Below are 55,661 nucleotides of genomic sequence, written 5' to 3' on the forward strand. Positions count from 1 at the left end.
GGCAGGGCTTCGTCCAGCTGATGCAGCAGCTGCCGCAGGAGCGGCTGCAGATCGGCACCGGCGCCATCGCCATGATCGAGCGCGCGCTGGCCGAGACCATCGACTACGTCAAGGATCGCAAGGCCTTCGGCAAGGCGATCCTCGATTTCCAGAACACTCAGTTCAAGCTGGCCGAGCTCAAGACCGAGGCGACCATCGGGCGCGTCTTCTACAACGATTGCGTCGCGCGTCATATTTCCGGCGGGCTCGATCCGGTAACTGCGTCGATGGCCAAGTATTGGCTGTCGGACCTGCAGTGCAAGATCGTCGACGAATGCCTGCAATTGTTCGGCGGCTATGGCTACATGAATGAATACCCGATCGCCCGCATGTATCGCGATGCCCGCGTGCAGCGCATCTATGGCGGTACCAACGAGATCATGAAGTTGCTGATCGCGCGCTCGCTCTGAGCCGCCGGTCCGGAAACCAAGGAGCAGAAAAATGGCTGACGCTTTTGTCTATGACGCCGTGCGCACGCCGCGCGGCAAGGGCAAGAAGGATGGATCGCTGCATGAAGTGCCGGCGGTGCGCCTCGGCGCCAAGGTGCTGGAAGCGCTGCGTGACCGCAACGGGCTCGACACCGCACAGGTCGACGACATCATCTTCGGCTGCGTCGATCCTGTCGGCGAAGCGGGCTCGGTGATCCCGCGCTCGGCCGCCTTTGAAGCCGGCTACGACAACAAGGCGCCGGGCATGCAGATCTCGCGCTTCTGCGCGTCGGGTCTCGACGCCATCAATTTCGGCGCTGCCAAGATCGCCCAGGGCGCCGACGAGATCGTCATTGCCGGCGGCGTGGAATCGATGTCGCGCGTCGGCATGGGCATGTCGGGCGGTGCCTGGTTCATGGATCCCTCGGTTGGCATTCCGGCCTGGTTCATGCCGCAGGGCGTTTCCGCCGACCTGATCGCCACCAAGTACGGCTTTTCCCGCGACGACGTCGACGGCTACGCGGTCGAGAGCCAGAAGCGCGCCGCCAGGGCCTGGGAGAAGGGCTACTTCAAGAAGTCGGTGGTGCCGGTCAAGGACCAGAACGGCCTGACCATCCTCGACCATGACGAGCACATGCGCCCGACCACCGACATGCAGTCGCTGGGCCAGCTCAACCCGTCCTTCGTCATCCCCGGCGAGATGGGCGGCTTCGACGCGATTGCCGTCCAGCGCTATCCCGAGTTGGAAGAAATCAACCACGTCCACCATGCCGGCAACTCGTCCGGTATCGTCGACGGTGCCGCCGCCGTGCTGCTCGGCTCGAAGAAGGCCGGCAAGACGCTTGGTCTCAAGCCGCGCGCCCGCATCCGCGCCTTCTCCAACATCGGCTCCGAGCCGGCGATGATGCTGACCGGCCCGGTCGACGTCACCGAGAAGCTGCTGAAACGCGCCAAGATGAAGCTGTCGGACATCGACCTGTTCGAGCTGAACGAAGCCTTCGCCTCGGTCGTGCTGCGCTACATGCAGGCTTTCGAGATCCCGCACGACAGGATCAACGTCAACGGCGGCGCGATCGCCATGGGCCACCCGCTGGGCGCCACCGGTGCGATGATCTTCGGCACCGTGCTCGACGAGCTCGAGCGCCGCGATCTGAACACCGCTCTCGTGACGCTGTGCATCGGCGCCGGCATGGGCACCGCAACGATCATCGAACGCGTTTGATTTCGGCCGGAAGGAGACAGACATGACCTACACCAACTTCACGGTCGAAACCGATGCCGATGGCATTGCGCTCGTCACCTGGAACATGCCCGACCGCTCGATGAACGTCTTCACCGAGGAGGTGATGAACGAGCTCGACAAGATCATCGACCAAGTCGTTGCCGACGCCGGCATCAAGGGCGCCGTCATCACCTCCGGCAAGGAGACTTTCTCGGGCGGTGCCGACCTCACGATGCTGCAGAAAATGCTGAAGCTCTACGCCAAGGAAAAGGCCAAGGACCCGGAAAAGGCGGCGAAGCTTTTGTTCGACAATGCCGGCCGCATGGGCGCGTTGTGGCGCAAGCTCGAGATCTCTGGAAAACCGTGGGTTTCGGCGATCAACGGCACCTGCATGGGCGGCGCCTTCGAGCTGTCGCTGGCCTGCCACGGCCGTGTCGCGGCGGACTCCGACAAGGTCAAGATGGCCCTGCCGGAAGTGAAGGTCGGCATCTTCCCGGGCGCCGGCGGCACCCAGCGCGTGCCCAGGCTCGCTGATCCGCAGTCGGCCCTGCAGATGCTGACCTCGGGCCAGACGCTGTCGCCGCAGAAGGCGAAGGGCATGGGCCTGATCCACGAGATCGCCGAGCCGAAGAAGCTGATCGAGACCGCCAAGGCGATGATCAGGAACGGCCTGAAGCCGGTCCAGCCGTGGGACGAGAAGGGCTTCAAGTTGCCGGGCGGTCCCGTCTATTCGGCGGCGGGCGCCAACCTCTGGCCGCCGGCAATCGCCATCCTGCGCCGGGAGACCTATGGCAACTATCCGGCCGCGACCGCGATCCTGAAATGCGTCTATGAAGGCCTGCTGGTGCCGTTCGACACCGGCCTGCGCATCGAGCAGCGCTACTTCACCGAGATCATGCAGACCAAGGAAGCGGCGGCGATGATCCGCTCGCTGTTCGTGTCGCTGCAGGAGTTGAACAAGGGCGCCCGCCGCCCCGAGGGCATCGCCGACACCAAGTTCAAGAAGATCGGCATCATCGGTGCCGGCTTCATGGGCGCGGGCATCGCCTATGTCACGGCCAAGGCAGGTATCCCAGTGGTGCTTGTCGACCGCGACCAGGAGGCGGCCGACAAGGGCAAGGCGCATTCCGACAGCCTGATCTCCGACCAGGTCAAGAAGGGCCGCGCCAAGGCCGAGGATCGCGAGAAGCTTCTGTCGCTGATCACGCCTTCCGCAGACTATGCCGATCTCGCCGGCTGCGACCTCGTGGTCGAGGCGGTATTCGAGGATTCGGAAGTCAAGAAAGCCACGACCGAGAAGGCGGAAGCCGTGATCAAGTCGTCGGCGGTGTTTGCCTCCAACACCTCGACCATCCCGATCACCTCGCTGGCCAAGAACTCGGCCAGGCCGAAGAACTTCATTGGCATCCACTTCTTCTCGCCGGTCGACAAGATGATGCTGGTCGAGATCATCATGGGCAAGAAGACGGGCGACAAGGCGCTTGCGGTTGCGATGGATTTCGTCCGTGCCATCAAGAAGACGCCGATCGTCGTCAACGACACGCGCGGCTTCTACGTCAACCGCTGCGTGCTGCGCTACATGTCGGAAGCCTTCAAGATGCTGATCGAAGGCGTGCCGGCGGCGATGATCGAAAACGCCGCCAAGGCTGCCGGGATGCCGGTCGGCCCGCTGGCGCTGACCGACGAGACGGCGGTCGACCTCGCCCAGAAGATCATGAAGCAGACCATCAGGGACCTCGGCGAAAAAGCCGTTGATCCGCGCCAGATGGCGCTGATCAACACCATGGTCGATACCCATGGCCGCCTCGGCCGCAAGAACACCAAGGGCTTCTACGACTATCCGGCAAAGCCCGCCAAGAAGAAGCTGTGGCCCGGCCTCAAGGACCTCTATCCGCAGCTCGCCCCCGAGAAGGTTGACGTCGAGGAACTCAAGCTGCGCCTGCTTTCGGTCATCGCGCTCGAAGCAGCACGCGTGATGGAAGAAGGCATCGTCACCGACCCGCGCGAAGCGGATGTCGGCTCGATCCTCGCCTTCGGCTTCGCGCCCTACACGGGCGGTGCGCTGTCCTACATCGACGGCATCGGCGCCAAGAAGTTCGTCAAGATCGCCAAGGACCTGCAGAAGAAATACGGTGCCGAGTTCAAGGCCCCGAAACTTCTCATCGAGATGGCCGAGAAGGGCGAGAGCTTCTACCAGCGCTTCGATCCCTACGCCAAGGCCGAGGAAAAGAAGGCGGCCTGACGCAGCATGTACGTCTGGGCAAGACTGGCACGCATGGCCGCGACGGCATCCCGTCGCGGCCCTTACCGTTTTGGCGATGAGGGCCGGCTGTCGTTCCGCTGTCTGCCGACCGACATCGACTTCAACATGCATCTCAACAATGCGCGCTACATGATGCTGGCCGATGTCGGCCGCATCGACATCTTCATGCGCTCGGGCCTGATCGAGCTCGCCCGCAAGCGCGGCTGGGCGCCGATGCTCGGTGGGCTGCAGACGGTGTTCGTGCGCGAGATCAGGCTGTGGCGCAGCTTCGAGGTGGTGTCCTCGATCGAAACCTGGAGCGGTTCCGAAGTCATCGGCAAGCACCGCTTCGTGCTCGACAACGGCGAGACGGCGGCCCTTATCATGACTAGTGCCGGGGTCTATGACCGCGGCAATAGGCGCTTCGTGCAGATCGACGATCTTGTCGCCGAGCTGGGCTACGACGGAGCAGCGCCGCGCGACGTGAGCGAGGAAGAGCGGATATTCATCGCTTCGCACAAGGGGTTGAGGACGTTGGCGAAGTTCGAGCGCTGACGCCTGTTCTGATGGGCTGATCGTTGTCTGTTTGCCTGCTTTGCCGGTGGACAATTGCAACCGGCGTGGTTAAATGCCGAAAGGTATTTTTTCCTGTCTTGAGGGGGCGCCATGCTCTCGCACGAACGTGTCTGGGCCGCGATCGATGCTCTCGCCGAGCGTTATTCGCTTTCGGCGTCGGGCCTCGCCAAGAAGGCCGGGCTCGACTCGACCGCGTTCAACAAATCCAAGCGCCAGTCCGTCGACGGCAGGCCGCGCTGGCCCTCGACGGAGTCGCTCGCCAAGATCATCGACGCCACCAATTCCTCGCTCGAGGAGTTTTTGGGTTTCGTCGAGCCGGTGAAGGCTACCGGCAAGGCGAGGGGCCGCGAACAGGCGGCGGGCGTGCCGCTGCTCGGCTTCGCCCAGGCGGGCGCGGGCGGCTTCTTCGACGATGCCGGCTTTCCTGCCGGCCAGGGTTGGGAGTTGATCGAACTTCCTGCGCGCGCCACCGACAACTCCTACGCGCTCGAAGTGCAGGGCGACTCGATGCTGCCGCTCTACCGCAACGGCGACGTGCTGATCGTCGAGCCCGGTGCTGCCGTGCGCAAGGGCGACCGCGTCGTGGTCAAGACGATCTCGGGCGAAGTCATGGCCAAGGTGCTGGAGCGGCAGACGCAAGGCGTGATCGAACTGCTTTCGCTGAACCCCGAGCACCCCAACAGGCGTTTCCAGACGGCCGAGGTCGAGTGGGTGGCCCGCATCGTCTGGGCGAGCCAGTAGGGATCCATGCGCCCCGCAGCCATAGCCATCGCCGCCGCCGGTTTCGGCATCGCCACCTTGCTCGTCTCGCTGGGCGGGCAGAGGCTGGCCGCCATCGAGGCGCCGTCCGTCGACGTCATCGACGAGGCCGACATCCAGCAGGGACTTCCGTCTGAAGATGAAGGTGAGGCGCTTCCACCTGAAGACGGCAATACGGCTGCCGTTGCGCCGTCCGCGCCGCAGGCCGAGCCTGAAGCCCTCTCGCGCGCCGTGGCGCCAGATGAAATCGTGCCGCCAGCGCTTGAGCAGGGCGGGCTGGTGCGCGAGGCGCCGCGGGCGCCGTTGAGCGAATTGAGCCTGGCCCTGCCGCCGAAGCCGAAGATGCCCGACGACTGGGACGGCACGACATTGTTCCGGCCGGTCGCCTCTGCCGCCGGCCTGATCGAGGCCAAGGGTTTCAGCGTGGCGATATCGGGCGTGACGGCTGTCGAAACGAGCGAGAAATGTTCGTTCGAGGGCAAGGAGTGGAACTGCGGCGTGCGTGCCCGCACGGCGTTCCGCAGTTTCCTGCGCTCGCGTGCGGTGGTCTGCGATGTGCCGCCCGATGCCGAGCGCGGCGTGATCGTCGCCAGGTGCCGCGTCGGCAAGCAGGATGTCGGCGAATGGCTGGTGGCCAATGGCTGGGTCAGGGCGGACGCCAACGGCCCCTATGCCGAGGCCGGCGCCAAGGCCGAGGCGGAGAAGAAGGGCATTTTCGGGGCGGCACCCGAGCGCATCGAAATGACGCTGTCGCCGAGCGGAACCAGCCTGCCCGAGGTCGAGGCGCCGCCTGCGACGGAGCCGGATACCAATAGCTCGCCGCAATGAATAAGGCCGGCTGCGACAGCCGGCCTTATTTCGATCTTACGCTGCCAGCTTGCCTTCCAGCGCGCTGCGGATCAGCGCCCGGGTCTCGGCGATGCCGTAAAGCGCTGCGAAGGAGCCGAAGCGCGGGCCGCGCTCCTGGCCGATCAGAACCTGGTAGATCATCTGGAAGAAGGCGCCGGATACGCCGGGGCCGCCTTCCGGGCTCTGCTTGGTGTGGTCCTGGTAGCGCTCGATCTGGCGGGCGACATTGAGCGAGGCGTTCTGGATGGCTTCACCGTCGGCACCAGCCGGCAGCGCGCTGAGCGCCTTCTCCAGCGCTTCCAGTGCCGCACGTTCGACGTCGTCGGCCGCCCTGAAGGTCTTCGTCGGCTTCACGAAATCGTCGAAGTAACGGACGGCATAGCCGGTCAGCTTGTCGAGTTCCGGATGCGTCTCAGGCGTCACGCCGGGCGCATGGCGCGAGATGAAGCCCCACAACACGCCCTTGTCGTGCGCGTTGGAGGCGCTGACGAGGTTGAGCAGCATCGAGAACGGCACCGGCATGTCGACGACGGGCGGATTGCCCGAATGCATGTGCCAGACCGGATTGCCCAGGCGTTCCTTCCATGCCTGCCGGGGATAGGCGGAGAGGAAGCTGTAGTACTCGTCCACCGCCTTCGGGATGACGTCGAAATAGAGCTTCTTGGCCTGGCGCGGCCGCTGGTACATGTAGAGGCCGAGGCTTTCGGTCGGCGCGTAGGTCAGCCATTCGTCAATGGTCAGCCCGTTGCCCTTCGACTTGGAGATCTTCTGGCCGTTCTCGTCGAGGAACAGCTCGTAGACGAAATGCTCCGGCGCCCGCCCGCCGAGCAGGTTGCAGATGCGGTCGTAGATCACCGCATTGGTCTGGTGATCCTTGCCGAACATCTCGAAATCGACGTTGAGGGCTGCCCAGCGCATGCCGAAATCCGGCTTCCACTGCAGCTTGACCTTGCCGCCGGTGACCGACAGCGTGGTTTCGGTGCCTTCGTCGTCGAAGGTGATCGTGCCGGCCTTGGCGTCGACGTGCTTCATCGGCACGTAGAGCACGCGGCCGCTCTTGGGCGAAATCGGCAGGAACGGACTGTAGGTCGCCTGGCGCTCCTCGCCGAGCGTTGGCAGCATCACGGCCATGATCTGGTCGTAGCGCTCGGCGGCCCGCAGCAGCATCGCGTCGAACTTGCCTGCCCTGTAATACTCGGTCGCGCTGGCGAACTCGTAGTCGAAGCCGAAGGTGTCCAGGAAGCGGCGCAGCATCGCGTTGTTGTGATCGCCGAAGCTGGCATAGTCGCCGCCGAACGGGTTGGGCACGGCAGTCAGCGGCTTGTGCAGGTGCGGCTCGAGGAAGGCGCGGTCCGGCACGTTCTCCGGGATCTTGCGCATGCCGTCCATGTCGTCGGAGAAGCACAGGAGCCTGGTCTTGACCTTGTTTTCGGTCAGCACATGAAAGGCATGGCGTACCATCGTGGTGCGCGCTACCTCGCCGAACGTGCCGATATGCGGCAGGCCCGAAGGGCCGTAGCCGGTCTCGAACAGGACGGTCTCGGGAAGGCCGGTTTTCTTGTAGCGCTCGACGATTTTCTTGGCTTCCTCGAACGGCCAGGCTTTGCTTTCGGCAGCCGCCGCGAGGATTTCCGGGTTGAGATCTATTGAGTTTGATCTCGTCATGTCGAGAGCCCTTTTTATTTGGGCGGAAATTCCGCCGAAGACGGCCATGCTCTATGCGTGCATGCCGCGGGCGTCAACGATTCCGCCCATTTTTCGTTGCGGGAGGGCCGCGGCGTTCCTAAGTTCTGGTGGCATTCAACCCCGTTCTGGAGAATTTCATGCCCATGCCGACCGCCCACGAGGCGCTGATCTACCTGATGGTCGTCACCTCCGCATCGGACCGCGACATGACCGATGTCGAGCTGGCGCGGATCGGCGAGGTGGTCAGGACATGGCCGATCTTCCTGGATTTCGACGCCAAGCGCCTGATTGCGGTGGCGCAGGATTGCCAGATGATGCTGCATGCCGACAACGGCCTCGACGATATCCTCGACACTGCAAGGCGGGTGATCCCCGAACGGCTGCACGAGACCGCCTATGCGGCCGCCTTCGAGGTTGCCTCGGTCGATCTCGAGATGCGCATGGAGGAGGTGCGCGTGCTGCAGCTTTTGCGCAAGCACCTCAGCGTCGACGCCCTGACGCTTGCAGCGATCGAACGCGCCACCAAGGCGCGCCATCGCACGCTGACCTGACGGCGTCAGCTAAAAGAAGCTGACCGGGAAATACCTGAGATAGAGTTCGGCGAAGGTGCCCTTGGCCGAGATCTCGTGCAGCGCGTAGTCGAAGGCGGTCGCAAGGGCCGCGTTGTCCGGCTTGGCAGCGATCGCCAGGCCGGTGCCGAGATATTCCGGCGCCAGGTAAGGACCGCCGGCAAAGCGGCAGCAGCCGGCGGCATCCGTGCCGGCAAGCCAGAACGACAGGCGCATGCCGTCGCCAAAGACAGCATCCAGCTTGCCGTCCTTGAGGTCGGCATTGAGCCAATCCGGCTTGGTGTAGGTCACAACCTTCACACTGCCGAAATAGTCGCGGAGCACGCGCTCATGCGCCGAGCCGGCAAGCACGCCGACGCGCTTGCCCTGCAGCTTGTCGACCAGCGGCTCGCTGACGGCTTGCGCCTTGCGCATGATGAAGCGCGCCGGGAACTGGAGATAGGGCCGCGAGAAGGCGTATTTCTCCCGCGTCGCCGCGGTCGCCGGCACACCGGCGATGATGGCCTCGCCTTCGCCCGAATTCAGCGCGCCGTCGAGTTCGGCCCAGGGCAGGGCCTGGATCTGGCATTTCTCGGCAATGCCGAGTTCGGCGCAGACCGCGCGAGCGAGGTCGATATGGAACCCCGACAGCCTGCCGCTCTTGTCGATGAAATTGAAGGGCGGAAAATCGGTCGTGGTCAGGAAACGCAGCCGTGGCAGCGTCGACAGGTCGGGCTTCTGCAGGCGCTCCTTGCTGTCCCACAACACCGGCACTTGCGGTTCGGCTGCCTTGGCCGGGCCAAGCAATGCTGCGAGCGAAAACGCGAACGCAAGCAACTGCGGTGCGGGTTTCATGAGTGCGCTCCGGCCCTGGCTGACGCGTCGCTCCTGCAAGCGACGATGTGGTTCGACGTCTCTCACAGAGCGTTTCCGCATCCGGATGGATGCGCTGGACTCTGAATGGTTGGCAAGAGCTTTAGCGCGTGAAGGCGGCCAGGAAAAGCAATTGTGCAGCAGCGCAATCCGAAGCAGCTGAATTTCGCAAGAGATATATCATGATATATTGACCGAGGAGAGTCTCACCCGTTTGGAGCATAGCGTCCGGGGTGGCGATATGCATTATTGCCGCGGGGTTAGTTGCAGCACTGGGGATGTTGCAATGAGACTGGACCGGTCGCCGCGGGGGGGATGCACGCGAACGTGCAGGCTGCGTCAAGCAGTCGGTGCGGCATGGTTCGATGACTATCGAAGTATCCAAATTTGCGGCTCGCAGGCCGTGGGTGCGTGATGGTTGCGACGGACTCCAGTCACGCAGCCATCCGCCCCTCTTTTTCTGTCGGCTCTCCCGAACAGACTTTCCTTACAGAAGCCAACGACAACAGCCACGGTGTCTACGAACTTGCGCTGGCGAACTTGCCGGAGTTGCAGCCAGCACTTGATCGGCTCGGACTTCCGCTCGCAAAACGCCTCGCATTCGCTTCGCGCGCGGCCTTCCATGGCACGACCTTCCAGACGGAATTGCTGGCATCCGGCGAGGTCCCGGAGCAGGCCTTTTTTGCGGCGATGGCCGACGAGATCGGGATCCAATGCCTGACCTCGATCGATCCGCAACGGCTGCTGATGACCGACGAGGCCTGTTGGGCGCAATTCCACCGCACCGGCCGGGCAATATTTGCCAGACTGTGCGAGGCACCGGGACGCCACACGGGGATTGTTGCGCCGGACCAGGCGGGCTGGCGCCTGCTGAAGCAGCGCTGCCAAGCCAGCCCGGATCTCCGGATGCGCATCAAGGTGGCGGCACCATCGCTACTGCGGGAAGCCTTGCTGGAGCGCTCTCGCCCGATGCTGACGCGATTTGCGGTGGGCAATCTCCACGACAACAGGCCCGACTGTTCGGCACGCAACGTGTTCTGGCCGTGGCAGACCTACAGCCTCGGCATGCTGACGGTGTTGTTGCCTTTCGCCGTCGCCACCGTGCCGATGCTGGCACTTTTTGCCCTGCACCTGTTGCTGGTTTCCTTTTTCATCGCCTGCTCCGCATTGCGCGCCATCGCCGCGATCGCGCGTCCGCCCGTTGTGCAGATGCCGATCTCGCTGCCGCTTTCGCCCGACCTGCCGGTTTATTCGGTGCTGGTTGCACTCTACCGCGAGGCCGACGTGGTGCCCGACCTGCTCGTCGGGCTCGGCATGCTGCAGTGGCCGCGCAGCAAGATCGAGATCAAGCTGGTGTGCGAGGCGGACGATACCGAGACCATCGCGGCGATCAGGGCCCACTCTTTGCGCGCCTGCATCGAAGTCGTGCTGGTGCCGCCATCGCTGCCACGCACCAAGCCCAAGGCCCTGTCCTATGCCCTGCCGCTGGCGCGCGGTGAACTGGTCGTGCTCTACGACGCCGAAGACAGGCCTCACCCGATGCAGCTCGCCGAGGCCTGGCGGCGCTTCGAGGCATCCGGCCGCGAACTGGCGTGCCTGCAGGCGCCGCTCGAAATCGCAAACCGGCGTGCCGGCCTGATCGCCAACATGTTCGGTTTCGAATATGCGGCGCTGTTTCGCGGCCTTCTGCCCTGGCTCGCCCACAACCGGATCATGCTGCCGCTGGGCGGCACGTCGAACCACTTCCGTCGCGAAGTGCTCGACGAGGTCGGTGGCTGGGACCCCTACAACGTCACCGAGGACGCCGACCTTGCGCTGCGTCTGGCCCGCCATGGCTACCGCTGCGAGACGCTGTCCTGCGCGACCCGCGAGGATGGCCCCGAGGACCTTGTCGCGTGGCACAATCAGCGCGTCCGCTGGTTCAAGGGCTGGATACAGACCTGGCTGGTGCATATGCGCGAGCCAAGCGCCTTGGCCTCTGAACTGCCGCTCGTTTCTTTCGTCGTCACGCAGATCTTGTTTGCCGGCATGGTGCTGTCGTCGCTGCTGCATCTGGTGCTGATCGCGATGCTGCTGGGCCTGGCCGTACAGGTGCTGTTCGACGTGCCGATGAGCCTGTGGCAGTCCTATCTCGTCGCCTTCGACGTCATCAGCATCCTGCTCGGCTATGGCGCCTTCCTGTTCCTCGGCTGGCTGGTGCTCAAGCCCAGGGACCGGCGCGGCTTCTGGAAGCTGTGCCTGTTCACGCCGGTCTATTGGACGATGCTGTCATGGGCGGCATGGTGTGCGCTCTACGAGCTCTGGCGGCGTCCGCACCATTGGGCGAAGACGCCGCATCGCAAGGCTCGGGCGTTCTGAGCTTCAATCCTTCAGGAATTTCAGGCCCTCGGCGATGATCTTGCCGTCGGGCCGGCCGACCTCGTCGAGGTCGCGGCCGTCATAGGCCAGCGCACGCAGGATGTGGCGGATGACGGCGATCCGTCCGCGCCGCTTGTCATTGGCCTGCACGACAATCCATGGCGCGTGTTTGGTGTGGGTCTTGTCGACCATCAGTTCGATCGCCCTGGTGTAGTCGTCCCATTTGCTGATGCCGGCGATGTCCATCGGCGAGAACTTCCAGCCTTTCAGCGCACTGTGGCGCCTGTCGTGGAAGCGCTTGAGCTGCATCTCCTGGCTGATGTCGAGCCAGAACTTGAAGAAGTGGATGCCTTCGTTGACGATCATCTGTTCGAAATGGGGCGTCTCGTCGAGAAACTGCCGGTGCTGTTCGGGGGTGCAGAAACCCATCACCGGCTCGACGCCCGCCCGGTTGTACCAGGAGCGGTCGAAGGTGACGAATTCGCCGGCCGTCGGGAACTGTGCGACATAGCGCTGGAAGTACCATTGGCCGCGTTCGGTCTCGGTGGGCTTTGTCAGCGCGACGTTGCGCGCCGTGCGCGGGTTCATGTATTCGCGCACCGCAGAGATGGTGCCGCCCTTGCCGGCCGCGTCGCGCCCCTCGAACAACACCAGCACGCGCTTGCCGGTGGCCTGCAGCCAGGCCTGCAGCTTGACCAGTTCGACCTGCAAATGCTCGAGCGTCTGCTCGTATTCCTTTTGCGGCAGCTTGTCGTCGTAGGGGTAGTTCCCTGATTTAAGCGCCTTCTTGTCGATCCAGTCGGGAAGGTTGGGGTCGTTGATGTCGAAGGTGCGCTCGTCCTTGCCGATCTTGATCTCGACCGGGCCGGCTTTCGGTGCCGCATCCGCGGTCGGAGCCGCATGGCCGGCTTCGGCCTTCTTGCTTTCCTTGTCTTTTTTCATGGTCACGGCACCTTTCCAGCTTGGCAAGTCATGCTATTGGGTGGCTAGGAAGCGGTCCAGAGGCTTCTTGAGGGCGCGCGTCGCCGCGGAAAAGTTCGTATGGCTGAGACCAGCACCCAGACGAGGACAAGGCGCACGGCGAAGCTCACCGCCGGTCGGCTCTACCAGAACCGCTGGATGCTTGCCGCGGCGATCCTTGCCGTCCTTGCCGTCCGCCTTTTTGGGGGAGCCTCGGGTGGGTTCACTGCCGCAACTATCGTCGCGCTCGTGCTGGTCGCGCTCATAGCACCGCGCACCCCGGCTGCCCGTCGCATGGCTGAAGCGAGCGCCCGCGTCGAACGCTCGCCGCTCGACAGGCTGTCGGGCGAAAAACTCGCCGCGGCGGTCGCCGAGCCGCTGATCATCTTCGGCCGCGACGGCACCGTGGTCCACGCCAACGAGGCGGCTGAAACCGCCTTCGGCGCCATCAGGCCCCCACTGCCCGTGCTGCTGAAATTCCGCGCTCCCGAGATGCAGGCGCTGATCGAGGCGGTACTTGGCGGCGAGGGAACGGCGCAGACGGCCGACTATGTCGAGCGGGTGCCGTTCGAGCGCGTCTATCGCGTCACGGCTTCGGCGGTTGGCCGCGGTACCGGCCTTTTCGTGCTTGCCTTCAAGGATCAGAGCGAGGCGCGCCGGATCGACCGCATGCGCGCCGACTTCATCGCCAATGCCAGCCATGAACTGCGCACGCCGCTGGCCTCCATCGCCGGTTTCGTCGAGACGCTGCGCGGACCGGCCCGCAACGATCCCAACGCACGCGACCAGTTCCTGCAGATCATGCAGAACCAGACCGGGCGCATGGCGCGCCTGATCGACGATTTGCTTTCGCTGTCGCGGCTGGAAATGAAGCCCTATCTCAAGCCCGGTGTGCGCGTCGACCTGCGCCAGACAGTCGAGGCGGTCATCGACTCGCTTGCGCCCCTGGCAGCCGGGACCGGCGTGGTGATCGAACGCGATTTCGCCGAAGATATGCTCGAGGTTCACGGCGATCGCGACGAGCTGTTCCAGGTGTTCCAGAACCTTCTGGAAAATGCCTGCAAATATGGCCAGTCGGGTGGTCGTGTGGTGGTGTCGATGAAGCGGTTGGCGGAAGGAACGCAGCCGGAGATCGAGGTGACGGTTCGCGATTTCGGCCCCGGCATCCCCGACGAGCATATTCCGCGCGTGACCGAGCGCTTCTATCGGGTCGACGTCGAGACGAGCCGCGCCCACAAAGGCACGGGGCTGGGTCTCTCGATCGTCAAGCATATCCTGACCAGGCATGGCGCGCGCCTGTCGATCCGCTCGAAGCTGGGCGAGGGCTCGGCCTTCACCGTCCATTTCCCCGTCGCCTGACTGCGATCTGCCCGCTTCCTGCAGGCCCTGCGGCAACTCGCAAGTTGCGATCCTTGCCCATTTCTTTTTTCCGTCATGTCGTTAGCCTATGAGTGCGGATTCAGGATCACGATTCCGCGCACATTCCAGGAAGTTCGCCGATGCTTACGCAACACACTGTCCGGGCCTATGACGAAGAACTGCAATTTCTGGCGAGGAAAATTGCTGCAATGGGCGGGCAGGCCGAGCGCATGGTCGATCAGGCGATCAATGCGCTCGTCAATGCCGACCACACCCTGGCCCAGAAGGTCGTCCAGGACGATCTGCTGCTCGACGAGGCCGAGCGCGAGATCGACGACAAGGCGATCCTGGTCATCGCCCGGCGCCAGCCGATGGCGACCGACCTGCGCGAGATCATCGGCGCGATCCGCATCTCGGCCGATCTCGAACGCGTCGGCGACCTCGGCAAGAACATCGCCAAGCGTGTGGCAGCGGTGGCCGAGGGCCGGCAACCGAACAGCCTGTTCCGCGGCCTGGAGGCGCTGGCCGAACTGGCGCTGACCCAGCTCAAGGACGTGCTCGACGTCTACGCGTCGCGCTCGGTCGAGCGCATTGGCATTGTGCGCGACCGCGACGAACAGATCGACGCCATGTACACCTCGCTGTTCCGCGAGCTTCTGACCTACATGATGGAAGATCCGCGCAACATCACGCCCTGCACGCACCTTCTGTTCGTGGCCAAGAACATCGAGCGCATCGGCGATCATGCCACCAACATCGCCGAGACGATCTACTACATCGTCACCGGCGACCAGATGCCGCCGGAACGGCCCAAGGAAGACAGGAGCCACGGCGTGACGCTCACCGACGATGGCAAGTCCGGCTGAGGCAGGCCCTTCTTCCCGGCGTGCGGAAGGTCTAGACTAGGAACGTGATCAGGCGGCCTCGCAGGGGTGCAGCATGACCGAATTTGCCAGGAAGTTCGACAAGAGCGCTGAACTGGAGGACGGGGTTGTCGCCTCCAGCGTCTATCTTGGCGGGCGCCGCATTGCCGACATCGCCATCGAGGAAGCCGGCGACTGGGCAGCAAGGGAAGGGCACGTCGTCTGGATCGGCCTGCTTGAGCCCAGCCGAGAGCTGCTGTTGCGGGTCCAGCAGCAGTTCCATCTCCACGACCTCGCGATCGAAGACGCCGAGCACCCGCACCAGCGGCCGAAGATCGAGCAGTATGGCGATGCGCTGTTCATCGTCGCGCGCACGGCACAGTTGGTCGAGGGGCGGGTGAATTTCGGCGAAACGCACATGTTTGTCGGCAAGGGCTACATCGTCAGCGTTCGCCACGGCGTCTCGACCTCATATGCCGCCGTGCGCCAGCACTGGGAGAGTTGCCCCAGTGCGCTCGCCAAGGGCGAGGACTTCATCCTCTATGCCATCCTCGACTTCATCGTCGACAACTACATGCCGGTGCTCGAGCAGATCGAGGAAGAGGTCGACCGCATCGAGGACGGCGTCTTGGCGCGGCCGATGACATCAAAGGACATCGAGCGGCTCTACATGCTGCGCCGCGACCTCTTGCGCCTGCGCAATGCCGCCGGGCCGCTGGTCGAGGTCTGCCGCAGGCTCACCAGCGCCGACCTGCCGCAGTTGCGCCCGGCCATGCATCCGCTGTTTCGGGACGTCACCGATCACATCCGCACCGTGCTGGAGAAGGTCGACAATTTGCGCGAGGTGCTGGCCTTCGCCTTCGAGGCGAGCCTTCTCGTCGGCCAGAGCCAGGAAACGGCGATTGCCAAGAAGCTCGCCTCCTGGGCGGCCATCCTCGCCGTTCCGACCGCTCTTGCCGGCATCTACGGCATGAACTTCGCCGACATGCCGGAGTTGCAGTTCAGTTACGGCTATCCCACCGTGCTTGTCGCCATCGCAACGATCTGCTCGGTGCTCTATTGGCGCTTCAAGAAGAACGGTTGGCTGTGAAAGAAGAGCGAATAGCGAATAGGGAGTAGCGAATAGAAAAAGGGCCTCGGGTCGCCTTGACGCCCCGAAGCCCTGAAACTTGTTCTATTCGCTATTCGCTATTCGCTATTCGCTCACCGCGACCGGCGGCGCTCGGAAGCCGGCTGGAAGGCGATCTTCGAGTGATAGCCGCAATAGGGGCCGCTCTCGCCGGCTTCGTTGCCGCAGAAGTTGAAGTCTTCGCTCAGCGGGTCGCCGTTCGGCCACTTGCAGGTACGCTCGTTGAGCTGCACCAGCTGGAGCCGGCGCGAAATCGGCACGACGACGTTTTCCACCGGGCGGAGATAATGGCGGGCAACCGGCTCGACGTCGAACTGCGCCTGCAGCGCGGTGGCGCCGATGCTGGCGGTGACCGTGCGTGTCACGGTTGCGGTGCGCTGCACCGTCTTGGTCGCGGTGGTCGCCGTGGTCGTCTTCTTCTGGCGCGCCGGGGCTGCCGTCGCGCGGCCGCGGCTCGACAGTTTCAGCCGGTGAACCTTGCCGATGACGGCATTGCGGCTGACGCCGCCCAATTGTGCCGCGATCTGGCTTGCGCTCAGACCTTCCGACCAAAGCTTTCTGAGAAGTTCGACCCGCTCGTCAGTCCAATTCATGAGACCGTGCTCCTGATTTAACGCGCAGAATCCGGAATCCTTTTCCGCCCCGGCAAGCCGGGTGGGCACCACATCTATTCGATGGATATGTCCGCCGCACGAAATCTAGTTATTTCTCAATTACAGTTATCGATGCGCTGACTCTGTGACAAGAGTCCCAGGGGTCTTCACGATTCGGTTTTTACGGTTTTCCCCAACTTGCCGAGTTCGACCTCGCTGCAGCGGCCGGGGAGAGATGGAACGCACGCGTCTATGCGACGTTTTCGTTGACTTTGTGGCCGAAAAACCTGATATAGCCCGCAGGGCCGCCGCTGAGGCGGCTTTTTGATTTTCCGGTTCCGGAGAGGCATATAATGAGCGGATCGGCGCTTTACGAGACGTTTGCTCGCGTACCCCTGGCTTTCGAGCGAGGCGAGGGTTCTTGGCTGATCACCGAGACCGGCGAGCGATATCTCGATTTCGCTGGTGGCATTGCTGTCAATTCGTTGGGCCACAGCCATCCGCATCTTGTTGCAGCGCTGACCGAGCAGGCCGCCAAGCTGTGGCACGTCTCCAACCTCTATCAGATCCCCGGCCAGAGCCGGCTGGGCGAGCGGCTGGCCGAAACTTCGTTTGCCGACCGTGTCTTCTTCACCAATTCGGGCGCGGAAGCGCTTGAGTGCGCGATCAAGACCGCGCGCCGCTACCAGTATGTGAACGGCCATCCCGAGCGTTTCCGCGTCATCACTTTCGAGGGCGCGTTCCACGGCCGCACGCTGGCAACCATCGCCGCTGGCGGACAGGCGAAGTATCTCGAAGGTTTCGGCCCGAAGGTCGAGGGTTTCGACCAGGTCGCCTTCGACGACATCGATGCCGCCGAAAAGCTGATCGGACCCGAGACGGCGGCGATCCTGCTTGAGCCGGTGCAGGGCGAGGGCGGTATCCGTCCGTTCCCCACGCAGTCGCTGAAGCGCCTGCGCCAGCTGTGCGACAAGCATGGCCTGCTGCTCATTTTTGATGAGGTCCAGTGCGGGGTTGGCCGAACGGGCAAGCTCTACGCCTATGAGTGGGCGGGTGTATCGCCGGACCTGATGGCGATTGCCAAGGGTATCGGCGGCGGCTTCCCGGTCGGTGCCTGCCTTGCCACCGAAGAGGCGGCAAAAGGCATGACGGCAGGCGTGCACGGCACCACCTTCGGTGGCAATCCGCTTGCCATGGCGGTCGGCAACGCCGTGCTTGACGTGCTTCTCGAAGAAGGCTTCCTCGAAGAGGTCAGCCGCAAGGCGTTGCTGATGAAGCAGGGTCTTGCTGCGGTCGCCGACGAGTTCCCCGATGTAATCTCGGAAATCCGCGGCACAGGGCTGATGCTTGGCGTCAAATGCACCATGCCCAATACCAAGGTGAACATGGCGCTGCGCGACCAGAAGCTGCTCGCAGTGCCGGCAGGCGAAAATGTGCTGCGTCTTCTGCCGCCGCTGACGACCACCGACGCAGAGATCCAAGAGGCGCTGGCGCGCATTCGCGCCGGAGCTGCCAGCCTCTCCAAGGCCGCCGCCAACGGCGGGTAAACCAAGGACGTTACATGACCAGCGGAATTCGTCATTTCACCGACCTCTCGGCACTTTCCGGGAGCGACCTTCGCGGGATTCTGGACGATGCGGCTGCGCGAAAGGCGCGGCTGAAAGCTGGCGAACGATCCAAGCCCCTCGAGGGCAAGGTGCTGGCGATGATCTTCGACAAGCCGTCGACGCGCACGCGCATCTCGTTCGACGTCGGCATGCGCCAGCTCGGCGGCGAGACCATCATGCTGACCGGCACCGAAATGCAGCTCGGCCGCTCGGAGTCGATCGCCGACACCGCCAAGGTGCTGTCGCGTTATGTTGACGCGATAATGATCCGCACGACGGCGCATGAGCGGCTGATCGAGCTGACCGAAAACGCCACCATCCCCGTCATCAACGGCCTGACCGACGACACCCATCCGTGTCAGCTGATGGCCGATATCCTGACCTTCGAGGAACATCGCGGCCCGGTGGGCGGCAAGACCTTTGCCTGGACCGGCGATGGCAACAACGTGCTGCATTCGCTGCTCGAGGCCTCGGCCCGCTTCAGCTTCAACGTCAATGTGGCGGTGCCGGAAGGCAGCGAGCCGGAGCAGAAGTACATCGACTGGGCCGACGCCAACGGCGGCAAGGTGACGCTGACGCGCTCAGCCGAGGACGCGGTTCGCGGCGTCGACGCCATTGTCACCGACTGTTGGGTTTCGATGGGGCAGGAGCACCGCGCGCGCGGCCACAATGTCTTCCTGCCGTACCAGGTCAATGCCGACCTGATGAAGCTCGCCAAGCCCGACGCATTGTTCATGCACTGCCTGCCCGCCCATCGCGGCGAGGAAGTGACCGACGAGGTGATCGACGGCCCGCATTCGGTGGTCTTCGACGAGGCGGAAAACCGGCTCCACGCCCAGAAGGCGGTGCTCGCCTGGTGCCTGGGCGCTTGAATGGCTGATCCCGCGACCCTATCTGGGGCGGGATCAATCTATTGTCATCAAAGCCATGTTCTGCGACCGTCGGAGGGCCGATTGGTCGCGGAATTGTTTATACGGGATGAGTTCCAGTGACTGAGACCGAACGCAAGCTCGGCGAATTCGGATTCGCCGGCGACGACCATGTTGTTCCATTCGCGGTGGAGCCGCTCGACGTGCGCGGCCGCACCGTGCAGCTTGGGCCGCTGCTCGACCAGATTCTCGAGCGGCACGACTATCCGGAGCCCGTGGCCCGGCTTCTTGCCGAGGCCTGCGTGGTGACCGTTCTGCTCGGTACCTCGCTGAAGTTCGAGGGCAAGTTCATCCTGCAGACCCGCACCGACGGGCCGGTGGACATGCTGGTTGCCGACTTCACCACGCCGCATTCTCTGCGCGCCTATGCCCGCTTCGACGCCGACCGCGTCGATGCGGCGATCGAGGCGGGCATGACCGCGCCCGAGGACCTGCTCGGCAGCGGCGTTCTGGCGCTGACCATCGACCAGGGCGAGCACACCCAGCGCTATCAGGGCATCGTCGAGCTCAACGGCATTACGCTCGAAGAGGCGGCCCGTGCCTATTTCCGCCAGTCGGAGCAGATCCCGACCGACGTGCGCCTGTCCGTGGCAAAGCTCGTCCTGCCCGCCGAGGGCGGCCCGCGCGAACATTGGCGCGCCGGCGGCCTTCTGGCCCAGTTCCTTCCGGATTCGCCGGAGCGCCGGCGCATCCAGGACATGCATGGCGGCGACGGTGACGAGCGCGACGTCAGCGTGCATCCCGACGACAATTCCTGGCAGGAATTGCTGGCGCTGGTTGCCACCATCGAGCCGACCGAACTGATCGACCCGACTGTCGGCACCGAAAGGCTGCTGTACCGGCTGTTTCACGAGCACGGCGCGCGCGTTTATGAAGGCGTGCGCGTTGTCGATGAATGCTCGTGCTCGAGCCAGAAGATCAAGGGCATCCTGCAAGGCTTCACGGCCGAGGAGATCAACGACAGCGTCGAGGACGGCGTCATCCGGGTGGCCTGTGAATTTTGCTCCAAGTCATACGAGTTCGACCCGGCCGAGTTCGCACCGGCCCAATAGCCGGTCAGTTCAGCCTGTGCCGGGCGTCGGGAAGGTCGAGCGAGAAGGCGGGGATGGCGATTTCGAACGTCTCGCCGGCTTCGTTGCGCATGGTGTAGCGCCCGACCATGATGCCCGATGGTGTCGAGAGCGGGCAGCCTGAAGCGTACTGGTAGCTGTCGCCGGGATTGAGTTCGGGCTGGTCGCCGACCACGCCCGGGCCCCTGACCTCCTCGACCTTGCCGCTGGCATCGGTGATATGCCAGTAGCGCGACAACAGCTGGACGAATTCGTCCGAATTGTTCTCGATCGTCACGCGATAACCCCAGACATACCGGTTCTCCGAGGGCTCGGACCGGTCCTCCAGGTAAAACGGCTCGACATCGACCGCGATGTTGCGGGTGACCGCGCGATACATATGCTGCGCTCCTTGGCCTGCACGACGACAGGGTCGGCCGCTTGGCGCGGCGGGTCAACTCTCGTTTGACGCATTCACGCTGATTGTGATGCGGGTGTGGCGGATTTCACCCTGCCGACGCCTCGCGGCATTAGCCGTGAAGTACGGACTGCGCCCCGCCTTGCGGAGCGCAGCACTCGTTCAGCGGGCTGCCTTCAGCGCATCGCCGATGTCGTTGAGCAGGTCGTCGGCGTCTTCGAGGCCGACCGACAGGCGCAGCGTGCCGTCGTCGATGCCGAGTTCGGCGCGCGCCTCGTCGGTCAGGTTCTTGTGCGTCGTCGTCGCCGGATGCGTGATCAGGCTCTTGGAGTCGCCGAGATTGTTCGAGATCAGGATGATGCGCAGCGCGTTTTCGAAGGCGAAGGCCGCCTTCTTGCCGCCCTTGACGTCGAAGCAGATCAGCGTCGAGCCGCCCTTCATCTGCCGCTTGATGATGTCGGCCTGCGGGTGGTCGGCACGGCCCGGATAGATCAGGCGCGACACTTCCGGCCGCTCTGCGAGGAAGTCGGCGATCTTGCCGGCGGTCTCGGTCTGCTGGCGCACGCGCAGCGGCAGCGTCTCAAGGCCCTTGAGCAGCGTCCAGGCATTGAACGGCGACAGGCTCGGCCCGGTGTGGCGGAAATAGTCGTGCAGATTCTCGTCGATCCACTTCTTGTCGGAGAGGATGACGCCGCCGAGGCAACGGCCCTGGCCGTCGATGTGCTTGGTCGCCGAATAGACGACGATGTGGGCGCCGAGCTCGAGCGGCTTCTGCTGCATCGGCGTGGCGAAGACATTGTCGACGACGACACGGGCGCCGATGGAATTGGCGAGTGCTGCGACCGCCTCGATGTCGATCACTTCGAGCGTCGGGTTGGTCGGGCTTTCCAGGAAGAACAGCTTGGTGTTGGGCTGGACGGCCTTTTCCCAGTTCTCGATCACGGTGCCGTCGACCAGCGTCGCCTCGATGCCATAGCGTGGTGCCAGGGTCTCGACGATCCAGCGGCACGAGCCGAACAGGGCGCGGGCGGCGACGATGTGGTCGCCGGCCTTCAGGCTGCACAGGATGGCGGCGGCGACAGCGGCCATGCCGGATGCCGTGGCGCGGGCGTCTTCCGCGCCTTCCAGCATGCACATGCGCTTTTCGAACATGTCGACGGTCGGGTTGGCATAGCGCGAATAGATGAAACCGGGGGTCTCGCCCTTGAAGCGTGCCTCGGCACTTTCGGCGCTGTCATAGACATAGCCCTGGGTGAGGTAGATCGCCTCGGAGGTTTCGCCGAATTCGGAGCGGAGCGTTCCGCCGTGAACTAGGGTGGTCTGCGGGTTCCAGTTGCGCTGCTTGTCGGAGGTCATGAGCCAAAATCCAGATACAAAAAAACCGGTCGCGAAAAGTCGCAAACCGGTCCAAACGCGGCCCTTTAGCGACTTGTTTAACGTGGCTGCAAGCCGACCGGCCAAATCACCACGGGATAAAGGTCCTTTAGACCCATGGCTGGCTTGCGTCAATCGCGGGGCCGACTAAACGTCTTGGGCCACGCATATGACCCTTGACGAGGTCCTGGGTCCAGCGATCCTCGGCTGTCCGTTCGGATCGGCGGCGCTGTAAAGGAGTGAGGCAAATGCGGCAGTCGGGCATTCTTCCGGATCAGGATATCGCGGCACTGTTTGCCTCGGGTGCGCTCAAGGCGCCGCCGCTCGATGCCGACCAGATCCAGCCGGCCAGCCTCGATCTGCGCCTCGGCGCCAAGGCTTTTCGCGTTCGCGCCAGCTTCCTGCCCGGTCCCAATTCGCTAGTCTCGGCCAAGCTCGACCGCCTCAAGCTGCATGAGATCGACCTGAGCGACGGTGCGGTGCTGGAGACCGGTTGCGTCTACATCGTGCCGCTGCTCGAAAGCCTGGCCCTGCCGGCCGAAATCTCGGCCTCGGCCAACCCCAAGAGCTCGACCGGCCGCCTCGACATCTTCACCCGCGTGATGACCGACCGTGGCCAGGAGTTCGACAAGATCCCCGCCGGCTATACCGGCCCGCTCTATATCGAAGTCAGCCCGCGCACCTTCCCGATCGTCGTGCGCAAGGGCTCGCGCCTGTCGCAGATCCGTTTCCGCAAGGGCAATGCCCTGCTGTCGGAGGCAGAACTGCACGCGCTGCATCTGTCCGACCGGCTTGTCGCCATGGATCCACCCAACATTTCGGGTGGCGGCATAGCACTTTCCATCGATCTCGCCGGCAAGCCGGGCAGCATCGTCGGCTATCGCGGCAAGCACCACACCGGCCTTGTCGACGTCGACAAGCGCGCCGCCCAGGACGTCGTCGATTTCTGGGAGCCGATCTACGATCACGGTGCCGGCGAACTGGTGCTCGACCCCGACGAGTTCTACATCCTGGTGTCGCGCGAGGCGGTGCATGTGCCGCCGCTCTATGCCGCCGAGATGACGCCCTTCGATCCGCTGGTCGGCGAATTCCGCGTCCACTATGCCGGCTTCTTCGATCCAGGCTTCGGCCACTCCAGTGCCGGCGGCACCGGCAGCCGCGCGGTGCTCGAAGTGCGCAGCCACGAAGTGCCCTTTATCCTGGAGCACGGCCAGGTCGTCGGCCGTCTGGTCTACGAGCACATGCTGTCGCGCCCCAAGGCGCTCTACGGCACCGATCTCGGCTCCAACTACCAGGCGCAGGGCCTGAAACTCTCCAAGCATTTCCGCATGGGTTGACCTTCGGTCACCGCAGCATAGCCTTTGGTTTGCTTGTCCATTTACGGCCGTTGTGCTTGGCTGGAGGCGGGACGCTCGGAAAGAGTGCCCGTCAAATGGAGAGGATCATGCAGATTACCCGGAAGTTCGCTTGCGCAGCCTCGCTCGCAGCGCTCTTGTTGACCCTTGGCGGAGCTTCGGCACAGGAGAAGCTCAAGATTGGTACCGAGGGCGCATATCCGCCCTTCAACACCGTGACCGCAGACGGCAAGCTGGCCGGCTTCGACGTCGACATCGCCAATGCGCTGTGCGCCCAGATGAAGGTCGAGTGCGAAATCGTCGCCCAGGATTGGGACGGCATCATCCCGGCGCTCCAGGGCCGCAAGTTCGACGCCATCGTCGCCTCGATGACGATCACCGACGAGCGCAAGCAGCAGGTCGATTTCACCAACAAGTACTACACCACGCCCCTGGCGCTGATTGCGCCGAAGGATTCCGCCCTGACCTCGGCGGAACCGGACGCACTGAAGGGCAAGACCGTCGGTGCGCAGGCTTCGACGACCCAGAGCATCTATGCCGAGGACCATTATGCCAAGGCAGGCGCCGAGGTGAAGCTTTATCCGACGCAGGACGAGGCCGTCGCCGACCTGACCAACGGCCGTCTCGACGCCGTCGTCGCCGACAAGTTCGTCCTGGTCGACTGGATCAAGACCACCGGACAGGACTGCTGCAAGATGATCGGCGATCTCGACGGCACCGACTCGTTGACCGGCATCGCCGTGCGCAAGGGCGACCCGTTGCGCGAGAAGCTGAACGCAGCCATCGACGCCATCGTCAAGGACGGTACCTACGCCAAGATCAACGCCAAATATTTCGATTTCGACATCTACGGCGCGCAGGACTAACGCCCTGAAATGCGAACAGGCCGGGCGTCGATCGGCCGCCCGGCCTGTTTCGTCTGAATTCCTGGAGCGGGTAGCGGGAATCGAACCCGCGCGTTCAGCTTGGGAAGCTGACAAGCTACCATTACATCATACCCGCGCGGGCACTTGGTTAGCATCGCAGATGCGGTTGGGCAATCGGGAAACGGAGCAGTGCGCAATGGGTGCAGCCGACCTTGATGTCCGCTCCGCAAACGCGATATTCCAGTGAGGCTAGAATCGCAGGAGACTGAGCTTGTCCGGATTGGCGCGTTTTCTCGGTGACACCCCCTTCCGGGTGTTCATCAAGCTCTTGGTCATCTCCTTCCTCGTCGGCATCGTCATGAGCGCCTTCGGCTGGTCGCCCTCCGACGTACTCTACGGCATTCGAAACTTCTTCCTCGACATCTGGCACATGGGCTTTCGTGCCATCGACCGCTTCCTCGGCTATTTCCTGCTGGGTGCGGCGATCGTCATCCCGGCCTTCATCATTCTCAGGTTGTTCAGCTACCGCAAATAGGCTCAGGCGAAGGCGGCGGCCGTCTCGAACAGGATGGCGTGGCGGCGGGCCAGGGCCTCGATGTCGTGCGAATAGCCGCCTCCGATTACGCCGCACAGCGGGATGCCGGCCGCGCGGAAATGCGCGATGACCATGCGTTCGCGGCGGCGCAGGCCTTCGTCGCTCATCGAAAGGCGGCCGAGCCGGTCTTCCCTGTGAGGATCGACGCCGGCGTTGAAGAACACGATGTCCCATGGCGCGCGACGTGAGAGGTGCGGCAGAGCGTCGGCCAATATATCTAGATAGGCATCGTCGCCGGTGCCGTCGGGCAGGCCGATGTCGAGGCTGGAGGTGACCTTGCGCACCGGGTAGTTTTTCTCGGCATGCATCGAGAAGGTGAAGACACCGGGATGACCGGCGAGGATTTCCGCCGTGCCGTCGCCTTGATGGACGTCGAGGTCAATCACCAGGATGTTTTCCACCAGCCTGTCCGCGAGCAGCGCCAGCGATGCCACCGCGACGTCGTTGAAGGTGCAGAAGCCGGCACCCTGGGCGCGTCTGGCATGATGGCTGCCGCCGGCGGCGTTGCAGGCGATGCCATGGCGCAGCGCAAGGCGCGCTGCAAGCAGCGTGCCGCCTGCGGCAAGCTGGGCGCGGCGTGAAACCCGCTCGCCGACGGGGAAGCCGATTTCGCGTTCGATGCGAGCCGGCACGGTACAGCTCAGCACCTGATCGACATAGCCGGCCTCATGCGCGAGGCGTAGCCAGTGCGGCGAAATCGGTTCCGGCCGATTGAGCCCGGCCGTCAGTTCCAGGGCATCCAGTCGGTCCATGAGCAGCCGGTACTTGCCCATCGGAAAGCGGTGGTCCGTGGCGAAGCCGGCGTCATAGTCGGGGTGGCTGACGATCTGAAGCGGCATGGAAGGGGCTGAACCAGCGGGGCGAAATCGGTTGGACCCGATACATAAACGGTTGCCGGTGCTGGGGAAACTGGGGCATGTGCCCGAGCGGGAGATTAGGGCCGGAGGAGGATTTTCGTTGGACAGCGCATCGCCAGAGGGCCGCGTGACGCCTTTTTCCGTCACCAACCGCTCGGTATTGGCGATTGCCGTGCCAATGACCCTTGCCTATCTGACGACGCCCTTCATCGGCTTGGTGGGCACCGGCGTGGTCGGCCAGTTCGGCGATGCCGCGCTTCTCGGCGGGCTCGCCGCTGGCGCCGTCGCCTTCGATGTCGTCTTCACCAGCTTCAATTTCCTGCGCGCCGGCACCACCGCACTGGTGGCGCAGGCATTTGGCCGCAACGATGCATCCGAAGAACAGGCCGTATTCTGGCGCGCGGTGGTGATCGCCATCATTGCCGGCATCGTGCTGGCGCTGACGGCGCCGCTGACGTCGCTTGCCGGGCAGTGGTTCATGTCGGCCGAGCCACGCGTCAACGAGACGCTCGACGCCTATGTCCGCATCCGCATGCTGGGCGCGCCCTTCGCGCTGGTAAATTACGCGGTCCTTGGCTACGTGCTCGGGCGCGGCGAGGGCAGCTTTGCGCTCTTCCTGCAGGCGAGCCTGAACGGCGTCAACATCGCGCTGTCGCTCCTGCTCGGCCTCAGCCTCGGCTGGGGTGTCGAGGGCGTCGCCTGGGCCGCCGTCGCCGGCGAGGCGGCGGGCATGGCGATCGGGTTTGTCGTGCTGTTGCGGCGCTTTGCGCGGCAACCGCGGCTGGCGCGTGGGCGCATCTTCGACGCAGGCGCCTTCCGGCACTTGTTCGTGCTCAACCGCGACATCATGATCCGGTCGCTTTCGCTGCTCGTCGCCTTTGCGCTGTTCACCCGCCAGGGCGCGCAGTTCGGCACGGTCACGCTTGCCGCCAATGCGGTGCTGATGAACTTCTTCATCGCCGCAGGCTTCTTCCTCGACGGCTTTGCCGCTGCCGCCGAACAGCTTGCCGGCCGCGCCGTCGGTGCGCGCTACGAGCCGGCGTTCCGCAAGGCGGTCTACCTCTGCTCGATCTGGGGCTTTGCGTTGGCAGGCACCATGACGACAGTCCTGATGGTCTTCGGCGCTGACCTGATAGCGCTGATTTCGACCGCCGAGGACGTGCGGGCCGCGGCCATCGCCTTCCTGCCCTGGGCCGCATTCACCGCGCTGAGCGGCGTGCTCGCCTTCCAGATGGACGGCATTTTCATCGGCGCCGCATGGTCGCGCGACATGCGCAACATGATGGTGCTGTCGCTGGTCGTGTTCGTCGTGGCGCTGATGACGCTGGCGCCGGCCTTCGGCAACCACGGCCTATGGGCGGCACTGCATCTGTTGCTGATCGTCCGCGGCGTCTGCCTGCTGGCGATCCTCGGACCGCGGGCGCGGGCGACGTTTCAGAGCGGTGCCGCTGCCCACTGATCGAGCCTGCTGTCGCGCAATTCGGAAATGCTGTTGAGCCCTTCGCGCGCGGCGAACTCGGACATGCCGCGCACGATGCGTGCCGGCAACGACGGACCGGCATAGACCATGCCGGTGTAGAGCTGGACGAGATCGGCGCCGGCTCGGATCTTTTCGAGCGCGGTCTCGGTCGAGTCGACGCCGCCGACGCCGATGATGGCGCTCTGTGGGCCCATAAGCTTGCGCATCCGGGCCAGCACCGCCGTCGAGCGGGCAAACAGCGGCTTGCCCGACAGGCCTCCCGTTTCGCCGGTGTGGGTCGGGCTGCGCAGGGCCGGGCGCGTGATCGTGGTGTTGGAGACGATGACGCCGTCGATCGCCTTATCGGTCACCTCGGCGGCGATGTCCTCCAACTCTGCCTCGTGCAGATCGGGCGCGATCTTGAGGAAGATAGGGACCGGATGACCCGCTTCGGCGCGGGCGATCATGACGCTCGCCAGCAATTCGGCCAGTTGCTCGCGCGCCTGCATGTTGCGCAGGCCCGGCGTATTGGGCGAGGAGATGTTGACAGTGAGGTAGGAGGCATGGCGGGCGAAGCGCTTCACGCCGCTGATGTAGTCGCCGATGCGGTTGGTGCTGTCCTTGTTGGCGCCGATGTTGACGCCGACGATGCCGGGCCGTCCCGCACGGGCGGCAAGACGCTTTTCGGCAGCGTCATGGCCTTCGTTGTTGAAGCCGAGCCGGTTGATCACCGCATCGTCCTCGACGAGGCGGAAGATGCGTGGCTTGGGATTGCCGGCCTGAGGCAGGGGCGTGACGGTGCCTACCTCGGCGAAGCCGAAGCCGAGACCGAGCAGGGCGTCGGGCACCTCGGCATTCTTGTCGTAGCCGGCGGCCATGCCGAGCGGATTGGGAAAATCGAGACCCGCAACCTTCACCTGCAGGCGCTTGTCCCGCGGCGCGCGGCCACCGACCGGCAGGCCGCAGCGCAGGGCCTTGATCGACAGCCCGTGGGCGGCCTCGGCGTCGAAGCTGAAAAGCAGGTGGCGGCCGAGCCGGTCGAATGCGCTCATGCTTCAAGCTCCGGGAAATCGTGGCTGCCGTCGGCCTTCAGAGGCAGGGGGCGGACCCATTTGGCCGCAGCGGTTTCAAGCGGCGCGTAAAGATGCGGAAACAGGGCTCCGCCGCGCGAGACTTCGAATTTCAGCGCTGGACCGAGCCTGTCGGCGTCGAAGGCCACCAGGAGCAGGTTGTCCTGCCCGGCAAAGTGTTTCGCCGCCGTCTCGACGACCTGGTCGGCGGTCGAGAAGTGGATGAAACCGTCGGCGAGGTCCACCGGCACGCCACTGAAAATCCCGCTCCGCTCGGCCTCACGCCACATCGGTTCGGGACAGATCTTGTAGATGGTTTTCGTCATATGGGCGCTATAGGCTGAAAGCATGATGCGGGAAAGGGCGGCATAACTTGCCCACCGCAATTTGGGCCCAATGCGGCGCGACAATTCGCATCGCTTGCCAATGGAGACAGCCATGCGTGCCGTACTGATGCTTGTTCCGCTGCTTGCCGGCCTTGGTGGCGGATCGGCATTCGCTGCCGAAGCGCAGCGCTACCAGATGGAAAAGACCGACAAGGGTTATGTCAGAATGGACACGCAGACCGGCGAGATGTCGATCTGCGAGGAGCGCGACAACCAGCTGGTGTGCAAGCTCGCAGCCGACGAACGCTCGGCGCTGCAGGACGAGATCGGCCGCCTGCAGGGCGAGGTCAAGGCCATCGAGGAGCGCGTGGTGAAGCTCGAGAACTCGCTGACCCAGAAGCTCGAATCGACTTTGCCCAGCGAGGAAGAGTTCGAAAAGACCATGGGCTACATGGAGCGGTTTTTCCGCAGCTTCATGGGCATGGTCAAGGACATGGAAAAGGAAGACAAGGCGCAGCAGCCCGAGCTTGCGCCCAACAAGACCTGAACGCCAATCCGCCCGCCTGCGCCTGAAAATTGAACATGACCGGTGCTTCCGCTGTCGTTTTGACTTTAACTGCTTGAAAAGCCGGCACCGGGCCGCATAATCGCGCCCGACGGTCCAAGGCGCACAGAACGGTCGGGACCTCGGGAGGGATATTTGCCAGCAGGCCACAAGTTCGTCATCGCGGATGACCATCCGCTTTTTCGCGGTGCTCTCAAGCAGGCCATTGCCGGTCTTGGCGACGTGTCGAGCGTGCTCGAGGCTGGCGACTTCGAAAGCGTCAAGGCGCTGGTCGCGGCCCATGACGATATCGACATCGTGCTGCTCGATCTTTCGATGCCTGGCGCCAGCGGACTGTCGGGCCTGATCTCGCTGCGCGGCATCCACGCCACGGTTCCCGTCGTCATCGTCTCGGCGCACGACGATCCGGAGACCATCCGCCGTGCGCTCGAACTCGGGGCGTCCGGTTTCATCTCCAAGTCGGCGAGCATGGACGACATCCGCAGCGCCATCGAAGCGGTTCTGTCAGGCGAGATCACCGCACCCGGCGACATCGACCTCGGCGTCGAGCGCGACCCGGAAATCTCCGACCTCATCAAGCGCCTGCAATCGCTGACGCCGCAGCAGACGCGGGTGCTCGGCATGCTGGCCGAGGGGCTGCTCAACAAGCAGATCGCCTATGAGCTTGGCGTGTCGGAAGCGACCATCAAGGCGCATGTCTCGGCGATCCTGCAGAAGCTCGGCGTCGACAGCCGCACGCAGGCCGTGATCCTGCTCTCCAAGATCGGCGGCGAGCCGCGCCCGGCTGGGTAATCATTATTCGGCGGCGTGCGCCATGCGCCGCATCCGGTTCATCATCGAACGCAGCACGGCCGGCTTCAGCGGCTTGTTGAGCACGGCGACGTCGATCTGGTCGGCCGCCGCACGCACCTCGTTCGAGCGGTCAGCCGTGATCAGCACCGCAGGCGTCGCTTCACCATAGGCGCCGCGCAAGGTGCGGATGACGTCGAGGCCGTTTTCGCCATCGAGATGATAATCGGCCAGGATGATCTCGGGTGCCGGCCCGACGCTCCGGTCGGCCTCGAACGCCTCCGTACCGGAATAGGTCCTGACCTGGCAGCCCCAGCCTTCGAGCAGCAGCCGCATGCCTTCGAGGATGCGGGCGTCGTTGTCGATGCAGATGACGGTCAGGCCGTTGAGTGCTGTGGCCGCCTCGATGCGCGGCCGGGCGGACGCTGTGGCAGGCTGTTCCTCGGCGGTGGTGACCGGCAGGATCACCGAAAAACGCGTGCCCCGGCCCTTGTGCGACTCGATCTGGATTTCGAGCTTCAGGACGCGCGCGATGCGGTCGACGATCGACAGGCCGAGGCCAAGCCCCTGTGCCTCGCGCATGCCGTCGTCGAGGCGGGTGAATTCGTGGAAGACGGTGCCGAGCTTGTCGGCGGCAATGCCGATGCCGGTGTCGATCACCTGTATTTCGGCGAGTTCGCCGCGCCGCCTGACGCCGACGACGATGCGACCGCTGCGGGTGTACTTGATGGCGTTGGAAACCAGGTTCTGGATCAGCCGGCGCAGAAGGTTGCGGTCGGTGTTCACGGCAAGCGTCGACGGCACGATCACCAGTTCGAGGTCCTTGGCCCGCGCCATGGGCAGGAAGTCGGTGCCGATCTGGCGCAGCAGCCCGTCGAGGCGGAACACGGTTTCGGCGGGCTTCATCGCGCCCGCGTCGAGCCGCGAGATGTCGAGCACGGCGCCGAGGATGGTTTCGACCGATTCCAGCGAGGATTCGATGTTGCGCGCGGCCTGGCCGGCGTTGCCCTTGCCGGCCTTCTCGATCAGCGACGAGCAATAGAGCCGTGCGGCATTGAGCGGCTGCAGGATGTCGTGGCCGGCTGCCGCAAGGAAGCGCGTCTTGCCGAGATTGGCTTCCTCGGCGAGCATCTGTGCCTGGGCCAGTTCCTCGTTGACGCGGGTCAGTTCGGCGGTGCGGCTCTTCACCCGCTGTTCCAGCGACTCGTTGGCCCGTTTCAGCGCAAGGTCGGCGGCGACGCGCGCCGAGATGTCGGTGTAGGTGGCGACGATGCCGCCGTCGGGCATCGGGTTGGATCGCATCTCGATGATCCTGCCGCTGGTCTGCAACTCGACCTGCCAAGGGCCGCCGAAGCTGGTCAAGCGATTGAGCGTGGTCAGTCGCGAGGTATGGGCAATGTCGCCGCGCGCCACCAGATAAGCGAGGACGCGGTCGATCGACACGCCGACCTGGCCCATGTCGTCGGGTAGGTCGAACAGCGAGCGGTATTGCCGGTTCCAGCAGATCAGGCGGAAATCCTGGTCGAAGACGGTGATGCCCTGTTCCATCTGGTCGAGTGCGATCTGTAGCAGGTCGCGATTGTGCTGCAGCGCTTCAGTGGCGTCGTCGAGCAGGCGGAACGTGTCCCTGGCGGAGTTGTCGCCGCGCTTGAACAGCAGCGACAGGATCAGCCGGGCCGAGGACGAGCCGACGGCGCTCGCCATCAGCTGTTCGGAGAAGCGGATGACGTCCATGCCGGCAGGATCGTTGCCGTTCAGCTTGCTGCCGCTCTCGCTCTGGAAGGTCTGGAATGAGCGCTCGGTGCGCTCGACACCGAGATAGCGGGCGATGGTGTCCTTCAGGTCGTTGACGGTGATGGTGGTGCGGAAGCGGCGCAGGGACGGCATCGGGCTCGAATCGCGCGGCACGAAGATCGAGGCCTGGATGCGTTCGAGCGGCACAGATGCGCGCGACAGCGAGCCGAAGACGAAGAACAGCGTGTTGATCGCCAGGCTCCACAGCACGCCGTGATTGAGCGGCTCGGCAGCGGTGCCGAACAGCGCCTGGGGCCGCAGCGCGTCGATGCCGAAGAGCCCGTCGGCGAGGATCGAGGTGTCGGGCGCCGCCAGCGTCGGCAGCATCAGCGTGTAACCCCACACGGCGATGCCGGCGGCCATGCCGAGTGCTGCACCGCGTGCATTGGCGCGGCGCCAGATCAGCCCGCCGATGAAGGACGGCGCGAACTGCGCGATCGCCGCAAAGGACATCAGGCCGATCGAGGCGAGTCGCGTGTTGTTGGTGCTCTCGCGATAGTAGAGGAAGGCTGCCAGCAGGATGATGAAGATCGAGGCACGGCGGATGTTCAGGATGATCGCCGACCAGTCCTCGGTGTCGCCGGCCTTGGTCTTGATCAGGCGGCGCACGAAGATCGGAATGACGAGATCGTTGGAGATCATGATCGACAGCGCCACGCTCGCCACGATGACCATCGCGGTCGCCGCCGAAAGGCCGCCGATGAAAGCGACCATGGCCAGCAGGTCGTGGCCCCGGAACAACGGCAGCGACAGGACGTAGAGGTCGCTGGTCGTGGCCGTGCCGACGGTCGACAGGCCGGCGAATGCGATGGGCAGCACGAAGAGGTTGATCGCCACCAGATAGGCCGGGAAGACCCAGGTCGCGGTGCGCAGTTCGCTCTCGCTGCGGTTCTCGACGATCATCACGTAGAACTGGCGCGGCAGCATGATGATGGCAAAGCCGCTGATGACGGTCACCACCAGCCAGGTGCCGAGCGAGGTGCGGTAGCCCATGGCGTCGCCGACCTGCTCGGTTGCGGCGAAGCTCCGCAACATGTCGCCGGGGCCGTCGAACAGCGAGAAAGTGACGAATAGGCCGACGGCGAGGAAAGCGACCAGCTTGACGATGGATTCAACCGCGACCGCCAGCACCAGCCCGTTCTGGTGCTCGGTGGCGTCGGCATGGCGCGTGCCGAACAGGGTGGCAAACAGCGCCAAAAGTAGCGCCACGACCAGCGAGATGTCGCTGACGAACGGATCGAAGGAGGGCGGCGAGCCGGTGTAGTGCTCGACCATCAGGCTGACCGAGCCGGAGATCGCCTTGAGCTGGAGCGCGATATAGGGGATGGCGCCGACAGTGGCGATCAGGGTGGCGATCGAGGCGACGGCGAAACTCTTGCCGTAGCGCGCGCCCAGGAAGTCGGCGATCGAAGTGATCTTCTCGGCCTTGGCCAGCTTGATGATGCGGCTGAGCAGCGGAAAGCCGAACATGAAGACCAGCACCGGGCCGATGTAGATGGCAAGGAATTCGAGCCCGCGCTCCGAGGCAAGCCCAACCGAGCCGAAGAAGGTCCACGACGTACAATAGATGGCGAGGCTGAGCGCATAGATGAACGGCCGCGGCCGCCCCGGTCCCCAGTTCGCAGCCCTTCGATCGCCGATGCTCGCGATGGCGAACAGCAGCGTCACATAGGCGATGGCGATGAGGACGACGGCCAGGCCTTGCACTCTAAGTTCTCACTCCTGGATAGGTCTGTTGCCTTTGCGGTGAGGCAATCACAGCTGCGCCGACAAGTCTATTATCCTTGTCTCCTAGGGCAGCGGATGGCGATTTGCATTCGCGGGTTTTGCAACCGGCGGTTTTTGCTATGGTGGCGGCGTTTAGCGACGAATGCTGGGAACGATTCGCCTTTCCGCAGATCGTACATGGAGGGTTTTATGCTCAGGGAATTCCAGGAGTTTATCGCCAAGGGCAATGTGATGGATCTCGCCGTCGGCGTGATCATCGGCGGTGCCTTTGGCCTGATTGTTTCGTCGTTGGTCGGAGACATCATCATGCCGATCGTCGGGGCGATCTTCGGCGGCTTCGACTTCTCCAATTACTTCCTGCCGCTGTCGTCGTCAGTGACGGCCGTTTCGCTTGAAGAAGCCAAGAAGCAGGGCGCGGTGTTCGCCTATGGCAACTTCTTCACCGTGATCATCAACTTCCTGATCCTCGCCTGGATCATCTTCCTGATGGTCAAGGGCGTGAACACGATGCGCAAGCGCCTGGAAAAGGAAAAGGCAGCCGAACCGGCAGGGCCGCCGCCGGCCGACGTGGCACTTCTTACCGAAATCCGCGACCTGCTCGCCAAGAAGTAGACGCAAGCGCTGGCATCTCGAAAACCCCCGGCTGGCTGGACCACCGGGGGTTCTTTCGTTTGCGCCGGCGCGCTAGGCTCCCCGCTACTGCCGTCAGTCAACATCAGTCAACCCGGGATGATCATGAGCCTTATCGATATGGTTCGCACCGAGGCCCGCCTTGCGCCGGTCAGCGGCATCGAGGCGGTGGCAAACTATGGCCGCGACCGTGCCGGCCTCATCCCGCTGTGGTCCGGCGAAGGTGACATGCCGACGCCCGACTTCATCAGTTCGGCGGCGGCGCGCGGCCTCGCCAATGGCGAAACCTTCTATACATGGCAGGCCGGCATTCCCGAACTGCGCCAGGCGATATCGCGCTACCATAAGCGCCATTTCGGCATGGACTTCTCCGAGGACGAATTCCTCGTCACCATTGGCGGCATGCAAGCGATCACCATGGCGCTGGAGGCGACGGCAGGGGCGGGCGACGAGGCACTTTATCTCGCGCCGGCCTGGCCGAATTTCGCCGGCGCAGCAGGTGTTGCCGGCGTCAAGCCGGTGCCGGTCCTGCTCGACATGACCGACAATGGCTGGTCCTGCGACGTCGAGAAGATCGCTGCGGCGATCACGCCAAGGACCAGGGTGATCTTCGTCAATTCGCCGTCCAACCCGACCGGCTGGACCGCCGACCGCGAGACGCTGCAGGCAATCCTGGACCTCGCGCGCAAGCATGATCTGTGGATCGTCGCCGACGAAATCTATGCACTGTTCTACTATGGCGGCGGCCGCGCGGCGTCGTTCATGGACATCATGGATCCCGAGGACAAGATCCTGTTCGTCAACACCTTCTCCAAGAACTGGGCGATGACCGGCTGGCGTGTCGGCTGGCTGAAGACGCACCCGTCGCTCAGCCGCATGTTCGAGAACCTGATCCAGTATTCGAGCTCCGGCGTGGCGCAGTTCCTGCAGCGCGGCGCGATCGCCGCCCTCGACGAGGGCGACAGTTTCATCGCCTCGCAGGTCGAGCGGGCTCAGAAGGCGAGGGATATCGTCTGCAAGGTGCTGGGCGACACCGGCAAGGTCCGCTTCAGCGTGCCGCCGGGAGCATTCTACCTGTTCTTCTCCGTCGACGGCATGAAGGATGCCGAGCGGGCTGCCTTCGACATCGTCGACAAGGCGGCGGTCGGGGTGGCTCCGGGCACGGCGTTCTGCGCCGGTGGCGAAGGTTTCCTGCGGCTCTGCTTCCACCGCCGCCTCGACCAGGTCGAGGAGGCCGCGCACCGGCTGGCGAAGTGGATCAACGCGCAATAGCCGCCGCATGAAACCCAAAAAGAAAGGCCCGGAACCGGCATGGTTTCGGGCCTTTCTTTTTGAATTGGTCGGCGGCCTCAGCCGCCGGACTTGGGCACCAGAAGCGGGATGATGCGGTCGCTCTGCGCAACCTCGGTATGGCCGGCGCCGCGATAGGGAATGCCGAGCGCATTCCACGTCTCGACCAGCGCAAGCTTGAGTTCGGCGATCAGCTCATCGGTATGGAACGGCGTCGGCGTGATGCGCAGCCGCTCGGTGCCGCGCGGCACCGTCGGGTAGTTGATCGGTTGGATGTAGAGGCCGTGGACGCCGAGCAGGCGGTCCGAGGCCATCTTGCACAGTTCCGGATCGCCGACGAGGATCGGCACGATATGCGTGGGCGACTCCATGACCGGCAATCCGGCGTCGGCAAGCACCTGCTTGGCGTGCGTCGCCTGGCGCTGCTGGGCGTCGCGCTCGGCCTGCGAGTTCTTGAGATGGCGGATCGACGCAGTGGTCGCGGCGGCGATCGCCGGCGGCAGCGCGGTGGTGAAGATGAAGCCCGGTGCGTAGGAGCGCACGGCGTCGACGACTTCGCGGGTGCCGGTGATGTAGCCGCCGAGCGTGCCGAATGCCTTGGCCAGCGTGCCCTCGATGATGTCGATGCGATGGGCGAGCCCCTCGCGCTCGGTGATGCCGCCGCCGCGCGGACCGTACATGCCGACCGCGTGGACCTCGTCGATATAGGTCATGGCGTTGTACTTCTCGGCGAGGTCGGCGATCGCCTCGATCGGCGCGATGTCGCCGTCCATCGAATAGACGCTCTCGAACACGATCAGCTTGGCGCGCTCGCGGCCCGCCGCCTGCAGCAGGCTTTCGAGGTGGGCGACGTCGTTGTGGCGGAAGATCTTCTTTTCGGCGCCCGAGCGGCGCACGCCTTCGATCATCGAGGCGTGGTTGAGTTCGTCCGACAGGATCAGGCAGTTCGGCAGCAGCCGGGCGATGGTCGAGATCGCGGCCTCGTTGGAGACGAAGCCCGAGGTGAAGACCAGGCCGGCTTCCTTGCCGTGCAGGTCGGCGAGTTCAAGCTCGAGCTCGACCAGCGGATGGTTGTTGCCGGAGATGTTGCGCGTGCCGCCGGCACCGGTGCCCATGTTGCCGGCCGCCTTCTGCATGGCCGCCACCACGTCGGGATGCTGGCCCATGCCGAGATAGTCGTTCGAGCACCAGACGGTGATTTCCTCGGCCTTGCCGTTGGCTCTCCAGATGGCGCGCGGGAACTTGCCGACGATGCGCTCCAGATCCGCAAACACGCGATAACGGCGCTCGGCGTGGATTTGGTCGATCGCTTCTTCGAAAAACCGCTGGTAGTTCATCTGGACGTCCCAATTTTTCAGCCGTGAGCATAATCAACGGCTGCTTCGGCGTCCATCGACCGTTTTTGGTCAAAATGCCACGCCCTCGACACCCTCAAACGACCACAGAACGCCGAAAAGTCCCTTGATGTGGATCAAATTCCGCTGCGACGGAATGGCCGGGCACGCCGCACCTCGCCTTGTGCGTTTGTTTTGCGCTAGACAAGGTCAGGCGGCAATTGACGGGGAGAGTTGCAAATGGCGGTCCTGGTGACGGGCGGTGCGGGCTATATCGGCAGCCACATGGTGTGGGAACTGCTCGATGCGGGCGAACAGGTGGTCGTGCTCGACCGGCTGTCGACCGGTTTCGAATGGGCCGTGGCGCCGGAAGCGACGCTGGTGCGAGGCGACGTCGCTGACAAGGAATTGCTCGGCCAGCTGATCCGGGATCACGGTATCGACGCCATCATCCACTTCGCCGGTTCGATCGTGGTGCCGGAATCGGTCGCCGATCCGCTCGGCTACTACGAGAACAACACCTGCAAGACTCGCAGCCTGATCGAGACGGCGGTGCGCGAGGGGGTGAAGCACTTCATCTTTTCCTCTACCGCCGCGGTCTATGGCGCAGCCGGCATGGAACCGGTGGTCGAGGACGCCCGGTTGGCGCCGGAATCGCCCTACGGCCTGTCCAAGCTGATGAGCGAGTGGATGTTGCGTGACGCCGCCGCCGCCCACCCGCTGCGCTATACCGCACTTCGCTATTTCAACGTCGCCGGCGCCGACCCCAAGGGGCGGACCGGACAGTCCACCAAGGGCGCTACCCACCTGATCAAGGTCGCCTGCGAGACCGCACTCGGCAAGCGGGCGTCGATGCAGGTCTTCGGCGACGATTACGCCACGCCCGACGGCACCTGCGTGCGCGACTACATCCATGTCTCCGATCTCGTCGCGGCGCATCGCCTGGCGCTCGCCCGACTGCGCGCCGGCGGCGGCAATCTCGTCGCCAATTGCGGCTATGGCCACGGCTATTCGGTGCTCGAGGTCATCGACAGCGTGCGACGCGTCCATGGCGCCGATTTCGCGGTGGAGATGGGTGCGCGCCGCCCTGGCGACGCCGCCTCGGTGGTCGCCAATTCCGACCTGGCACGTGGCGAACTCGGCTGGAACCCGCAGCGCGACGATCTCGATGCGATCGTCCACGACGCACTCAACTGGGAGCAGCAGCTGTCGCGCAAGAACTCCGCCGGGGGCTGATAAGGCCCAAGTGGTGGATTTCTGCGCCGCTCTCTCGAAATCTGCCGCGACAGGCGCTAAAAGGTGGCCAGGAGGAGCCAGGCTCCCGACGGTAAAGGGTTCCCGACAGAGCCTGATGTCGACTAGGGTGCGACATGAAAATCCTCGTTCTCGGGGCGGGCGTGGTGGGAACTGCGGCCGCCTTCTATCTGTCCCGCGACGGCCATGACGTCACGGTCGTCGAGCGCCATCCGGCGGCGGCGCGCGGCACCAGCTACTCCAATGCCGGCCTGGTGTCTCCAGGCGACGCCACCGCCTGGGCCTCGCCGGCAGCGCTCAAGACCTTCATCAAATCACTCTACACGCCCGACCTCGGCATCAAGGTCCGGCTCGGGCTCGATCCGTATTTCTATGCCTGGAGTTTCCGTTTCCTGTTCCAGTGCACCAATGCCCGGATGAGGATCAACACCGAAGCCAAGCTCAGGCTCGCACTCTATTCGCGCCTGTGCATCAACGAGATCTCGACCGAGACAGGCATCGGCTACGACAAGCGCGCCCGCGGCATCATGTATTTCTTCCGCTCGCAGGAAAGCCTGGATCACGGCGCCAGGATGTACGGCTTCCTCGCCGAGCATGGGCTCGACATCGAGGTTGTCGACCGTTTCAGGATGGCCGAACTCGAACCCGGGCTGGCCGCAGCCAGGGGCAGCATCGCCGGCGCCGTCTATTCGCCGATGGACCAGACAGGCGATTCCCGCATGTTCGTCGAAGCGCTCGCCGCTTATGCCGAACAGAAGCTTGGCGCGAAGTTCATGTTCGACACCACGGTCGAGGACCTGATCGTCGAAGGCGACCGTGTGACCGGCGTGAAGACCTCGGCCGGACGTCTCGATGCCGACGCCGTGGTCATCGCCATGGGACCGGAGAGCGGCCTTCTCGGCCGCCGCAACGGCATCGACCTGCCGGTCTATCCGGTCAAGGGCTACACCGCGACCGTCACCATGGACGACCCGTCGAAAGGTCCGACCATGGGCGGCGTCGATGAGGACCGGATGGTCGCCTATTCGCGCCTCGGCGACCGTCTGCGCATGGCCTCGACGGCCGAATTCACCGGCTTCGACCGCAGCCACAAGCCGTCGGACTTCAAGCGGATGTTCGAGACGGGCCAGGAACTGTTCCCCGGTGCCTTCGACCGGGCCAAGGCCGAGGTCTGGTCCGGCTTGCGGCCGATGATGCCGGGCTCGGTGCCAGTCATCGGCCCCGCCCGCTACAAGGGGCTCTATCTCGACACCGGCCACGGCCATGTCGGCTGGACCATGGCTTGCGGTTCCGGCAAATTCCTTGCCGACCTGGTGGCGGGGCGCAAACCCGACATCGACCCCACGGGACTGGTCTACAAGGGCTAAGGTGCTGCCATGTCGGGACCGCAAGTCGCCATCGATCTCGGTCGCGTCGAGCGCAACGCCCGCGCCGTCGTGGAGCGCAGCGCGCAATCCGGCATCAAGGTGTTCGGGGTCACCAAGGGCAGTTGCGGCATGCCGCAGGTGGCGCGTGCCATGCTGCGCGGCGGTGTGGCGGGGCTTGCCGAGTCGCGCTTCGAAAACATCCGCCGCCTGCGCGAAAGCGGCATCGGCTGCCCGATCATGCTGCTGCGCAGTCCGCCGATCTCGCGCGTCGAGGAGGTGGTGCGCACCGTCGACATCAGCCTGCAGTCGGAGCTGGAGATCATCCGCGAGATCTCGCGCATCGCCCAGCGCATCGGCCGCGTCCACGACATCATGCTGATGGTCGACCTCGGCGACCTGCGCGAGGGTATCTGGCCGAACGACCTTTTGCCGACAGTCGAGCGCGTGCTTGAACTGCCGGGCGTGCGCATCGCCGGCCTCGGCACCAACCTGACCTGCTTCGGCGCCATCATGCCGAGCGAGGAAAACCTCAGCCAGCTCGTCGCCTATGCCTACAAGGTCGAGCGGCTTGCCGGCATCAGCCTCGACTGGGTGTCGGGCGGCAACTCGTCGTCGCTGCCGCTCCTGCTCGAAGGCAAGATGCCTGCCGGCATCAACAATTTGCGCATCGGCGAGGCGATCCTGCAGGGCGGCTACGAAACCTTCCGCGAAGAGCCGTGGCGGGAGCTGGAATTCAACGCCTTCAGGCTCGCCGGCGACCTGATCGAGGTCAAGACCAAGCCGTCGCTGCCGATCGGCGAATCCGGCTACGACGCCTTCGGCAACCAGCCGGTTTTCGTCGACGAGGGCGACCGGCTGCGTGGCATCGCCAATATCGGCCGCGAGGACACGATGATCGAGGGGCTGGTGCCGATCAATTCGGGCGTGCGCGTGCTTGGTGCCTCGAGCGACCATCTGGTGCTCGACATCACCGATGCCGAGCCGCCGCTCTCCGTCGGCGACCGTGTCAGCTTCCACATGAACTATGGCGCGCTGCTGACGGCGATGACCTCGGAATATGTCGAGAAGGCGCCGATGCACGACATCGCCGACTTCACCGGCCGCCGCATGGTCTCGATCATTGCCGACGCAGAGGCCGGACCCGTGTTCGCACGGCACTCAGCCGGTGCCCGGCTCGAGCAGATGCAGTTCGACGTGGTCGAGATCGCCGATGCCGAGCACCCGCCGGCCGGCCTTCTCAGGCTGCATGCCGGCGCCGACAGGCACACTGCGTCCGAAGCGTTGGCCGCTGCAGCCGAGGCGACGCATTCCTTTGGCTTGATCTGGATCGATTCCATCGCCGCCCTGATGCCCGAAGGCGAAGACGGCGACGACGTACCGGAAAGCTCGGTGCTGGCACGGGCGCTTGGCCTCGACCACAAGCCCGGTGCGCTGCAGCCGCAGCTGTCGCCCGAAAATGTCGTGCTGGTCGGCCTGCGCGAGGCCGACCCGGCCGAGGTGCGCATCCTCAAGGATTCGCGCGTGACCGCCTTCACCATGGCCGAGATCGACGGTTCCGGCATGCGCGAGGTGATGCGCGAGGCGATCCGCATCGCCTCCGCCGGAACGACCGGGTTCCATGTCAGCTATTCGCCGTCGGCCACCGAAATCGCCGGATGGAGTGGCGGATCGGGCGGCATGACCGTGCGCGAAACGCACCAGGCGATGGAAACGATAGCGCTCTCGGGCGGCATGCTGTCGATGGATGTTTCCGGTCTTGGCGGTGACAACGAGCCGCGCGTCGCCGCCGAAGCGGTCAACTTCGTCATGTCCGCCTTCGGCAAGCGTATTCTCTGAAACCCGCCCTTATCGCCGGCTCAGGCGCTGGCGGGATTCGTAGAGATATTGCAGGCCGATGATGACGGCTGCGATCAGCAGGTAGAACACCGATACGACCAGCAACACTTCGATCGCCTTGTAGGTTTCGGCGATGATCGTGGTCGAGGCAGCGGTCAGTTCGTCGATGGCGACCAGGCTGGCGAGCGAACTGCCCTTGACCATCTGGATGGCGTTGGAAAACAGCGACGGTGCCGCCAGCCGGTAGGCCTGCGGGATCATCACCTTCCAATAGATGGCGAAGGGCTTCAGCCCGAGCGCCCTTGCGGCGTCGAGCTGGCCTTGGGGCACGCTTTCGAAGCCCGAACGCAGGAATTCGAGATTGTAGGCGGTCGAGGCGAAGATCAGGCCGATCAGCGCCGAAGGCACCGGCTCGAGATAAATGCCGAGCCGCGGCAGGCCGTAATAGAGCGCAAACAGCAATGCCAGCACGGGCGCCGCCCGGGCAAAGAAGCTGTAGGCGATGATCAGGCGCCGGAAGGCTCCATTGGGCCGCTGCATGTAGATGGCAAGCGGCAGCGCCAGAAGGTTCGACACGATGATGACGATCACCGAGATCAGCAGCGTCATGCCGAGCCCGTCAAGCAGCATGCGCTGGTAGGTCGGATCGAGCAGGATGTTCATCGTGCCACCGCTTGCTTGGGCTTGCGCTCGTTGAACACAAGCAGCGGCGTGACGATCAGGATGTAGAGCCCGACGGCCAGCGTCAGGAAGGTGAAGGGCGCGTTGGTGGCGGCGATGCCCTGCTTGGTGACATAGAGGATCTCGCTGACCGACACTGCCGACGCGATCGACATGCGCTTGACGGTGCCGATGGCATAGGTGATCCAGCCCTTGCGCGCCAACGGTAGGATCTGCGGGACCAGCACGCGCAGGAACACCACCGGTTTGGGCAGGCCGAGCGCGAGCCCGGCTTCATATTGCCCGAATGGAATGGCCTTCAGCGCGCCCTTGAACACCTGGTAGTCGAAGGCGATGCCAACCAGCGTGAAGGCGATGATCGTCGAGCCGATGGGGCCGAAGTCGACACCTATCTGCGGTCCGCCGAAAAAGAACAGGAACAGCACGACCAGTTCCGGCACCGAGCGGAAGAAGGCGCTGAACGCCTCGATGCTTGCACGCGGCAGCGATTTCTCACGGCCGTAATGGACCAGCGAAAGCAGGAGGCCGAACGCTGCCGACAGGGTGAAGATCACCGCCGACAGCGCAATCGTGAGCGCTGCCGCAACCAGCAGTCGCGGCAGCCAGGCAATTGCAATTTCCATGTCCGGCCGCCCCTCCGGGAACGCTGTCTACTGCGCTTTCGACCAGTCGATGGAGGCGCCGAACCACTTGTCGGCCAGGCCCTGCAGGGTGCCGTCCTTGCGCCAGGTTTCGAACTGGGCGTCGATGGCGTCGGCCAGCGGCTTGTTCTTGTTGTTGACGGCGACGCTCTGGGTGATGGTCGTCAGCAGGTCGTCGAGCGTGACCGTGCCCGTCAGCTTGCCCGACTTGGCCAGATATTTCGGTCCGAGGAAGTCATGCGCGGCGAAGTCGATGCGGCGGTTCTCGAGATCGAGGAACAGCTCGGTCGCACCGGGATACTCACGGCTTTCGGTGAGGCAGTCGGCCGGCAGCTTTTCCTTGGCGACCTTCTGGAAGACGCCGCCGCGCACCGCGCCCATGGTCTTGCCGCAGACGTCCTTCCAGCTGGCGATGCCGGTGTCGGCCTCGCGGCGGGTGATGGCGGCACCGTTGACGATGTAGGGCGACAGCAGGAAGAAGTCCTTCGACGCCAGGCGCTCTGGTGTGCGCGTCACGCCCGAGGCGATGAGGTCGAAGCGGCCGGCGCTCAGGCCCGGCAGCAGGCCGGCGAAGTCGAGCTTCTCGAACTTGGCGGTAAGGCCGAATTGCTTGGCGACGAGATTGACGACGTCGATGTCGAAGCCCTCAAGCTCGCCCGCGGCGTTGGTCATGCTGAAAGGCGGAGCCGAACCCGACGTGCCGACCGTGATGGTGTCGGCTGTCACGAGGGCGGCCTTGTAATCCTGCGCACTTGCCGTGCTCACGCCGAAGACCGCAATGAGGCCCAGCAGGGCTGTCCGCACAATTCCCATGATCACTCCTTGAATGGGCTGCTTGAAAACTGAATGTTTGGGTTATATCGCAAATTGCTAAAGCCACCAAGGACGGCAATCGCTTTGGATACAATAGTTTCTGGAGAATCTGATTCTCAAGAACGGCCGTTCCGAAAGTTCGAGGTTTTGTGGAATGGAACTGCGTTTCAAGCTTAACTACCTGTTTCAGGGACAGAATTCGCCGTTTCTGCACGCCGTCGACGCTGGCTATTTCGGTGACCATGGCCTGTCCTGTACCTTCGTCGAGGGCTTCAGCTCGTCGCTGGTGACGCGCGCCTTGGTGGGCGGCGAGGCAGATATTGGATTCGGTGATGTATCCTCGGTGTTCGAGCGCGCGCTGCGCACTGGCGAGACCGACATTTCGTGCCTCGTGCCGATCTATGAGCACACGCCCTGCTGCCTCGGCTATCTTTCCGACGGCAAGCGCTTGTCACTGGCCGACGTTCCCGGCAGCACCCTGTGCGGGCCGAACGGCGACACCTCGGCGCGGCTGCTGCCGCTGCTGCTCAAGCGCAACGGCTATGCCCCCGACAGCTACACCTATCTCGGCGTCCAGCCGGAGGAGCGCGATCGGATGGTGGCGTCACGCTCGGTGCTGGCTGCGACCTGCTTCGATGCGACGCTGAAGTTTGCCATGCAGATGCGCGGTCATGACACCAGCGCCCTCGATTTCCTCTACTTCGCCGACAACGGGCTCGACACCTATTCAGGGGCGCTTGTGGCGCTCAATTCGGTGCTGGATCAGGAGCCGGGCCTGGCCGGCAAGCTGCGGGCGATCACCCGCCAGGCCTGGCACGACTGCCTGGCGAACCCTCAGTTCGGCGTCGACGCGGTGATCAGGCGTTCGCCTGACCTGGACCCTGAAATCGTTCGCAACCAGCTGACCTGGATTCTGGGGCGTCAGGTTTTCCCAGGTGGCGCGCAGCCGATGGAGTTCGACCTCAACGGCGCCAAAATGGCCGACACACTGGAATGCGCGACCTTCTCCGTCGGCGCGGAGGCAAAACGCAGTCCCGAAGGCTTGCCGGCCAAAATCTGCCGGAACTGATCAGCCGGTCTCGGCATGGGGGGCGTTCGGCTTGGCCTTGACCCGACCGTGACGTCCGGGCGAGGTTCGCAGCCTGGATTGACACGAAGCTTATGGAGAGAGCCTGATGTACACCCACATTCTCATCGCCACCGACGGTTCGGAACTGGCGCAGAAGGGCCTCGACCATGGCCTGAGCCTCGCCAAGGGCATCGGTGCCAAGGTGACGATCATGAACGTCACCGAGCCGGCGCCGATCTTTGCCTCCGCCGGCATGTACGGCCCGGTAGCCACCGCAGAGGATATCGTGTCCTACCAGAAGGCCGGCGAGGAATATGGCGCCAAGGTGCTGAATGCCGCCAAGGGCCAGGCCGACAAGCTTGGCGTCAATGCCGAGGCGGTGCGTGTCGAAGAGATGTGGGCGGCCGAGGCGATCAACCAGGTGGCGCGCGACCGTGGCTGCGACCTCATCGTCATGGCCTCGCATGGCCGCCGCGGCCTCGGCCGCCTGATCCTCGGTAGCCAGACGGTGGAAGTGCTGACCAACAGCAAGGTGCCGGTGCTGGTCGTTCGCTAAACGCAGGTCAGCCTCAAATCAAAAAGGCCTCCCGGGTGCAGCACCCCGGAGGCCTTTTCTTTGGATGGTGCGGTTCAGATGATCTTGCCGCGCGCCGGCACCGGCCACAGTTCGGGGGCGCGGTCCTCGCCGAAGACATGGACCCCGTCGACCATGTTGGTGACGACGCAGGCATGGTTGGGCACGACGCGGATACGCTGGCCGACCTTGAGGCCGATGTCGCCCTCGCTGCGCAGGCGGCCGTGTTCCTCCGACAACTGGTCGATTGCTATGTCGGGGCGGCCGAGGACATGGCCGTAGCCGGTGAGACCGAGCAGGTCGGAGGTCAGCGTCTTTGAACCGGCGTCGATGATGGCGCGGTTGGGCGCGGGCACCGAGACGACGGTGGCAAGCACCGTCAGCGCGCAATCGTCCCAGCTACAGACGCCGCGGGCGACCAGTGAGCGGTCGTTGTAGACATAGGTGCCGGGGCGGAACTCGGTCGTGGCGGGCACCAGATGCGCCAGCATCATGTCGGGCGAACCGCCTGAGGTGATGGCGGGAACCGCGATGCTTTTGGCCTCGATCAGCGCCTTGACCTCGGTCATGAAGGTCTGGACCTTGGCCGCGCCGCCGACCGGCGGATAGGTCATCAGCCCGGCGAAATGCAGGCCCGGCGCTGAGGCGATGCGCGAGGCGAACTCGGCGGCTGCCTCGGGCGAGCCGACGCCGCAGCGGTCGGCGCCGGTGTTGCATTCGACGAAGACATCGAGCGTGACGCCTGCATCCGCAAATGCCGCAGACAGCCCGTCGATCACGGTCGCATTGTCGGCCACCACGGCGAGCCTGACCTTGCGCGCGAGTGCGACGAGCGCGGCGAGCTTGTCATCGCCCAGGATGTTGTAGGTGATCAGCACGTCGTTCAGCCGGTCGCTGCCGGCGACCATGGCTTCCGCTTCCGAGATCTTCTGGCAGGTGATGCCGACAGCGCCCGCGTCGAGCTGCATTTCGGCGATGGCCGGCAGCTTGTGCGTCTTGATGTGCGGCCGGACCTTCAGACCGTGGCTGTCGGCATAGGCCTGGAAGCGTTCGATGTTCCGCTTCGCCACATCGATGTCCACCAATACGGCGGGCGTCTGGATCTTGTCGAACATGCCTGGCTTTGCCTCCAAATCGGAACGTCGGGGACCTTGCCTCCGAACCGCTTGACAAACAATGCCGTGTGCATTTTGATACGTCAATCCATTATTCAGGACAGATGTCCACAATAATGGACATTGGTTTAGAGAAATTTTCCCTGGGAGGATTGGTGAGATGAAGGCTTATCTCTTGGCGGCCGCAGCCGCCGCCGCGCTGACGACCGCTATGCCTGCAGGCGCGCAGGAAAAAAGCAGGCTCGATGAGGTTCTGGCGCGGGGCCACCTGGTCTTGGGCACCGGCAGCACGAACGCGCCGTGGCACTTCAAGAGCGCCGACGACAAGCTCCAGGGCTTCGACGTCGACATGGGGCGCATCGTCGCCAAGGCGCTGTTCGGCGACCCCGACAAGATCGAATACGTCAACCAGTCGTCGGATGCGCGCATCCCCAACATCACCACCGACAAGGTCGACCTGACCTGCCAGTTCATGACAGTGACCGGCGAGCGCGCCCAGCAGATCGCCTTCACCATTCCCTACTACCGCGAAGGCGTTGGCCTGATGTTGAAGGGCGACAGCAAGCATGCCGACTATGCGGCGCTCAAGGCTGCCGGCTCGGGCGTGACCGTGTCTGTGCTGCAGAACGTCTATGCCGAGGCGATGGTGCATGCGGCACTGCCGGAGGCGAAGGTCGACCAGTACGAGTCCGTCGACCTGATCTACCAGGCGCTGGAATCGGGCCGTTCCGACGCGGTCGCCACCGACCAGTCGTCGCTCGCCTGGTACATGAAGCAGAACCCGGACCGCTACAAGGACGCCGGCTATGGCTGGAACCCGCAGACCTATGCCTGCGGCGTCAAGCGCGGCGACCAGGACTGGCTGAACTTCGTCAACACCGCCCTGCATGAGGCGATGACCGGTGTCGAGTTCGACTTCTACGCCAACTCCTACAAGACCTGGTTCGGCAAGGAGATTGCCCCGCCGCAGATCGGTTTCCCGGTCGAGTACAAGTAAGCTCGATGATGGCGCGGCCCCTGTCTCACCGGCCGCGCCATTCCTTTTGATCGGAACCTGACGGCACCATGGGTTACACCCTCAATTTTTCGGCGGTCTGGCGCAGCTTCGACCAGCTGCTCCTCGGCCTGGCGCTCAGCCTGGGGCTTGCTTTCGTGGCGATCGCCATCGGCTGCGTGCTTGGCCTGATCACCGCCTTCGGCCTGTTGTCGAAGCGTGGAGCGCTGCGCCATCCCGCGCGCATCTACGTCACCATCATCCGCAACACGCCAATCCTCGTGCTGGTGCTGTTCACCTTCTTCGCATTGCCCCAACTCGGCATCCGCCTCGGCAAGATCGAGAGCTTCGTCGCCACGCTGGCGCTCTATTCGGGCGCCTATCTCGCCGAGGTCTTCCGCGGCGGCCTCCTTGCGGTGCCGAACGGGCTGAAGGAAGCCGGGCTGGCCATCGGCCTGACGCAGTCGCAGATCCGCAATTCGATCGTCATGCCGCTGATGCTGCGCAACGTGCTGCCGTCGCTGTCGAGCACCCTGATTTCGCTGTTCAAGGACACGTCGCTAGCCGCAGCCATCGCCGTGCCGGAACTGACCTTCGAGGCACGCAAGATCAACGTCGAGACGTTCCGCGTCATCGAAACGTGGATCGTCGCAAGCTGCCTCTATGTCGCCACCTGTTCGGTGCTCGCAGCCCTGCTGCGTCAGCTCGAGCGGCGCATGTCCATTCCGAGGTGATCGACATGGATCTCGTTGCATTCCTCGAAACGCTGTGGCTTGCCCGCATTCCGATCCTCAAGGGCATCGGCGTCACCGTTTCCATCTCGGTTCTGGCGATCCTCGTCGGCACGGTCCTGGGAGTTGGTGTCGGCCTAGCCCTGACCTATGGCGCCAAGCCGCTGCGGTGGCTGGTGCGCGGCTACACCGATTTCATTCGCGGCACGCCGGTGCTGGTGCTGGTTCTGGCGAGCTATTACGTGCTCGGCACCATAGGCATCGATCTCGGACCGTTCCAGGCCGGCGTGCTGGCACTTGCAGTGTTCTGCTCGTCGCATGTCGGCGAGATCGTGCGCGGCGCGCTGCAGTCGATCCCCAAGGGCCAGACGGAAGCCGCCAAGGCGATCGGGCTGACTTTCCCGCAGACGTTCGCCTATGTGCTTGGGCCGCAGGCGCTGCGCCAGGTGCTGCCCGCCTGGGTCAACACCGCTGCCGAGATGGTCAAGGCCTCGACGCTGCTGTCGATCATCGGCGTGGCCGAGCTGCTGCTCAGGACGCAGGAACTGATCTCGCGCACCTTCATGAGCCTCGAGTTCTATTTCTTCGCGGGCTTCCTCTATTTCGCCGTCAACTACGGCATCGAGCGTTTCGGCCGCTACGTCGAACGCAAAACCTCCATTCCATCTTGAGGCCGACCCCATGACCGGCAACCTTCTCGAAATCCGCGATCTGCATAAGCGCTACGGCGACGTCGAAGTGCTCAAGGGCGTCGACTGCACCATGGCGCAAGGCGACGTCATCTCGATCATCGGCTCGTCCGGTTCCGGCAAGACCACGATGCTCCGCTGCATCAACATGCTGGAGGAGTTCCAGGGCGGCTCGATCCGCATCGACGGCGAGGAGATCGGCTACGAGACTTCGGGCGGCACACGGCGCCGCAAGAAGGAAAAGGAAATCGCCCGTCAGCGCGCGATGACCGGCATGGCCTTCCAGCAGTTCAACCTGTTCCCCCACATGAGCGCGGCCGAAAACGTCATGCTCGGGCTGGTCAAGGTCAAGGGCATGCGCCGCGACGAGGCGCGCGGCCTGGCCGAGAAGTGGCTCGACCGCGTCGGCCTTGCCGAACGTCGCGACCGCTACCCGGGCCAGCTTTCCGGCGGCCAGCAGCAGCGCGTGGCGATCGCCCGCGCCATTGCCATGAACCCCAAGCTGATGCTGTTCGACGAGGTCACCTCGGCGCTCGACCCCGAACTGGTCAACGAGGTGCTGCAGGTCATCAAGGACCTCGCCCGGGACGGCATGAGCATGCTGCTCGTCACCCACGAGATGCGATTTGCCTATGAAGTGTCCTCGCGCGTCATCTTCATGAACCAGGGCCGTATCGGCGAAGAGGGCAACCCGCGCGAGATGTTCCACAAGCCGCAGACCGAGCGGCTGGCGGAGTTCCTCAAGACCTCAACTTTCAACTGACATTCGGAGAATTAGCATGACGATCAAGCGCTACGGCACCGGCCAGACCGGGGCAGGCAAGCAGGCGTTGCCTTTCGCCCGCGCCGTCGAGGCCAATGGCTGGCTCCACGTGTCCGGTCAGGTCGCCATGGAAAACGGCGAGATCGTCGGCGGCGGGGTCATTGCCGAGACGCGCAAGACGATGGAAAATCTGATCGCCATCCTCGACGAAGCCGGCTACGGCCTGGAGGACGTCGTGCGCGTCGGCGTCTGGCTCGACGACCCCCGGGACTTCTGGTCGTTCAACGGCGTCTACGCCGAGTATTTCGGCGCCAACCCGCCGGCTCGCGCTTGCGTGCAGTCGAGTATGATGGTCGATTGCAAGGTCGAGATCGATTGCGTCGCCTACAAGGCACCCGTGACGGCATAAGGTTTTTTGCTCGGCGTTCCCGGGGAGGCGGTACATGGACGAAGTTTCGGACGACATGACCAACAGGCGGGCGCGCGGTCTCGACCGCGCCTTCGAGATCCTGAATTTCCTGCGCCTGAAGCGTCAGCCGTTGCGCCCCAACGAGATCGCCTCGGGCATCGGCGCGCCGCGCTCCTCGATCTACGAACTGGTCAACCTGCTGGTGCGGCAGGGTGTTCTGGAGTACCGCGGCGACGACGGCCGCGTATTCCTCGGCCGCAAGCTCTATTTCCTCGGCATGGCCTATGCCGAACAGTTCGACCTTATGCGCGAGTGCGACAAGCTGCTGACCCACATCGCCGAGGAGACGCGCGAAACGGCGCAGATGTGCCTGCTCGAGGGCAGCAAATACACCGTCGCCCAGATGAAGGAGGGCTCCCGCCCGTTCCGCATCTCGTCCAATGTCGGCGACCCGGTGGCGATCCCGTGGACGGCGTCCGGTCGTCTGCTGGTTGCGCATATGAGCAACCAGGAAATCCTCGATTTCATCCCGAAGGAGGATTTCCGTTTGCCCAATGGCCAGTGGCTCGACCCGGCGGTCTTCATCGCCGAAGTGCGCGAGGCGTCCCGCGTCGGCTACTACACCTTCGACAGTGCGGTCGAGACCTTCACCCACTGCTTTGCCGTGCCGGTCTATCAGGCAGGCCGCATCTGCGTGGCGACGCTGTGCCTGGTGGCGCCGCGCGAGGACGGGCTGAAGAACCACGCCAGCTATCTCAAGAGCCTGCAGGATGCGGCAGTTGACCTGTCGAGCCGTCTCGGGCACACGGCTGACGAGGACGGGCAAGGCGCCGTCCGTGCCGCGGGCCGTGGTTGACTTACCCGACCCTGACCTGAACTCACCTGGATAGGCTTACCGCATGTCGCAACGCGCTCTCTTGATCGGGGAATGCATGGTTGAACTCAGGCAGGCCGAGGGCGGCCTGTTGCGCAAGGGTTTTGCCGGCGACACCTTCAACACCGCCTATTACATGCGCGCCTTCCTGCCTGCGGCGTGGCCGGTCGACTATTTCACCGCCGTCGGCACCGATACGATCTCGGACGAGCTTCTGGCCTTCATCGAGAGCACGGGGGTCGGCACCGGCTTCGTCAGGCGCGTGCCCGAGCGCACGCCCGGCCTCTACATGATCCACCTCAAGGATGGCGAGCGCAGCTTCTCCTACTGGCGCTCGGCATCCGCCGCACGATTGCTCGCCGATGATCCCGCCGCCCTGCGCATGGCTATCGACGCTTCGGACGTGATCCTGTTCTCCGGCATCACGCTGGCGATCCTTTCGCCTGGCGCAGTCGAAACGCTGCTATCGGAGATCCGGCGGGGCAGGGCTGCCGGCAAGATGGTCGCATTCGACCCCAACATCCGCCCGCGGCTGTGGGACGATGTCGACACGATGCGCCGGACGATCTCGGCCGGCGCTGCGGCGGCGACTATCGTCATGCCGAGCTTCGAAGACGAGGCGACGCATTTCGGCGACGCCTCGATCGATGCGACCATCGCTCGTTATGGCAGTCTCGGCGTCGAGAACCTCGTGGTCAAGGATGGCGCGGAGGGCATTACGTTGCGCTTCGGCGGCGAGACGGTCTTCGTGCCTTCGGTCGCCGCCCGGAATGTCCTCGACACCACGGGTGCCGGCGACAGCTTCAACGGCGCGTTCCTGGCGAAGTATCTCGTTTCAGGTGATCACTGCCTTGCCGCGGAATTTGCAGCCCGTGTCGCCGCAACCGTCATCGGCCATCACGGCGCCCTGCTGCCGCCCGCCGAGTTTCAGGCTTTGATGCGCGGCTGAGCCGCAAGCCAAGACGATCGGCACCCCACACATCCGCTGCATGTCGTGCTGCATTTTCCGCCGGAAATGCAGTCAATGAGAGGCATATTGCCTGCATTTCGATCAGCGCCACTTGATATCGTTGGAAAAAAATTTTACCACTAGTGAAAAGGTCGATTTCAAGAGTTGCCATCGCAGGGGATTATCAGGGTGAAAGAAGACCGCATGTCAGCCGTCGCTGTTGCCGAGGGCAAGAACATATCGGCTGCGGTCGCCGCAAAGGCGCGCCCGACACCGCTGCTTCAGGATCCGCACGCGGTACGCGATACCCCGGAGAAGGTTTTGGAGGTGGCACTCGGCCACGAGGTCCGCGCCTTCCGCAAGAAGCTCGGCATCACCGTTGCCGATCTCGCGGCGATGACCAACATTTCGCTTGGCATGCTATCGAAGATCGAGAACGGCATCACTTCGCCGTCGCTGACCACTTTGCAGTCGCTGTCGCGGGCGCTCGGCGTGCCGCTGACCGCCTTTTTCCGCCGCTTCGAGGAGGAGCGGAACGCCGTCTTCGTCAAGGCGAACGAAGGGGTCGACGTCGAACGCCGCGGCACTCGCGCAGGGCACCAGTACAACCTCCTGGGTCATATCGGCTCCAATACCGCGGGTGTGGTGGTCGAGCCCTATCTCATCACGCTGTCGGAACACACGGACGTGTTTCCGATGTTCCAGCATGAGGGCATGGAGTTCCTCTACATGCTGGAAGGCGAGGTCGTTTACCGCCACAGCAACAAACTCTACCGGATGACGCCGGGCGACAGCCTGTTCTTCGACGCCGATGCACCGCATGGCCCGGAAGAACTGACCACTTTGCCGATCCGCTATCTCTCGATCATCTCCTACCCGCAGGGCAGTGGCAGCGAATAGGCTGCCTGGAACGACCGGCTACAGAGAGGCCGCAAATGAAAAAGGAGGCGAAATCGCCTCCTTTTTCATGTCCGGGGCATGGGCCGAAGCCCATGCCGATCATTCAGTGCCTACTCCGGGCCGAAGCCGGGCGAGGTCGGGGCGCCGTCGTCATATTTCGACAGCCACTCGACGACGGTCTGGCGGTAACGCGTCAGGCCCTTGTACTCGGCGAGTTCATCCGGCAGGTCGCGCAGCACGCGATGGAAGCGGCGCCCCCATTTCGCCACGCTCACCAGTTCGTCCATCTTGAGCAGGTAGCAGCGGATCGGGAAGACCAACGCGTTGGAGCGCGGCAGCCGGAAGAAGGTCTGCAACTCGACGCGCAGATGCACTTTCTGGCCGACATTCTCAGGCGTGACCGACAGTCGGTCGCTGCCCCACTTGTGGAAGTTTTCCGGGCTGGTATCGAGCCGCGGGTTGATCGTCATGGTCCAGTTCAGGCGCCGCGCCGGCTGGCCCTGCTGGATGTTGGTCAGGAACTTCAGCGCACGGGTGAAGACACCCATTTCATGCGCCAGCGGCACCGGGGCATGCCATTCGAAGAAGTTCATGCCGATGTCGAAATCGAGCGACCAGTCGGCCTGGGTGGTGATCATGCCGGCATCCATCCACAGGTTGCCGTCACGCTGGTCGAGAATGGCGAAGTCGCCCTGGCTCTGGCGGGTGATGTATTCCATCGGTCCGTAGGGCAGGGTGGAAACGTCGCCGAAGGTGAAGGTGTCGTCGATGCCGAGCGGTCGGTTGATCCAGCGCCAGCGGTCGCCGTCCTGGGTCAAGGTGAAGTGCTCGGGATAGCCCTTGGCCATTTCGGTCATCAAGAGTTCGAGCAGGTCCCAGCCGGCGAGCGTCATGTGCGGCAGCGACTGGCAGCGCAGCGGATCCTCCGCAAGCACCATGGCGCGGTCCTGCATTTCGGATACGTAGTGCTCGTCGACATCGATCAGATGTTCGAACACGCTGTTCTTCGGCCCGGCGACATGCGGCTCGATGTTGACCGAGTACATGTAGGCGTCTTCATGATAGGGAAACGGAAACCGTTTGACCTGTTCCGGACTGTTCCTGAAGGTAAAATCGTCGCGGAACGTTTCTTTCCTGAAGTTTATTCCCATCAATTCCTCCCTCTTCCAGAGCGTCGGGCGCCCCGGGATCTGCTACCGTTCGAGAACCAGCGAGCGGCCCTCGAAACGCGAGACGCATGGCATAATCTTCTTGCCCGAGCAGTGCTCCTCATCGCTCAGCCAATGGTCGTTGTGCTTGAATGTACCGTCATAGGAAATGACGTTGGTCTCGCACTGGCCGCAGACACCACCGCGGCAGAGATAGGGCGGATCGACGCCGGCAGCCTCGATCGCTTCGAGCAGGCTCTGCTGCTCGCCGACCCGGATCTCCAGACCGCTCACCGCCAGCTTGACGTCGAACGGCGTGCCCGGCTGCGGCGCCGCGAAATGTTCGTAGTGCACGGAATCGTCCGGCCAGCCATGGGTGGCCGCCGTGTCGCGCACCCATTTGATCATGCCGGCAGGGCCGCAGACATAGATATGCGTGCCGAGCGGCTGGGTGGCGAGCAGGCGCTCGAGCGGGATGCGTTCGTTGCGCTCGTCGAGATAGAGGCTGACCCGGTTGCCGTAGCGTTCGCGCAGGACCTCGGAGTAGCTGCCGAGCGCTTCGGAGCGGCAGGTGTAGTGCAGCTCGAAATTGCCGCCGGTCGACGCCAGCTGTGCCGTCTGGGCGAGGAACGGCGTGATGCCGATGCCGCCGGCGATCATCAGGTGCTTCTTGGCACGCAGGTCCAGCGAAAACAGGTTCACCGGATAGCTGATCACCATTTCCATGCCGCGCTTGACGCGGTTGTGCATGAACAGCGAGCCGCCGCGGCCGACATCGTCGCGGCGCACCGAAATGGTGTAGTCGCGCGTGTTGAGCGGCGAACTCATCAGCGAGTAGGGGTTGAGGCGGGTCGTGCCATTGTCGCGCATTTCGATGACGACATGGGCACCGCCGGAGAACGTCGGCAGATTGCCGCCGTCCGTCCGTTCGAAATGGAACCGCTTGACCAGTTCGTTGACCGCAACCACTTCGGTCACGGTGACGTTAATCTTGTTTGTTCCTGCGCTCACCGGAAAATCTCCTCTGTCTGAGGGATCTCGGTCGGATCCTCGGCGTTGATGCAGACGCCCTGGAAGGCGGCATGGCGCTTGGAATAGTGGTCACGCACCAGAAGCAGCAGGCCGCAATGCGAGCAGGTTGCCGGCTGGGTGGTGACGTTTTCGGTAATGCCCTTGCAGTGCACGCACTGCACCCGGCGTGCCCAGGAGCCGCGATGTTCGGTCTGGATCGAGGCCGGGTCGATGCCGGCTTCGATCGCAGCCTGCATCATCTGGCCGATCAGGCCTTCCGTGCCGGCGAGATAGACACGCAAGCCCATATGGGCGTTGGCAAGTGTCCATGTCAGGCGCGGCAATGCCGCCGCGATCGAGGGGCCTTCATAATACTGGGCCGGCTTCAACGCCTTCAGGGATGCCTGAAAGCTGTCTCCGGTCCGGCCCGGTATGAACATGATGTGTGCACTGGCGAAGAAGTCCGCGGGAGCCTGCTTCGCCAGGTCCAGGATCGCGGACGCCCCTTCGGCGTCCGCAATGAGAAGGTGGCTCTTGCCGGCCTGCGGTGACAATGTTCCGTAGACCGGGCGACTAAGGATCGTCTTCACCGGTGCACTGTCCAAGGTCTCAGCCCTTTGCCGTCCGCTTGAGCTTCTTCGGATCGTCGAACGGCAGCGACTGTGCGGTTGCCTTGACGCTGCCGCTGGCGTTGCGGATTTCGAGCGGCGTTCCGACGATGGCGCAGTCGACGTCGAGACGGGCGATGCCCATCGACTTCTTCACCAGCGGCGAATACATCGCACAGGTCACGACACCGACCTTCTTGCCATCGCGCCAGATCTCGGCACCTTCGTCAGCTGCCTTGTCGCTGTCGAGCAGCACGCCGAAGATCTTGAAGCGCTCCTTGCCCTTCAGGCGATAGTGCTCTTCGGCACCGCGGAAGCCGGTCTTGCCGGGGCTGACGGTGAAGTCGAGGCCGAGCTCCCACAACGTATCGCCAGGGCCCTCGTTTACGAACGGGTACTTCTGCGAATTGTCGTACGGGTAGAACAGAAGGTAGCTCTCGACGCGCAGCATGTCGAGCGTGGTGAAGCGGGTCGGGATGATGCCCATTTCCTTGCCTTCGGCAACGATGGTGTCCCAGATCGTGCCGGCGTCCTGGCCGCGGCAGAAGATTTCGTAGCCGCGCTCGCCGGTGTAGCCGGTGCGCGAGATCATCACCGGGAAGCCGAACAGCTGGGTCTGCATGTGGTGGAAGTAGTTGAGGTCGCGGATGCCCGGCACGTGCTTGGCGAGATAGTCGACCGCCAGCGGGCCCTGCAGCGAAAGGTCGTGCAGATTG

54 protein-coding genes, 1 tRNA gene and 1 riboswitch (2 of these 56 only partly in view) are annotated in these 55,661 nt (G+C 63.9%); of the genes, 35 read left to right on the forward strand and 20 right to left on the reverse strand.

Features of this window, described 5'->3' with window-relative positions; all coding sequences use genetic code 11:
* The 6 genes from WHT83_RS09010 to WHT83_RS09035 all read left to right on the forward strand — a co-directional run.
* Nucleotides 1–449, forward strand: partial view of an acyl-CoA dehydrogenase family protein gene (locus tag WHT83_RS09010; RefSeq protein ID WP_108609370.1) — the final stretch only. 721 nt of this gene lie to the left of the window's left edge; only the last 449 of its 1,170 coding nucleotides appear in the window; its start codon lies off the left edge, out of view; its stop codon occupies nt 447–449.
* 31 nt (nt 450–480) lie between these two features.
* Entirely contained in the window at nt 481–1,689 is a 1,209-nt protein-coding gene (locus WHT83_RS09015; RefSeq protein WP_108609369.1) for an acetyl-CoA C-acetyltransferase, read from the forward strand.
* Between the two features lie 22 nt (nt 1,690–1,711).
* Nucleotides 1,712–3,931, forward strand: coding sequence for an FAD-dependent oxidoreductase (locus WHT83_RS09020; RefSeq protein WP_406873579.1), 2,220 nt, complete (start codon nt 1,712–1,714; stop codon nt 3,929–3,931).
* Nucleotides 3,932–3,937: 6 nt separating this feature from the next.
* The gene (locus WHT83_RS09025) at nt 3,938–4,486 is read left to right on the forward strand and encodes a thioesterase family protein (protein WP_406873580.1); all 549 of its coding nucleotides are present in this window, start codon (nt 3,938–3,940) and stop codon (nt 4,484–4,486) included.
* Nucleotides 4,487–4,597: 111 nt separating this feature from the next.
* Nucleotides 4,598–5,248, forward strand: a complete 651-nt coding sequence (locus WHT83_RS09030) for a helix-turn-helix transcriptional regulator (RefSeq protein WP_406873581.1) — start codon at nt 4,598–4,600, stop codon at nt 5,246–5,248.
* A 6-nt stretch (nt 5,249–5,254) separates the two neighbouring features.
* Nucleotides 5,255–6,094 (forward strand): thermonuclease family protein, encoded by an 840-nt coding sequence (locus WHT83_RS09035; protein ID WP_406873582.1) that lies wholly within the window; start codon nt 5,255–5,257, stop codon nt 6,092–6,094.
* Nucleotides 6,095–6,130: 36 nt separating this feature from the next.
* On the opposite strand, the gene WHT83_RS09040 is transcribed toward WHT83_RS09035, so the two are convergent.
* Complete coding sequence (locus WHT83_RS09040) at nt 6,131–7,780, reverse strand: lysine--tRNA ligase (RefSeq protein WP_183264051.1); 1,650 nt, start codon at nt 7,778–7,780, stop codon at nt 6,131–6,133.
* Nucleotides 7,781–7,938: 158 nt separating this feature from the next.
* On the opposite strand from WHT83_RS09040, the gene WHT83_RS09045 reads away from it, so the two are divergent.
* Entirely contained in the window at nt 7,939–8,352 is a 414-nt protein-coding gene (locus tag WHT83_RS09045; RefSeq protein WP_108610050.1) for a tellurite resistance TerB family protein, read from the forward strand.
* A 9-nt stretch (nt 8,353–8,361) separates the two neighbouring features.
* On the opposite strand, the gene WHT83_RS09050 is transcribed toward WHT83_RS09045, so the two are convergent.
* Nucleotides 8,362–9,204 (reverse strand): transporter substrate-binding domain-containing protein, encoded by an 843-nt coding sequence (locus tag WHT83_RS09050; protein WP_183264050.1) that lies wholly within the window; start codon nt 9,202–9,204, stop codon nt 8,362–8,364.
* Nucleotides 9,205–9,636: 432 nt separating this feature from the next.
* Between WHT83_RS09050 and WHT83_RS09055 the strand changes: the two genes are divergently transcribed.
* Nucleotides 9,637–11,580, forward strand: coding sequence for a glycosyltransferase family 2 protein (locus WHT83_RS09055; protein WP_406873583.1), 1,944 nt, complete (start codon nt 9,637–9,639; stop codon nt 11,578–11,580).
* Between the two features lie 3 nt (nt 11,581–11,583).
* Here WHT83_RS09055 and ppk2 read toward each other — a convergent pair whose 3' ends face one another.
* A complete protein-coding gene (gene ppk2, locus WHT83_RS09060) occupies nt 11,584–12,522 on the reverse strand; it encodes a polyphosphate kinase 2 (protein ID WP_406873950.1) in 939 nt (312 codons plus the stop codon).
* Between the two features lie 99 nt (nt 12,523–12,621).
* Between ppk2 and WHT83_RS09065 the strand changes: the two genes are divergently transcribed.
* The 3 genes from WHT83_RS09065 (at nt 12,622) to WHT83_RS09075 (ending at nt 15,852) form a co-directional block, all read left to right on the forward strand.
* Nucleotides 12,622–13,899, forward strand: a complete 1,278-nt coding sequence (locus WHT83_RS09065; RefSeq protein ID WP_406873584.1) for an ATP-binding protein — start codon at nt 12,622–12,624, stop codon at nt 13,897–13,899.
* A gap of 140 nt (nt 13,900–14,039) precedes the next feature.
* Nucleotides 14,040–14,765, forward strand: a complete 726-nt coding sequence (gene phoU / locus WHT83_RS09070; RefSeq protein WP_183264048.1) for a phosphate signaling complex protein PhoU — start codon at nt 14,040–14,042, stop codon at nt 14,763–14,765.
* A 73-nt stretch (nt 14,766–14,838) separates the two neighbouring features.
* The gene (locus WHT83_RS09075) at nt 14,839–15,852 is read left to right on the forward strand and encodes a magnesium and cobalt transport protein CorA (protein WP_108609352.1); all 1,014 of its coding nucleotides are present in this window, start codon (nt 14,839–14,841) and stop codon (nt 15,850–15,852) included.
* A 113-nt stretch (nt 15,853–15,965) separates the two neighbouring features.
* Here WHT83_RS09075 and WHT83_RS09080 read toward each other — a convergent pair whose 3' ends face one another.
* Nucleotides 15,966–16,484 (reverse strand): GcrA family cell cycle regulator, encoded by a 519-nt coding sequence (locus tag WHT83_RS09080; RefSeq protein ID WP_108609351.1) that lies wholly within the window; start codon nt 16,482–16,484, stop codon nt 15,966–15,968.
* Between the two features lie 353 nt (nt 16,485–16,837).
* Between WHT83_RS09080 and WHT83_RS09085 the strand changes: the two genes are divergently transcribed.
* The 3 genes from WHT83_RS09085 (at nt 16,838) to WHT83_RS09095 (ending at nt 20,072) form a co-directional block, all read left to right on the forward strand.
* The gene (locus WHT83_RS09085; protein ID WP_108609350.1) at nt 16,838–18,031 is read left to right on the forward strand and encodes an aspartate aminotransferase family protein; all 1,194 of its coding nucleotides are present in this window, start codon (nt 16,838–16,840) and stop codon (nt 18,029–18,031) included.
* A gap of 14 nt (nt 18,032–18,045) precedes the next feature.
* Nucleotides 18,046–18,963 carry an ornithine carbamoyltransferase gene (gene argF / locus WHT83_RS09090; protein ID WP_183264047.1) on the forward strand — a complete coding sequence of 306 codons (918 nt, stop codon included), beginning with the start codon at nt 18,046–18,048 and terminating at the stop codon, nt 18,961–18,963.
* A gap of 116 nt (nt 18,964–19,079) precedes the next feature.
* On the forward strand, nt 19,080–20,072 hold the full coding sequence (locus WHT83_RS09095) for an Hsp33 family molecular chaperone (RefSeq protein ID WP_108609348.1): 993 nt from the start codon (nt 19,080–19,082) through the stop codon (nt 20,070–20,072).
* A 4-nt stretch (nt 20,073–20,076) separates the two neighbouring features.
* Here WHT83_RS09095 and apaG read toward each other — a convergent pair whose 3' ends face one another.
* Both apaG and WHT83_RS09105 read right to left on the reverse strand, forming a co-directional pair.
* Entirely contained in the window at nt 20,077–20,469 is a 393-nt protein-coding gene (gene apaG / locus WHT83_RS09100) for a Co2+/Mg2+ efflux protein ApaG (RefSeq protein ID WP_406873585.1), read from the reverse strand.
* Nucleotides 20,470–20,649: 180 nt separating this feature from the next.
* The gene (locus tag WHT83_RS09105; RefSeq protein WP_108609346.1) at nt 20,650–21,843 is read right to left on the reverse strand and encodes an O-succinylhomoserine sulfhydrylase; all 1,194 of its coding nucleotides are present in this window, start codon (nt 21,841–21,843) and stop codon (nt 20,650–20,652) included.
* Between the two features lie 45 nt (nt 21,844–21,888).
* Nucleotides 21,889–21,966: riboswitch (SAM riboswitch) on the reverse strand.
* 143 nt (nt 21,967–22,109) lie between these two features.
* Between WHT83_RS09105 and WHT83_RS09110 the strand changes: the two genes are divergently transcribed.
* Together WHT83_RS09110 and WHT83_RS09115 are read left to right on the forward strand one after the other, a co-directional pair.
* Nucleotides 22,110–23,198 carry a 2'-deoxycytidine 5'-triphosphate deaminase gene (locus tag WHT83_RS09110; RefSeq protein WP_406873586.1) on the forward strand — a complete coding sequence of 363 codons (1,089 nt, stop codon included), beginning with the start codon at nt 22,110–22,112 and terminating at the stop codon, nt 23,196–23,198.
* A 107-nt stretch (nt 23,199–23,305) separates the two neighbouring features.
* A complete protein-coding gene (locus tag WHT83_RS09115) occupies nt 23,306–24,082 on the forward strand; it encodes an ABC transporter substrate-binding protein (protein ID WP_183264043.1) in 777 nt (258 codons plus the stop codon).
* 62 nt (nt 24,083–24,144) lie between these two features.
* Here WHT83_RS09115 and WHT83_RS09120 read toward each other — a convergent pair.
* Nucleotides 24,145–24,218: transfer RNA gene (locus WHT83_RS09120), tRNA-Gly, on the reverse strand.
* A gap of 135 nt (nt 24,219–24,353) precedes the next feature.
* Between WHT83_RS09120 and WHT83_RS09125 the strand changes: the two genes are divergently transcribed.
* A complete protein-coding gene (locus tag WHT83_RS09125; protein WP_406873587.1) occupies nt 24,354–24,617 on the forward strand; it encodes a DUF6460 domain-containing protein in 264 nt (87 codons plus the stop codon).
* Between the two features lie 2 nt (nt 24,618–24,619).
* On the opposite strand, the gene WHT83_RS09130 is transcribed toward WHT83_RS09125, so the two are convergent.
* The gene (locus WHT83_RS09130) at nt 24,620–25,516 is read right to left on the reverse strand and encodes a histone deacetylase (RefSeq protein ID WP_406873588.1); all 897 of its coding nucleotides are present in this window, start codon (nt 25,514–25,516) and stop codon (nt 24,620–24,622) included.
* Between the two features lie 118 nt (nt 25,517–25,634).
* Here WHT83_RS09130 and WHT83_RS09135 point away from each other — a divergent pair, with 118 nt between their 5' ends.
* Entirely contained in the window at nt 25,635–26,993 is a 1,359-nt protein-coding gene (locus WHT83_RS09135) for an MATE family efflux transporter (RefSeq protein ID WP_406873589.1), read from the forward strand.
* Here WHT83_RS09135 and WHT83_RS09140 read toward each other — a convergent pair.
* Together WHT83_RS09140 and WHT83_RS09145 are read right to left on the reverse strand one after the other, a co-directional pair.
* Nucleotides 26,969–28,045 carry a quinone-dependent dihydroorotate dehydrogenase gene (locus tag WHT83_RS09140; RefSeq protein ID WP_406873590.1) on the reverse strand — a complete coding sequence of 359 codons (1,077 nt, stop codon included), beginning with the start codon at nt 28,043–28,045 and terminating at the stop codon, nt 26,969–26,971. The genes WHT83_RS09135 and WHT83_RS09140 overlap by 25 nt on opposite strands.
* Nucleotides 28,042–28,389, reverse strand: a complete 348-nt coding sequence (locus WHT83_RS09145) for a DUF952 domain-containing protein (RefSeq protein WP_406873591.1) — start codon at nt 28,387–28,389, stop codon at nt 28,042–28,044. Before WHT83_RS09145 ends, WHT83_RS09140 begins: the two co-directional genes overlap by 4 nt.
* A 112-nt stretch (nt 28,390–28,501) precedes the next feature.
* Here WHT83_RS09145 and WHT83_RS09150 point away from each other — a divergent pair, with 112 nt between their 5' ends.
* Both WHT83_RS09150 and WHT83_RS09155 read left to right on the forward strand, forming a co-directional pair.
* A complete protein-coding gene (locus tag WHT83_RS09150; RefSeq protein WP_183264038.1) occupies nt 28,502–28,936 on the forward strand; it encodes a hypothetical protein in 435 nt (144 codons plus the stop codon).
* A gap of 153 nt (nt 28,937–29,089) precedes the next feature.
* Nucleotides 29,090–29,746, forward strand: a complete 657-nt coding sequence (locus WHT83_RS09155; RefSeq protein WP_108609338.1) for a response regulator transcription factor — start codon at nt 29,090–29,092, stop codon at nt 29,744–29,746.
* A gap of 3 nt (nt 29,747–29,749) precedes the next feature.
* Here the strand turns inward: WHT83_RS09155 and WHT83_RS09160 are convergent, their stop codons facing one another.
* On the reverse strand, nt 29,750–33,244 hold the full coding sequence (locus WHT83_RS09160; protein ID WP_406873592.1) for a NahK/ErcS family hybrid sensor histidine kinase/response regulator: 3,495 nt from the start codon (nt 33,242–33,244) through the stop codon (nt 29,750–29,752).
* Nucleotides 33,245–33,454: 210 nt separating this feature from the next.
* On the opposite strand from WHT83_RS09160, the gene mscL reads away from it, so the two are divergent.
* Both mscL and WHT83_RS09170 read left to right on the forward strand, forming a co-directional pair.
* Nucleotides 33,455–33,877 (forward strand): large conductance mechanosensitive channel protein MscL, encoded by a 423-nt coding sequence (gene mscL / locus WHT83_RS09165; protein WP_108609336.1) that lies wholly within the window; start codon nt 33,455–33,457, stop codon nt 33,875–33,877.
* Between the two features lie 123 nt (nt 33,878–34,000).
* Nucleotides 34,001–35,167, forward strand: coding sequence for a pyridoxal phosphate-dependent aminotransferase (locus tag WHT83_RS09170; RefSeq protein WP_183264036.1), 1,167 nt, complete (start codon nt 34,001–34,003; stop codon nt 35,165–35,167).
* A gap of 77 nt (nt 35,168–35,244) precedes the next feature.
* Here the strand turns inward: WHT83_RS09170 and hemA are convergent, their stop codons facing one another.
* Nucleotides 35,245–36,522 (reverse strand): 5-aminolevulinate synthase, encoded by a 1,278-nt coding sequence (hemA, locus tag WHT83_RS09175; RefSeq protein WP_318762470.1) that lies wholly within the window; start codon nt 36,520–36,522, stop codon nt 35,245–35,247.
* Between the two features lie 237 nt (nt 36,523–36,759).
* Here hemA and galE point away from each other — a divergent pair, with 237 nt between their 5' ends.
* The 3 genes from galE to WHT83_RS09190 all read left to right on the forward strand — a co-directional run bounded on the left by galE (nt 36,760) and on the right by WHT83_RS09190 (nt 40,976).
* The gene (gene galE, locus WHT83_RS09180) at nt 36,760–37,755 is read left to right on the forward strand and encodes a UDP-glucose 4-epimerase GalE (protein WP_183264034.1); all 996 of its coding nucleotides are present in this window, start codon (nt 36,760–36,762) and stop codon (nt 37,753–37,755) included.
* A 134-nt stretch (nt 37,756–37,889) separates the two neighbouring features.
* Complete coding sequence (locus WHT83_RS09185) at nt 37,890–39,140, forward strand: D-amino acid dehydrogenase (protein WP_406873593.1); 1,251 nt, start codon at nt 37,890–37,892, stop codon at nt 39,138–39,140.
* A gap of 9 nt (nt 39,141–39,149) precedes the next feature.
* Nucleotides 39,150–40,976: an alanine racemase gene (locus WHT83_RS09190; protein ID WP_406873594.1), complete on the forward strand. Its 1,827-nt coding sequence runs from the start codon at nt 39,150–39,152 to the stop codon at nt 40,974–40,976.
* Between the two features lie 9 nt (nt 40,977–40,985).
* Here the strand turns inward: WHT83_RS09190 and WHT83_RS09195 are convergent, their stop codons facing one another.
* From WHT83_RS09195 to WHT83_RS09205, 3 genes are read right to left on the reverse strand one after another with little or no spacing between them, the layout of a single operon-like run.
* Nucleotides 40,986–41,639, reverse strand: a complete 654-nt coding sequence (locus tag WHT83_RS09195; protein WP_108609331.1) for an amino acid ABC transporter permease — start codon at nt 41,637–41,639, stop codon at nt 40,986–40,988.
* A complete protein-coding gene (locus tag WHT83_RS09200) occupies nt 41,636–42,280 on the reverse strand; it encodes an ABC transporter permease subunit (RefSeq protein ID WP_406873595.1) in 645 nt (214 codons plus the stop codon). The genes WHT83_RS09195 and WHT83_RS09200 overlap by 4 nt, the downstream gene beginning before the upstream one ends.
* A gap of 27 nt (nt 42,281–42,307) precedes the next feature.
* The gene (locus tag WHT83_RS09205) at nt 42,308–43,111 is read right to left on the reverse strand and encodes a substrate-binding periplasmic protein (RefSeq protein WP_406873596.1); all 804 of its coding nucleotides are present in this window, start codon (nt 43,109–43,111) and stop codon (nt 42,308–42,310) included.
* A gap of 154 nt (nt 43,112–43,265) precedes the next feature.
* Here WHT83_RS09205 and WHT83_RS09210 point away from each other — a divergent pair, with 154 nt between their 5' ends.
* Nucleotides 43,266–44,180, forward strand: coding sequence for an ABC transporter substrate-binding protein (locus WHT83_RS09210; protein WP_406873597.1), 915 nt, complete (start codon nt 43,266–43,268; stop codon nt 44,178–44,180).
* A 106-nt stretch (nt 44,181–44,286) separates the two neighbouring features.
* Nucleotides 44,287–44,736 carry a universal stress protein gene (locus tag WHT83_RS09215; RefSeq protein ID WP_406873598.1) on the forward strand — a complete coding sequence of 150 codons (450 nt, stop codon included), beginning with the start codon at nt 44,287–44,289 and terminating at the stop codon, nt 44,734–44,736.
* A gap of 74 nt (nt 44,737–44,810) precedes the next feature.
* Here WHT83_RS09215 and WHT83_RS09220 read toward each other — a convergent pair whose 3' ends face one another.
* Nucleotides 44,811–45,869, reverse strand: a complete 1,059-nt coding sequence (locus WHT83_RS09220; protein WP_406873599.1) for a D-TA family PLP-dependent enzyme — start codon at nt 45,867–45,869, stop codon at nt 44,811–44,813.
* A 160-nt stretch (nt 45,870–46,029) separates the two neighbouring features.
* Here WHT83_RS09220 and WHT83_RS09225 point away from each other — a divergent pair, with 160 nt between their 5' ends.
* The 8 genes from WHT83_RS09225 to WHT83_RS09260 all read left to right on the forward strand — a co-directional run bounded on the left by WHT83_RS09225 (nt 46,030) and on the right by WHT83_RS09260 (nt 52,178).
* Nucleotides 46,030–46,866, forward strand: a complete 837-nt coding sequence (locus WHT83_RS09225; protein ID WP_108609320.1) for a transporter substrate-binding domain-containing protein — start codon at nt 46,030–46,032, stop codon at nt 46,864–46,866.
* Between the two features lie 68 nt (nt 46,867–46,934).
* The gene (locus WHT83_RS09230) at nt 46,935–47,597 is read left to right on the forward strand and encodes an amino acid ABC transporter permease (protein WP_406873600.1); all 663 of its coding nucleotides are present in this window, start codon (nt 46,935–46,937) and stop codon (nt 47,595–47,597) included.
* 5 nt (nt 47,598–47,602) lie between these two features.
* Nucleotides 47,603–48,265 (forward strand): amino acid ABC transporter permease, encoded by a 663-nt coding sequence (locus tag WHT83_RS09235; protein WP_183264024.1) that lies wholly within the window; start codon nt 47,603–47,605, stop codon nt 48,263–48,265.
* Nucleotides 48,266–48,275: 10 nt separating this feature from the next.
* Complete coding sequence (locus WHT83_RS09240) at nt 48,276–49,046, forward strand: amino acid ABC transporter ATP-binding protein (RefSeq protein WP_406873601.1); 771 nt, start codon at nt 48,276–48,278, stop codon at nt 49,044–49,046.
* 16 nt (nt 49,047–49,062) lie between these two features.
* Nucleotides 49,063–49,455 (forward strand): RidA family protein, encoded by a 393-nt coding sequence (locus WHT83_RS09245; protein ID WP_108609317.1) that lies wholly within the window; start codon nt 49,063–49,065, stop codon nt 49,453–49,455.
* Nucleotides 49,456–49,489: 34 nt separating this feature from the next.
* Nucleotides 49,490–50,311 (forward strand): IclR family transcriptional regulator, encoded by an 822-nt coding sequence (locus WHT83_RS09250; RefSeq protein ID WP_406873602.1) that lies wholly within the window; start codon nt 49,490–49,492, stop codon nt 50,309–50,311.
* Nucleotides 50,312–50,354: 43 nt separating this feature from the next.
* Nucleotides 50,355–51,278, forward strand: coding sequence for a sugar kinase (locus tag WHT83_RS09255; RefSeq protein WP_406873603.1), 924 nt, complete (start codon nt 50,355–50,357; stop codon nt 51,276–51,278).
* A 204-nt stretch (nt 51,279–51,482) separates the two neighbouring features.
* Nucleotides 51,483–52,178, forward strand: coding sequence for an XRE family transcriptional regulator (locus WHT83_RS09260; protein ID WP_108610045.1), 696 nt, complete (start codon nt 51,483–51,485; stop codon nt 52,176–52,178).
* Between the two features lie 110 nt (nt 52,179–52,288).
* On the opposite strand, the gene WHT83_RS09265 is transcribed toward WHT83_RS09260, so the two are convergent.
* The 4 genes in view from WHT83_RS09265 to WHT83_RS09280 are tightly spaced (at most 42 nt apart) and all read right to left on the reverse strand, a layout consistent with a single transcriptional unit that may run on beyond the window.
* Nucleotides 52,289–53,329, reverse strand: a complete 1,041-nt coding sequence (locus tag WHT83_RS09265) for a DUF3445 domain-containing protein (RefSeq protein WP_108609314.1) — start codon at nt 53,327–53,329, stop codon at nt 52,289–52,291.
* A 42-nt stretch (nt 53,330–53,371) separates the two neighbouring features.
* Nucleotides 53,372–54,337, reverse strand: a complete 966-nt coding sequence (locus WHT83_RS09270; protein ID WP_108609313.1) for a PDR/VanB family oxidoreductase — start codon at nt 54,335–54,337, stop codon at nt 53,372–53,374.
* Nucleotides 54,334–54,927, reverse strand: a complete 594-nt coding sequence (locus WHT83_RS09275; protein WP_108609312.1) for a dimethylamine monooxygenase subunit DmmA family protein — start codon at nt 54,925–54,927, stop codon at nt 54,334–54,336. Before WHT83_RS09275 ends, WHT83_RS09270 begins: the two co-directional genes overlap by 4 nt.
* Nucleotides 54,928–54,946: 19 nt before the next feature.
* A protein-coding gene (locus WHT83_RS09280; protein WP_406873604.1) for an aminomethyltransferase family protein crosses the window boundary here: on the reverse strand, nt 54,947–55,661 show its 3' portion. The gene runs 419 nt beyond the window's last position; only the last 715 of its 1,134 coding nucleotides appear in the window; its start codon lies off the right edge, out of view; the stop codon is at nt 54,947–54,949.

This window comes from Aminobacter sp. P9b (assembly GCF_045345995.1).
In the GTDB taxonomy this organism is placed as follows: domain Bacteria; phylum Pseudomonadota; class Alphaproteobacteria; order Rhizobiales; family Rhizobiaceae; genus Aminobacter; species Aminobacter niigataensis.

Bases quoted from the DNA above. Each gene is read 5' to 3' on its own strand.
- WHT83_RS09015 (WP_108609369.1), top strand. From the start codon at position 481: ATGGCTGACGCTTTTGTCTATGACGCCGTGCGCACGCCGCGCGGCAAG.
- WHT83_RS09020 (WP_406873579.1), top strand. From the start codon at position 1,712: ATGACCTACACCAACTTCACGGTCGAAACCGATGCCGATGGCATTGCG.
- WHT83_RS09025 (WP_406873580.1), top strand. From the start codon at position 3,938: ATGTACGTCTGGGCAAGACTGGCACGCATGGCCGCGACGGCATCCCGT.
- WHT83_RS09030 (WP_406873581.1), top strand. From the start codon at position 4,598: ATGCTCTCGCACGAACGTGTCTGGGCCGCGATCGATGCTCTCGCCGAG.
- WHT83_RS09035 (WP_406873582.1), top strand. From the start codon at position 5,255: ATGCGCCCCGCAGCCATAGCCATCGCCGCCGCCGGTTTCGGCATCGCC.
- WHT83_RS09040 (WP_183264051.1), bottom strand. From the start codon at position 7,780: ATGACGAGATCAAACTCAATAGATCTCAACCCGGAAATCCTCGCGGCG.
- WHT83_RS09045 (WP_108610050.1), top strand. From the start codon at position 7,939: ATGCCCATGCCGACCGCCCACGAGGCGCTGATCTACCTGATGGTCGTC.
- WHT83_RS09050 (WP_183264050.1), bottom strand. From the start codon at position 9,204: ATGAAACCCGCACCGCAGTTGCTTGCGTTCGCGTTTTCGCTCGCAGCA.
- WHT83_RS09055 (WP_406873583.1), top strand. From the start codon at position 9,637: ATGGTTGCGACGGACTCCAGTCACGCAGCCATCCGCCCCTCTTTTTCT.
- ppk2 (WP_406873950.1), bottom strand. From the start codon at position 12,522: ATGAAAAAAGACAAGGAAAGCAAGAAGGCCGAAGCCGGCCATGCGGCT.
- WHT83_RS09065 (WP_406873584.1), top strand. From the start codon at position 12,622: ATGGCTGAGACCAGCACCCAGACGAGGACAAGGCGCACGGCGAAGCTC.
- phoU (WP_183264048.1), top strand. From the start codon at position 14,040: ATGCTTACGCAACACACTGTCCGGGCCTATGACGAAGAACTGCAATTT.
- WHT83_RS09075 (WP_108609352.1), top strand. From the start codon at position 14,839: ATGACCGAATTTGCCAGGAAGTTCGACAAGAGCGCTGAACTGGAGGAC.
- WHT83_RS09080 (WP_108609351.1), bottom strand. From the start codon at position 16,484: ATGAATTGGACTGACGAGCGGGTCGAACTTCTCAGAAAGCTTTGGTCG.
- WHT83_RS09085 (WP_108609350.1), top strand. From the start codon at position 16,838: ATGAGCGGATCGGCGCTTTACGAGACGTTTGCTCGCGTACCCCTGGCT.
- argF (WP_183264047.1), top strand. From the start codon at position 18,046: ATGACCAGCGGAATTCGTCATTTCACCGACCTCTCGGCACTTTCCGGG.
- apaG (WP_406873585.1), bottom strand. From the start codon at position 20,469: ATGTATCGCGCGGTCACCCGCAACATCGCGGTCGATGTCGAGCCGTTT.
- WHT83_RS09105 (WP_108609346.1), bottom strand. From the start codon at position 21,843: ATGACCTCCGACAAGCAGCGCAACTGGAACCCGCAGACCACCCTAGTT.
- WHT83_RS09110 (WP_406873586.1), top strand. From the start codon at position 22,110: ATGCGGCAGTCGGGCATTCTTCCGGATCAGGATATCGCGGCACTGTTT.
- WHT83_RS09115 (WP_183264043.1), top strand. From the start codon at position 23,306: ATGCAGATTACCCGGAAGTTCGCTTGCGCAGCCTCGCTCGCAGCGCTC.
- WHT83_RS09130 (WP_406873588.1), bottom strand. From the start codon at position 25,516: ATGCCGCTTCAGATCGTCAGCCACCCCGACTATGACGCCGGCTTCGCC.
- WHT83_RS09140 (WP_406873590.1), bottom strand. From the start codon at position 28,045: ATGAGCGCATTCGACCGGCTCGGCCGCCACCTGCTTTTCAGCTTCGAC.
- WHT83_RS09145 (WP_406873591.1), bottom strand. From the start codon at position 28,389: ATGACGAAAACCATCTACAAGATCTGTCCCGAACCGATGTGGCGTGAG.
- WHT83_RS09150 (WP_183264038.1), top strand. From the start codon at position 28,502: ATGCGTGCCGTACTGATGCTTGTTCCGCTGCTTGCCGGCCTTGGTGGC.
- mscL (WP_108609336.1), top strand. From the start codon at position 33,455: ATGCTCAGGGAATTCCAGGAGTTTATCGCCAAGGGCAATGTGATGGAT.
- WHT83_RS09170 (WP_183264036.1), top strand. From the start codon at position 34,001: ATGAGCCTTATCGATATGGTTCGCACCGAGGCCCGCCTTGCGCCGGTC.
- hemA (WP_318762470.1), bottom strand. From the start codon at position 36,522: ATGAACTACCAGCGGTTTTTCGAAGAAGCGATCGACCAAATCCACGCC.
- galE (WP_183264034.1), top strand. From the start codon at position 36,760: ATGGCGGTCCTGGTGACGGGCGGTGCGGGCTATATCGGCAGCCACATG.
- WHT83_RS09185 (WP_406873593.1), top strand. From the start codon at position 37,890: ATGAAAATCCTCGTTCTCGGGGCGGGCGTGGTGGGAACTGCGGCCGCC.
- WHT83_RS09190 (WP_406873594.1), top strand. From the start codon at position 39,150: ATGTCGGGACCGCAAGTCGCCATCGATCTCGGTCGCGTCGAGCGCAAC.
- WHT83_RS09195 (WP_108609331.1), bottom strand. From the start codon at position 41,639: ATGAACATCCTGCTCGATCCGACCTACCAGCGCATGCTGCTTGACGGG.
- WHT83_RS09200 (WP_406873595.1), bottom strand. From the start codon at position 42,280: ATGGAAATTGCAATTGCCTGGCTGCCGCGACTGCTGGTTGCGGCAGCG.
- WHT83_RS09205 (WP_406873596.1), bottom strand. From the start codon at position 43,111: ATGGGAATTGTGCGGACAGCCCTGCTGGGCCTCATTGCGGTCTTCGGC.
- WHT83_RS09210 (WP_406873597.1), top strand. From the start codon at position 43,266: ATGGAACTGCGTTTCAAGCTTAACTACCTGTTTCAGGGACAGAATTCG.
- WHT83_RS09215 (WP_406873598.1), top strand. From the start codon at position 44,287: ATGTACACCCACATTCTCATCGCCACCGACGGTTCGGAACTGGCGCAG.
- WHT83_RS09220 (WP_406873599.1), bottom strand. From the start codon at position 45,869: ATGTTCGACAAGATCCAGACGCCCGCCGTATTGGTGGACATCGATGTG.
- WHT83_RS09225 (WP_108609320.1), top strand. From the start codon at position 46,030: ATGAAGGCTTATCTCTTGGCGGCCGCAGCCGCCGCCGCGCTGACGACC.
- WHT83_RS09230 (WP_406873600.1), top strand. From the start codon at position 46,935: ATGGGTTACACCCTCAATTTTTCGGCGGTCTGGCGCAGCTTCGACCAG.
- WHT83_RS09235 (WP_183264024.1), top strand. From the start codon at position 47,603: ATGGATCTCGTTGCATTCCTCGAAACGCTGTGGCTTGCCCGCATTCCG.
- WHT83_RS09240 (WP_406873601.1), top strand. From the start codon at position 48,276: ATGACCGGCAACCTTCTCGAAATCCGCGATCTGCATAAGCGCTACGGC.
- WHT83_RS09245 (WP_108609317.1), top strand. From the start codon at position 49,063: ATGACGATCAAGCGCTACGGCACCGGCCAGACCGGGGCAGGCAAGCAG.
- WHT83_RS09250 (WP_406873602.1), top strand. From the start codon at position 49,490: ATGGACGAAGTTTCGGACGACATGACCAACAGGCGGGCGCGCGGTCTC.
- WHT83_RS09255 (WP_406873603.1), top strand. From the start codon at position 50,355: ATGTCGCAACGCGCTCTCTTGATCGGGGAATGCATGGTTGAACTCAGG.
- WHT83_RS09260 (WP_108610045.1), top strand. From the start codon at position 51,483: ATGTCAGCCGTCGCTGTTGCCGAGGGCAAGAACATATCGGCTGCGGTC.
- WHT83_RS09265 (WP_108609314.1), bottom strand. From the start codon at position 53,329: ATGGGAATAAACTTCAGGAAAGAAACGTTCCGCGACGATTTTACCTTC.